Annotated in this window: 51 protein-coding genes (2 of these 51 running past the window's edge); 13 read left to right on the forward strand and 38 right to left on the reverse strand. The window is 63.5% G+C overall.

Features of this window, described 5'->3' with window-relative positions:
- The 3 genes from R9B85_RS04095 to fabB all read left to right on the forward strand — a co-directional run.
- Positions 1-1,165, forward strand: partial view of an ATP-binding protein gene (locus R9B85_RS04095; protein WP_112252974.1) — the 3' portion only. The gene continues 767 nt to the left of window position 1, outside the view; the window shows 1,165 of its 1,932 coding nt (coding positions 768-1,932); its start codon lies beyond the left edge, outside the window; its stop codon occupies positions 1,163-1,165.
- A 207-nt stretch (positions 1,166-1,372) separates the two neighbouring features.
- Complete coding sequence (fabA, locus tag R9B85_RS04100) at positions 1,373-1,888, forward strand: 3-hydroxyacyl-[acyl-carrier-protein] dehydratase FabA (RefSeq protein WP_112252975.1); 516 nt, start codon at positions 1,373-1,375, stop codon at positions 1,886-1,888.
- Positions 1,889-1,899: 11 nt separating this feature from the next.
- Positions 1,900-3,120, forward strand: coding sequence for a beta-ketoacyl-ACP synthase I (fabB, locus tag R9B85_RS04105; RefSeq protein ID WP_087499923.1), 1,221 nt, complete (start codon positions 1,900-1,902; stop codon positions 3,118-3,120).
- A gap of 176 nt (positions 3,121-3,296) precedes the next feature.
- On the opposite strand, the gene R9B85_RS04110 is transcribed toward fabB, so the two are convergent.
- On the reverse strand, positions 3,297-4,298 hold the full coding sequence (locus R9B85_RS04110; RefSeq protein ID WP_112252976.1) for an amidohydrolase family protein: 1,002 nt from the start codon (positions 4,296-4,298) through the stop codon (positions 3,297-3,299).
- 116 nt (positions 4,299-4,414) lie between these two features.
- Between R9B85_RS04110 and R9B85_RS04115 the strand changes: the two genes are divergently transcribed.
- Positions 4,415-5,278, forward strand: a complete 864-nt coding sequence (locus tag R9B85_RS04115) for a pirin family protein (protein WP_112252977.1) — start codon at positions 4,415-4,417, stop codon at positions 5,276-5,278.
- Positions 5,279-5,392: 114 nt separating this feature from the next.
- Here R9B85_RS04115 and R9B85_RS04120 read toward each other — a convergent pair whose 3' ends face one another.
- The 4 genes from R9B85_RS04120 to R9B85_RS04135 form a co-directional block, all read right to left on the reverse strand.
- The gene (locus R9B85_RS04120) at positions 5,393-6,118 is read right to left on the reverse strand and encodes a dienelactone hydrolase family protein (RefSeq protein ID WP_112252978.1); all 726 of its coding nucleotides are present in this window, start codon (positions 6,116-6,118) and stop codon (positions 5,393-5,395) included.
- Between the two features lie 79 nt (positions 6,119-6,197).
- Positions 6,198-8,102 (reverse strand): molecular chaperone HtpG, encoded by a 1,905-nt coding sequence (gene htpG, locus R9B85_RS04125; RefSeq protein ID WP_112252979.1) that lies wholly within the window; start codon positions 8,100-8,102, stop codon positions 6,198-6,200.
- A 70-nt stretch (positions 8,103-8,172) separates the two neighbouring features.
- The gene (locus R9B85_RS04130) at positions 8,173-8,655 is read right to left on the reverse strand and encodes a PaaI family thioesterase (protein ID WP_112252980.1); all 483 of its coding nucleotides are present in this window, start codon (positions 8,653-8,655) and stop codon (positions 8,173-8,175) included.
- Positions 8,652-9,128, reverse strand: a complete 477-nt coding sequence (locus R9B85_RS04135) for a PaaI family thioesterase (RefSeq protein ID WP_112252981.1) — start codon at positions 9,126-9,128, stop codon at positions 8,652-8,654. Before R9B85_RS04135 ends, R9B85_RS04130 begins: the two co-directional genes overlap by 4 nt.
- A gap of 153 nt (positions 9,129-9,281) precedes the next feature.
- On the opposite strand from R9B85_RS04135, the gene R9B85_RS04140 reads away from it, so the two are divergent.
- The gene (locus R9B85_RS04140) at positions 9,282-9,575 is read left to right on the forward strand and encodes a hypothetical protein (RefSeq protein ID WP_015271093.1); all 294 of its coding nucleotides are present in this window, start codon (positions 9,282-9,284) and stop codon (positions 9,573-9,575) included.
- Between the two features lie 67 nt (positions 9,576-9,642).
- On the opposite strand, the gene R9B85_RS04145 is transcribed toward R9B85_RS04140, so the two are convergent.
- The 11 genes from R9B85_RS04145 to sdhC all read right to left on the reverse strand — a co-directional run bounded on the left by R9B85_RS04145 (position 9,643) and on the right by sdhC (position 23,887).
- The gene (locus tag R9B85_RS04145) at positions 9,643-10,392 is read right to left on the reverse strand and encodes a DUF599 domain-containing protein (RefSeq protein WP_112252982.1); all 750 of its coding nucleotides are present in this window, start codon (positions 10,390-10,392) and stop codon (positions 9,643-9,645) included.
- Positions 10,393-10,758: 366 nt separating this feature from the next.
- On the reverse strand, positions 10,759-12,072 hold the full coding sequence (gene brnQ / locus R9B85_RS04150; RefSeq protein ID WP_112252983.1) for a branched-chain amino acid transport system II carrier protein: 1,314 nt from the start codon (positions 12,070-12,072) through the stop codon (positions 10,759-10,761).
- Between the two features lie 481 nt (positions 12,073-12,553).
- A complete protein-coding gene (gene sucD / locus R9B85_RS04155; RefSeq protein ID WP_004376004.1) occupies positions 12,554-13,438 on the reverse strand; it encodes a succinate--CoA ligase subunit alpha in 885 nt (294 codons plus the stop codon).
- The gene (sucC, locus tag R9B85_RS04160) at positions 13,438-14,604 is read right to left on the reverse strand and encodes an ADP-forming succinate--CoA ligase subunit beta (RefSeq protein ID WP_003254205.1); all 1,167 of its coding nucleotides are present in this window, start codon (positions 14,602-14,604) and stop codon (positions 13,438-13,440) included. The genes sucD and sucC overlap by 1 nt, the downstream gene beginning before the upstream one ends.
- Before the next feature lie 172 nt (positions 14,605-14,776).
- Entirely contained in the window at positions 14,777-16,213 is a 1,437-nt protein-coding gene (gene lpdA, locus R9B85_RS04165; RefSeq protein ID WP_003254207.1) for a dihydrolipoyl dehydrogenase, read from the reverse strand.
- A 93-nt stretch (positions 16,214-16,306) separates the two neighbouring features.
- Positions 16,307-17,527 (reverse strand): 2-oxoglutarate dehydrogenase complex dihydrolipoyllysine-residue succinyltransferase, encoded by a 1,221-nt coding sequence (gene odhB, locus R9B85_RS04170; RefSeq protein WP_207878618.1) that lies wholly within the window; start codon positions 17,525-17,527, stop codon positions 16,307-16,309.
- Between the two features lie 42 nt (positions 17,528-17,569).
- Positions 17,570-20,401 carry a 2-oxoglutarate dehydrogenase E1 component gene (locus tag R9B85_RS04175; protein ID WP_112252985.1) on the reverse strand — a complete coding sequence of 944 codons (2,832 nt, stop codon included), beginning with the start codon at positions 20,399-20,401 and terminating at the stop codon, positions 17,570-17,572.
- Between the two features lie 245 nt (positions 20,402-20,646).
- Positions 20,647-21,351, reverse strand: coding sequence for a succinate dehydrogenase iron-sulfur subunit (locus tag R9B85_RS04180; RefSeq protein WP_028690457.1), 705 nt, complete (start codon positions 21,349-21,351; stop codon positions 20,647-20,649).
- Positions 21,352-21,362: 11 nt separating this feature from the next.
- Positions 21,363-23,135, reverse strand: a complete 1,773-nt coding sequence (gene sdhA / locus R9B85_RS04185; RefSeq protein WP_112252986.1) for a succinate dehydrogenase flavoprotein subunit — start codon at positions 23,133-23,135, stop codon at positions 21,363-21,365.
- A 3-nt stretch (positions 23,136-23,138) separates the two neighbouring features.
- Positions 23,139-23,507 carry a succinate dehydrogenase, hydrophobic membrane anchor protein gene (sdhD, locus tag R9B85_RS04190; RefSeq protein ID WP_003254214.1) on the reverse strand — a complete coding sequence of 123 codons (369 nt, stop codon included), beginning with the start codon at positions 23,505-23,507 and terminating at the stop codon, positions 23,139-23,141.
- A complete protein-coding gene (gene sdhC, locus R9B85_RS04195) occupies positions 23,501-23,887 on the reverse strand; it encodes a succinate dehydrogenase, cytochrome b556 subunit (RefSeq protein ID WP_012315350.1) in 387 nt (128 codons plus the stop codon). The genes sdhD and sdhC overlap by 7 nt, the downstream gene beginning before the upstream one ends.
- Positions 23,888-24,239: 352 nt before the next feature.
- Between sdhC and gltA the strand changes: the two genes are divergently transcribed.
- Positions 24,240-25,529 (forward strand): citrate synthase, encoded by a 1,290-nt coding sequence (gene gltA / locus R9B85_RS04200; RefSeq protein WP_016711651.1) that lies wholly within the window; start codon positions 24,240-24,242, stop codon positions 25,527-25,529.
- 180 nt (positions 25,530-25,709) lie between these two features.
- Here the strand turns inward: gltA and R9B85_RS04205 are convergent, their stop codons facing one another.
- The 9 genes from R9B85_RS04205 to R9B85_RS04245 all read right to left on the reverse strand — a co-directional run bounded on the left by R9B85_RS04205 (position 25,710) and on the right by R9B85_RS04245 (position 32,927).
- Positions 25,710-26,315 carry an START domain-containing protein gene (locus tag R9B85_RS04205; RefSeq protein ID WP_112252987.1) on the reverse strand — a complete coding sequence of 202 codons (606 nt, stop codon included), beginning with the start codon at positions 26,313-26,315 and terminating at the stop codon, positions 25,710-25,712.
- 32 nt (positions 26,316-26,347) lie between these two features.
- The gene (locus tag R9B85_RS04210; protein WP_025339973.1) at positions 26,348-26,602 is read right to left on the reverse strand and encodes a YkgJ family cysteine cluster protein; all 255 of its coding nucleotides are present in this window, start codon (positions 26,600-26,602) and stop codon (positions 26,348-26,350) included.
- Positions 26,603-26,731: 129 nt separating this feature from the next.
- On the reverse strand, positions 26,732-27,223 hold the full coding sequence (locus tag R9B85_RS04215; RefSeq protein WP_112252988.1) for a hypothetical protein: 492 nt from the start codon (positions 27,221-27,223) through the stop codon (positions 26,732-26,734).
- A 63-nt stretch (positions 27,224-27,286) separates the two neighbouring features.
- Positions 27,287-28,729 (reverse strand): PLP-dependent aminotransferase family protein, encoded by a 1,443-nt coding sequence (locus tag R9B85_RS04220; protein ID WP_112252989.1) that lies wholly within the window; start codon positions 28,727-28,729, stop codon positions 27,287-27,289.
- Positions 28,730-29,039: 310 nt separating this feature from the next.
- Complete coding sequence (locus tag R9B85_RS04225; RefSeq protein WP_112252990.1) at positions 29,040-29,852, reverse strand: OmpA family protein; 813 nt, start codon at positions 29,850-29,852, stop codon at positions 29,040-29,042.
- The gene (locus R9B85_RS04230) at positions 29,849-30,202 is read right to left on the reverse strand and encodes a DUF4398 domain-containing protein (RefSeq protein WP_112252991.1); all 354 of its coding nucleotides are present in this window, start codon (positions 30,200-30,202) and stop codon (positions 29,849-29,851) included. The genes R9B85_RS04225 and R9B85_RS04230 overlap by 4 nt, the downstream gene beginning before the upstream one ends.
- A gap of 9 nt (positions 30,203-30,211) precedes the next feature.
- Positions 30,212-31,033 carry a substrate-binding periplasmic protein gene (locus R9B85_RS04235; protein ID WP_112252992.1) on the reverse strand — a complete coding sequence of 274 codons (822 nt, stop codon included), beginning with the start codon at positions 31,031-31,033 and terminating at the stop codon, positions 30,212-30,214.
- A 214-nt stretch (positions 31,034-31,247) separates the two neighbouring features.
- Complete coding sequence (locus R9B85_RS04240) at positions 31,248-32,177, reverse strand: electron transfer flavoprotein subunit alpha/FixB family protein (RefSeq protein ID WP_085691592.1); 930 nt, start codon at positions 32,175-32,177, stop codon at positions 31,248-31,250.
- Positions 32,178-32,927, reverse strand: coding sequence for an electron transfer flavoprotein subunit beta/FixA family protein (locus R9B85_RS04245; RefSeq protein WP_014590265.1), 750 nt, complete (start codon positions 32,925-32,927; stop codon positions 32,178-32,180).
- Positions 32,928-33,464: 537 nt separating this feature from the next.
- On the opposite strand from R9B85_RS04245, the gene R9B85_RS04250 reads away from it, so the two are divergent.
- Positions 33,465-35,147, forward strand: coding sequence for an electron transfer flavoprotein-ubiquinone oxidoreductase (locus tag R9B85_RS04250; protein WP_112252993.1), 1,683 nt, complete (start codon positions 33,465-33,467; stop codon positions 35,145-35,147).
- A gap of 56 nt (positions 35,148-35,203) precedes the next feature.
- Here the strand turns inward: R9B85_RS04250 and R9B85_RS04255 are convergent, their stop codons facing one another.
- From R9B85_RS04255 to R9B85_RS04265, 3 genes are all read right to left on the reverse strand, one after another.
- Positions 35,204-36,550, reverse strand: a complete 1,347-nt coding sequence (locus tag R9B85_RS04255; RefSeq protein ID WP_112252994.1) for an MFS transporter — start codon at positions 36,548-36,550, stop codon at positions 35,204-35,206.
- A 72-nt stretch (positions 36,551-36,622) separates the two neighbouring features.
- The gene (locus tag R9B85_RS04260) at positions 36,623-37,102 is read right to left on the reverse strand and encodes a histidine kinase (protein ID WP_112252995.1); all 480 of its coding nucleotides are present in this window, start codon (positions 37,100-37,102) and stop codon (positions 36,623-36,625) included.
- Positions 37,103-37,270: 168 nt separating this feature from the next.
- The gene (locus R9B85_RS04265) at positions 37,271-37,747 is read right to left on the reverse strand and encodes a sigma-70 family RNA polymerase sigma factor (protein ID WP_112252996.1); all 477 of its coding nucleotides are present in this window, start codon (positions 37,745-37,747) and stop codon (positions 37,271-37,273) included.
- A 331-nt stretch (positions 37,748-38,078) separates the two neighbouring features.
- Between R9B85_RS04265 and R9B85_RS04270 the strand changes: the two genes are divergently transcribed.
- From R9B85_RS04270 to R9B85_RS04280, 3 genes are read left to right on the forward strand one after another with little or no spacing between them, the layout of a single operon-like run.
- On the forward strand, positions 38,079-39,251 hold the full coding sequence (locus tag R9B85_RS04270; RefSeq protein WP_423770858.1) for an efflux RND transporter periplasmic adaptor subunit: 1,173 nt from the start codon (positions 38,079-38,081) through the stop codon (positions 39,249-39,251).
- On the forward strand, positions 39,252-41,216 hold the full coding sequence (locus R9B85_RS04275) for a MacB family efflux pump subunit (RefSeq protein WP_207878622.1): 1,965 nt from the start codon (positions 39,252-39,254) through the stop codon (positions 41,214-41,216).
- Between the two features lie 3 nt (positions 41,217-41,219).
- Entirely contained in the window at positions 41,220-42,638 is a 1,419-nt protein-coding gene (locus tag R9B85_RS04280) for an efflux transporter outer membrane subunit (protein ID WP_215521527.1), read from the forward strand.
- A gap of 136 nt (positions 42,639-42,774) precedes the next feature.
- On the opposite strand, the gene R9B85_RS04285 is transcribed toward R9B85_RS04280, so the two are convergent.
- Positions 42,775-44,394 carry a PvdJ/PvdD/PvdP-like protein gene (locus R9B85_RS04285; protein ID WP_215521109.1) on the reverse strand — a complete coding sequence of 540 codons (1,620 nt, stop codon included), beginning with the start codon at positions 44,392-44,394 and terminating at the stop codon, positions 42,775-42,777.
- A gap of 187 nt (positions 44,395-44,581) precedes the next feature.
- Between R9B85_RS04285 and pvdM the strand changes: the two genes are divergently transcribed.
- Positions 44,582-45,928: a pyoverdine-tailoring dipeptidase-like protein PvdM gene (gene pvdM, locus R9B85_RS04290; protein WP_112253001.1), complete on the forward strand. Its 1,347-nt coding sequence runs from the start codon at positions 44,582-44,584 to the stop codon at positions 45,926-45,928.
- Positions 45,929-45,945: 17 nt separating this feature from the next.
- Positions 45,946-47,232: an aminotransferase class V-fold PLP-dependent enzyme gene (locus R9B85_RS04295; RefSeq protein ID WP_252378224.1), complete on the forward strand. Its 1,287-nt coding sequence runs from the start codon at positions 45,946-45,948 to the stop codon at positions 47,230-47,232.
- Between the two features lie 128 nt (positions 47,233-47,360).
- On the opposite strand, the gene R9B85_RS04300 is transcribed toward R9B85_RS04295, so the two are convergent.
- Positions 47,361-48,329, reverse strand: coding sequence for an alpha/beta hydrolase (locus R9B85_RS04300; protein WP_423770859.1), 969 nt, complete (start codon positions 48,327-48,329; stop codon positions 47,361-47,363).
- 140 nt (positions 48,330-48,469) lie between these two features.
- Between R9B85_RS04300 and R9B85_RS04305 the strand changes: the two genes are divergently transcribed.
- Complete coding sequence (locus R9B85_RS04305; protein ID WP_423770860.1) at positions 48,470-49,591, forward strand: cupin-like domain-containing protein; 1,122 nt, start codon at positions 48,470-48,472, stop codon at positions 49,589-49,591.
- Positions 49,592-49,732: 141 nt separating this feature from the next.
- On the opposite strand, the gene R9B85_RS04310 is transcribed toward R9B85_RS04305, so the two are convergent.
- The 8 genes from R9B85_RS04310 to R9B85_RS04345 form a co-directional block, all read right to left on the reverse strand.
- Positions 49,733-51,124 carry an aspartate aminotransferase family protein gene (locus R9B85_RS04310; protein ID WP_423770861.1) on the reverse strand — a complete coding sequence of 464 codons (1,392 nt, stop codon included), beginning with the start codon at positions 51,122-51,124 and terminating at the stop codon, positions 49,733-49,735.
- 217 nt (positions 51,125-51,341) lie between these two features.
- Positions 51,342-52,664: an ATP-binding protein gene (locus R9B85_RS04315; RefSeq protein ID WP_112253006.1), complete on the reverse strand. Its 1,323-nt coding sequence runs from the start codon at positions 52,662-52,664 to the stop codon at positions 51,342-51,344.
- Positions 52,661-53,344, reverse strand: coding sequence for a response regulator (locus tag R9B85_RS04320; RefSeq protein WP_015271116.1), 684 nt, complete (start codon positions 53,342-53,344; stop codon positions 52,661-52,663). Before R9B85_RS04320 ends, R9B85_RS04315 begins: the two co-directional genes overlap by 4 nt.
- Positions 53,345-53,430: 86 nt before the next feature.
- Positions 53,431-54,003 (reverse strand): nucleotidyltransferase family protein, encoded by a 573-nt coding sequence (locus R9B85_RS04325; RefSeq protein ID WP_112253007.1) that lies wholly within the window; start codon positions 54,001-54,003, stop codon positions 53,431-53,433.
- Positions 54,000-54,971, reverse strand: coding sequence for an XdhC family protein (locus tag R9B85_RS04330; protein ID WP_423770862.1), 972 nt, complete (start codon positions 54,969-54,971; stop codon positions 54,000-54,002). Before R9B85_RS04330 ends, R9B85_RS04325 begins: the two co-directional genes overlap by 4 nt.
- A gap of 3 nt (positions 54,972-54,974) precedes the next feature.
- Complete coding sequence (locus R9B85_RS04335) at positions 54,975-56,186, reverse strand: cytochrome c (RefSeq protein ID WP_423770863.1); 1,212 nt, start codon at positions 56,184-56,186, stop codon at positions 54,975-54,977.
- 2 nt (positions 56,187-56,188) lie between these two features.
- Positions 56,189-56,725, reverse strand: coding sequence for a (2Fe-2S)-binding protein (locus R9B85_RS04340; RefSeq protein WP_025339998.1), 537 nt, complete (start codon positions 56,723-56,725; stop codon positions 56,189-56,191).
- Positions 56,718-56,978, reverse strand: the 3' portion of a protein-coding gene (locus R9B85_RS04345; protein ID WP_423770864.1) for a xanthine dehydrogenase family protein molybdopterin-binding subunit. Its footprint extends 2,571 nt past the window's final position; 261 of the gene's 2,832 nt are visible here — the last part of the coding sequence; its start codon lies beyond the right edge, outside the window — the gene reads right to left on this strand; its stop codon occupies positions 56,718-56,720. Before R9B85_RS04345 ends, R9B85_RS04340 begins: the two co-directional genes overlap by 8 nt.

The raw sequence follows: 56,978 nt of genomic DNA on the forward strand, positions 1-56,978 counted from the left end.
GGAGGCCGAACAGGCCAACCGCGCCAAATCGGACTTCCTGGCGATGATGAGCCACGAACTGCGCACGCCGATGAATGGCGTGCTGGGCATGCTGCAGTTGCTGGAAACCACGCAGCTGAACAGCGAACAGGCCGAGTACACCGCAGTAGCCAGCGAGTCCACCGGGCACCTGCTCAAGGTCATCAACGACATCCTCGACTTCTCGCGCATCGAACGCGCCGCGCTGCAACTGGAACACATCGACTTCAACCTGGGCGAGCTGATCACCAGCAGCGTCCAGTCGTTCCAGCACAGCGCCCAGCAGCGCGGCCTTGCCCTGCACCTGCAACTGCCGGCGGGCATCGAGCAGTTGCAGGTGAACGGCGACCCCACGCGCATCCGCCAGATCCTGCTGAACCTGGTCGGCAACGCGCTGAAATTCACCGAACGCGGCCAGGTGCAGGTCGAGGCGCGCTGGCAGGTGCTCGACCGCCAGCTGATCTGGCTGACCTGCAGCGTGCGCGATACCGGTATCGGCATCGATAGCGAGCGCCTGGAAATGATGTTCGTCGCCTTCCAGCAGGCCGACAGCTCGATTTCCCGCCGCTATGGCGGCACCGGGCTGGGCCTGTCGATTGCCCGCACCCTGGCCGAACGCATGGGCGGCAAGCTGCGCGGCGAAAGCCGTGAAGGCCTGGGCTCGACCTTTACCCTGGAGATGCCTCTCGCCCTTGCCAGCCCTGCCCCGGTCTCGCTGACGCCGCCACGCGTTGCGCCACCGGCGGTGGCCGACAATGATCAGGTGCTGCTGGTAGAGGACAATCCGGTCAATCAAAGCGTCATCGAAGCCATGCTGCGTAGCCTGGGGCTGGCAGTATGCACGGCCGAGGACGGCCTGGAGGCGGTCGAACGGGTCAGCCGGCAGCGTTTTGCCGCGGTGCTGATGGACTGCCGCCTGCCGCACCTGGACGGCTATGAAGCCACCCGGCGCATCCGCCAGCTGCCCAACGGCGCCAGGCTACCGATCATCGCCCTGACTGCCAACGCCTTGCAGGGCGACCGCGAGCGTTGCATGGCGGCCGGCATGGACGATTACCTGAGTAAACCCTTGCGCCGCACCGAACTGCAACGCGTGCTGCAGCGCTGGCTACCCGGTCAGACAACCGCGACTGGCGATAAATGCTAAAGTGCGGCAGTCTTAAACACTGGACAGGACCTTCATCGGACCTGAAAATAGACCTTTCAGTGCACACCTGTACTTCTTTGACCGGGTGCACTGTGACTTTCACCACAACGCAATAGTCTACCTGTAGGCTGCCGCCCCGGACGCGATGCGTATCGGGCCGGCCGGGAAGATTCATCCCCTGCCGCAGGGGGTTATTGAGGAGCTCGCATGACCAAACAACACGCCTTTACTCGGGAAGACCTGCTGCGCTGCAGTCGCGGTGAGCTGTTCGGCCCAGGTAATGCGCAACTGCCCGCGCCGAACATGCTGATGGTCGATCGCATCACCCATATCAGCGAAGAAGGCGGCAAGTACGGCAAAGGTGAATTGGTCGCCGAGCTGGATATCAATCCGGACCTGTGGTTCTTCGCCTGCCACTTCGAAGGCGACCCGGTAATGCCAGGCTGCCTGGGCCTCGACGCCATGTGGCAGCTGGTAGGTTTCTTCCTCGGCTGGCAGGGCCTGCCAGGCCGCGGTCGCGCCCTGGGTTCGGGCGAGGTGAAGTTCTTCGGCCAGGTACTGCCGCAAGCCAAGAAAGTCACTTACAACATTCACATCAAGCGCGTCCTGAAGGGCAAGCTGAACATGGCCATCGCCGATGGCTCGGTCAGCGTCGACGGCCGCGAGATCTACACTGCCGAAGCCCTGCGGGTCGGCGTGTTCACCTCCACTGACAATTTCTAAGGGTTATTCGCATGCGCCGCGTCGTTATCACTGGTCTGGGCATCGTATCGTGCCTGGGCAATGACAAAGCTACCGTCACCGAAAACCTGCGCAACAGCCGTCCGGGTATCCGTTACAACCCGGAATACAAGGAAATGGGGCTGCGTAGCCAGGTTTCCGGGTCCATCGACCTCAACCTCGAAGAACTGATCGACCGCAAGGTCTACCGCTTCGTCGGCCACGCTGCTGCCTACGCCTACCTGGCGATGCAGGATGCGATCAAGGACGCTGGCCTGACCGAAGAGCAGGTTTCCAACCCGCGTACCGGCCTGGTGGCTGGCTCCGGCGGCGCCTCGACCCTGAACCAGATGGAAGCGCTGGACACCCTGCGCGAAAAAGGCGTCAAGCGCGTCGGCCCGTACCGCGTTACCCGCACCATGGGCAGCACCGTTTCGGCGTGCCTGGCCACCCCGTTCAAGATCAAGGGCATCAACTACTCGATCTCGTCGGCCTGTGCCACTTCGGCGCACTGCATCGGCACCGCCCTGGAGCAGATCCAGTGGGGCAAGCAGGACATCGTCTTCGCCGGTGGCGGTGAAGAAGAGCACTGGAGCCAGTCGTTCCTGTTCGATGCCATGGGCGCCCTGTCGACCAAGCGCAACGAAACCCCGGAACTGGCCTCGCGCGCCTACGACGCCGACCGTGATGGCTTCGTCATCGCCGGCGGTGGCGGCATGGTAGTGGTCGAGGAACTGGAACACGCCCTGGCCCGTGGCGCCAAGATCTACGCGGAAATCGTCGGCTACGGCGCCACTTCCGACGGCTACGACATGGTTGCCCCGAGCGGCGAAGGTGCCATCCGCTGCATGCAGCAGGCGCTGTCGACCGTCGACACTCCGATCGACTACCTGAACACCCACGGTACTTCCACCCCGGTCGGTGACGTTGCCGAGATCAAGGGTGTTCGCGAAGTGTTCGGCGCCAATGCACCGAAGATCAGCTCGACCAAGAGCCTGTCGGGTCACTCGCTGGGTGCTGCGGGCGTGCACGAGGCAATCTACTGCCTGCTGATGATGGAAAACAACTTCATCGCCGGCTCCGCCAACATCGACGAGCTGGACCCGGAGGTCGCCGACCTGCCGATCCTGCGCAAGACCGAAGAAAACGCCAAGATCGATACGGTCATGAGCAACAGCTTCGGCTTCGGCGGCACCAACGCCACCCTGGTGCTCAAGCGCTGGGAAGGCAAGTAAGACGCTGCAGCGGTAAACGAAAACGCCCCGACTGGTTCGGGGCGTTTTCATTTGTTTCGCCTGTACCGGCCCTTTCGCGGGTAAACCCGCTCCCACAGGTACAGCACCGGTTTCAAGAACAGCGCGATCCCTGTGGGAGCGGGTTTACCCGCGAAAGGGCCAGCACAAGCGAAATGCTATTGCTTGGGCAACACATCCAGAAAGTTATCCCTGGCCACCTTGTTGGCAACTTGTTCCGGCAATGCATCCAGAAACGGCCTGAACCCGTGCATCTGCTCCCCAAGGCTTCCAAACCGCCCTACCACATCCGAACCCAGCATGAACCGCTCCGGGAAGTTCTCGACCAATGCCAGCCACTCCTTGCGCGGCACGCCCCGGTCATCCAGCAGATAGGGCTCCAGTACGCTCCACGACAAATCGATATAAAGATTCGGATAATCTTCCAGCAACCGCGTCAGCACCGGCAGCAGAAAGTCCATCTGTGTCTGGTGCCGGTGAATCTCCATGCTGCTGCCGGCATGCGCCCAGATGAACCGCGTGTGCGGGTGGTTGCGCAGCGGCTCTTCGATCTCGGCAAGGTACAGCGGGTTGCGCTCGCGCTTGGAGGTAATGTTGGAATGCAGCAACACCGGCAAGTCGCGCTCGGCCGCCAGGTGGTAGATACGCGTCATGGCTTCGTTGTTGGCGCGCGGCGTTTCGCCCGTGGTCAGCGCGGTCAGGTCATCGTGGCGGGTGAACACCTCGCCAATGCCCTGCCACAGGCCCGGGTACAGATCGAGCATGCGCTCGATATGGCTGACGGCATTCTTGTCGACCGGGTTGAAGCCGGTCAGGAATGGATGAAAGCGTTTACGCTGCGCCTCCGGCAACTGCTGCAGCGCCGCAGCCACATAGGTATCGGTGGCGCTGTACCAGTAGGCATCGGCGTCATCGCCGGCGTAATAGCGGGGGCGCTTGGGCTCGTCTTCATGCCACTTCTTGGCCACCGGCACGCCGGAAATCATCGACTGCTCGATACCGGCGGCGTCCATGGCCTGGATCAGCGCGGGCATGCCTTCGCTTTCCTGAAAGAAGTCGACGTAGTGCAGGTGGGCATCACTGTAGCGGTAGTCGCGCGCCTGCGCCGCCTGGCACAGCGAGGCGGATAACAGCACGCAGGCAAGCGCTCTGGCGATCATGGGGCAGGTCCTTCTTCGGCTACGAACCCAATAGACCGGCCGACAAACGAGACGGTTCAGCCGGGGCGGGCAAACCGCTATGCTTTGGGCATTTCCACCTTGCCTGGAGCTTTCCCATGAGCAGCCCACTGGTCATCCGCCCACGTGCCGAATCGGTCGAGGGCCAGCCGATCCTGCGCCCGCTGCCGTCGGCCCAGTGCCGCAGCGTCGGCCCGTTCGTGTTTTTCGACCACATGCTCGAAACCGACTATGCCCCGGGGCATGGCATGGACATCCGCCAGCACCCACATATCGGCCTGTCGACCCTTACCTACCTGTTCGAAGGGGCAATCCTGCACAAGGACAGCCTCGGCTCCGCGCAGCGGGTGCTGCCGGGCGACGTCAGCTGGATGACCGCAGGCAGCGGCGTGGCCCATGTCGAGCGCACGCCTGAAGATGCCCTGGCCCACGGCTCACGCCTGCATGGGTTGCAGGTATGGCTGGCATCACCGCGCGAGCACGAACAGGGCCCGGCGAGCTACAGCCACCACCCGGCGGCCAGCCTGCCGGTCAGTGACAGCCTGGGGGTGCGCATCTGCATGATTGCCGGCAGCGGGTTCTGCCTGGAATCGCCGGTGCCAGTGCTGTCCCCTACCCTTTACGCACATGTACAGATGCAGCCGGCGACCACGCTGCTGGTGCCGGACGAGCATGCGCAGCGGGCACTGTATCTGCTCGATGGTGAGCTGGTGATGAATGACGAGGATGTGGAACCGTGCAGCCTGGTGGTCCTGCCGGAGGGTGAAGAGCTGACGCTGTATGCGCAAGGTGAGTGCCAGCTGGTGCTGATTGGCGGCGCACCACTGGACGGGCCACGGCGGATGAACTGGAATTTTGTCGCCAGTGATGTGGAGCTGATCGAACAGGCCAGGGCCAAGTGGGCTGCGGGGGACTGGCCGGTGGTGCCGGGGGAAACTTCGAGGATCGAGCTGCCCAGGTAATTTTGGGGCTGCTTTGCAGCCATCGCCGGCAAGCCAGCTCCCACAGGTACGGCGCTGTCTTCACTGTGGGAGCTGGCTTGCCGGCGATGGGCCGCACAGCGGCCCCCTGCAATCTCAGCGCTGGAACACTTCGGTCAGCAGGTTATGCATCGAGCGGAACGCCCGCTCCGAGGTGCGCCGGTCATATTGCATCTTGCCCGGCACATTGGCATTCGGGTCGGTAAACGAGTGCACCGCCCCGCCATAGCTCAGCAACTGCCAATCCACCTTGGCCGCGTTCATCTCTTCTTCGAACGCCGGCAATTGCTCCTTCGGCACCAGCGGATCAGCAGCGCCGTGCAGCACCAGCACCGAGCCCTTGATGCGCTTGGCATCTTCAGGGTTCGGCGTGTCCAGCGTGCCATGGAACGACACCGCCGCGCGCAGATCAGCACCGCTACGGGCCAGCTCCAGGGCACAGCAGCCACCAAAGCAGAAACCGAACGTGGCTACCTTGCCCGGCTCCAGCAACGCCTTCGACTGCCCCAGCAACTGCGCCAGGGCTTCCTGCATGCGCCTGCGCAGCTCGCCACGGTCATTCTTCAACGGCATCATCGCGGCGCCGGCCTCGTCGGCGTTCGACGGGCGCAGCGATTGCCCGTACAGGTCGGCAATCAGTACCACATAGCCCTTCTCGGCCACTTCCTTGGCGATGCGCTCGGCCCCTTCGCCAATACCCATCCAGTTCGGCGCCATCACCAAACCAGGGCGGCCCAGCGCACCCGGCTCATAGACCAGGCGGCTTTCGTAGGTCTTGCCGGACAGGTGATAAACCAGCGATTCGACGATTACTTTGCTCATCAAGCACTCCTTTGGCACTCGTCATCAATATGCTCGCCATGAAAAAAGCCCGCCGAAGCGGGCTTTCCTCTGCATCAACTCAAGCAGACAGCTCGACCAGTAGCTTGTTCAGGCGACGAACGTAGGCCGCCGGGTCCTTCAAGCTGTCACCGGCCGCCAGGGCCGCCTGATCGAACAGGATGTGCGACAGCTCGGCGAAGCGGTCTTCGCTCTGCTCGTTGTCCAGCTTCTCGATCAGCGGGTGAGTCGGGTTGAACTCGAAGATCGGCTTGGACTCCGGCACCTTCTGCCCGCTGGCTTCGAGGATCTGGCGCATCTGCAGGCCCAGGTCCTGTTCGCCTATGGCCAGGATCGCCGGCGAGTCGGTCAGTCGGTGCGACACGCGCACTTCGGCCACGCTGTCACCCAGCGCGCCCTTCAGGCGCTCGACCAGGCCTTCCTTGTCCTTGGCGACTTCCTCCTGGGCCTTCTTGTCTTCTTCCGAATCCAGCTTGCCCAGGTCCAGGTCGCCACGGGCGACGTCGACGAAGGCCTTGCCGTCGAACTCGTTGAGGTAGCTCATCAGCCACTCGTCGATACGGTCGGTCAGCAGCAGCACTTCGATGCCTTTCTTGCGGAAGACTTCCAGGTGCGGGCTGTTCTTGACCTGCGCATACGACTCGCCGGTGAGGTAGTAGATCTTGTCCTGGCCTTCCTTGGCGCGGGCCAGGTAGTCGGCCAGGGCGACGCTCTGCTCGCCGCTGTCGTCCTGGGTGGACGCGAAGCGCAGCAGGCCGGCGATCTTTTCCTTGTTGGCGAAGTCTTCGGCCGGGCCTTCCTTCAGCACCTGGCCGAAGTTCTTCCAGAAGCCCTTGTACTTCTCGGGCTCGTTCTTCGCCAGCTTCTCCAGCATGTCCAGTACGCGCTTGGTCAGCGCGGTCTTCATCGAGTCGATGATCGGGTCTTTCTGCAGGATTTCACGCGACACGTTCAGCGACAGGTCGTTGGAATCGACCACACCCTTGATGAAGCGCAGGTACAGCGGCAGGAACGACTCGGCCTGGTCCATGATGAACACGCGCTGCACGTACAGCTTCAGGCCGCGTGGTGCTTCGCGCTGGTACAGGTCGAAAGGCGCGCGGGCCGGCACGTACAACAGCGAGTTGTATTCGAGCTTGCCTTCGACCTTGTTGTGGCTCCACGCCAGCGGGTTCTCGAAGTCATGGCCGATGTGCTTGTAGAACTCCTGGTACTCCTCGTCCTTGATTTCGGTACGCGGACGGGTCCACAGGGCGCTGGCACGGTTGACGGTTTCCCACTCTTCGGCCGGCTGTTCTTCGCCTTCGGCGGCAGCTTGCTCTTTCGGCAGCTGGATCGGCATGGCGATGTGGTCGGAGTACTTCTTGACCACGTTGCGCAGGCGCCAGCCATCGGCGAACTCCTGCTCGTCCTTCTTCAGGTGCAGGACAATGCGGGTGCCACGCTGTGGCTTGTCGATGGTGGCGACTTCGAACTCGCCCTCGCCTTTCGACGACCAGTGCACGCCTTCGGCGGCCGGCTGGCCGGCACGGCGGCTGTACACGTCAACCTTGTCGGCGACGATGAACGCGGAGTAGAAGCCCACACCGAACTGACCGATCAGGTGCGAGTCCTTTTTCTGGTCACCGGTGAGGTTCTTCATGAAGTCGGCAGTGCCGGACTTGGCGATGGTACCCAGGTGGGCGATGACGTCTTCGCGGCTCATGCCGATGCCGTTGTCCTCGAGGGTCACGGTACCGGCGTCCTTGTCGAAGCTCAGGCGGATCTTCAGGTCGGCGTCGCCCTCGAACAGCTCTGGCTTGGCCAGGGCCTCGAAGCGCAGCTTGTCGGCGGCGTCGGAGGCGTTGGAGATCAATTCACGCAGAAAGATCTCCTTGTTCGAATACAGGGAATGGATCATGAGGTGCAGCAGCTGCTTCACCTCGGTCTGGAAGCCCAGCGTTTCTTTTTGAGTCTCCACACTCATGGTCTTCAAAACTCCGATCTGATGGCAGTAGGCGCCTGGCGGCCGGCTTGGCCTGCGTTAGCGGCGGATGTCACTCAGATGGGGGCTGCCCGGATGATTTCAAGGGCTTTTCCGGCTCGATCTTGAAATGCGCGCGGGCTGTGGCAATCGGCGACTGCCTGTCACCCTGCCAGGCGGTGATCGCCACATTGGTCACCCGCCGGCCCTGGCGCCATAGCTGGCACTGGGCGTAGGTATCGCGAAAGTGACCGGCGCGCAGGTAATCGATGGAAAAATCGATGATTTTCGGGATGCTTGCGCTCTCGCTGAAGATCAGCAGGTACAGCGCTGCCGACAGCTCCATGAAGCCCGCGATCACACCGCCGTGGATGGCCGGTAGCAGCGGGTTGCCGATGTTGTCCTGGCTGGCCGGCAGGCGGAACAGCAGGTCATCGCCTTCGCGCTCGCATTCGATGCCGATCAGGCCGGCATAGGGGATCAGCGCCAGTAATGGCCGATAGTCCCCCACCGCGTGGGCGGCGTTGAGCTGTTGGCGAACCTCGTGCGGAATCATGCCCCGCCCTCCTTCAGGTTGTTGCCGAAGCGGATGCCACCCTTGATCTCCTGGCCCAGGCGCATGAACGTGCCCACCACCTGGCAGATCGGCTGGGCAGGGTCGTCCTGGTAGGCCGTGCCACGGGTGAAGATCACGTCGCGGGTGACCCGGTAGCACTGGGCATGGCCGTAGATTTCCTTGCCGGCCTCGGCCGGGTGCATGTAGTCGATGCGCAAGTCCAGTGTCGGGCACACTTCGAAGCGCGGCAACACGCACAGCGTGGCCATGCCGCAGGTGGTATCCATCAGCGTGGTCAGCGCGCCGCCATGTACGGCGCCGCTCTGCGGGTTACCCACGATGGCCGGTGACCAGGGCAGCACCAGGGTCATGCCATCGGCATTGGCATGCGCCACGCGCATTTGCAACAACTGACAATGTTTCAGGGCCGAGAGAAAACGCTCGGCCATCGCCATCAAGGTTGAATCGCTCATTGGCTGTTTCCTGCACGTTGCCGCAGCGGCATAAAAACGTTAAAAAGTCTATATAGAACGGTGCGTTATATAAGTGTAATCTTCGCGGAACTTATTCCGCGTAGTTGCACTCGAAGGAACAAGTCACTTATTCCACCAAGGAGAAATACCCCCATGCGTAAACCTTTTGCTTTTGCTCTGATGCTGGCTGCTGCCATGGGCCTGGCCGCTTGCGATAAAGCGAGCGAAGACAAAGCCCAAGACGCACAGCAACACGCCGAGCAAGCCCAGGAAAAAGCGGGCGAAGCTCAGGATAAGATGAACGAGGCCGCCAAGGAAAACGCCGAAGCCGCCAAAGATCAGGCCGAAGCCGAGCAGAAGGCCGCCGAAGAAGCCGCTCCGGCTACTCCGGCTCCGGAAGCCGCTCCAGCCACCCCAGCTGCTCCAGCCGAACCTGCCAAGCAGTAATCGGCGAAAACAAGAAAACCCGACATTGTCGGGTTTTTTTGTGCCTGAAACTTGGAGGTTAAACGTTTCAGGTGCCAGAGGCGGCGGTTTCCTTTGCGGGTTCGATCGAAACACTTTCGGTAGGTGTGAACACCATCACATCCAACACGTCCGAATGGAACTCGCGGCGATAAAGAATCAGCACTACCCCGACACTCATGCCCATGAACAACCACGGGCTGATGAACCAGCTCAACATGGCCATGCCAAAGTAATAGGAACGCAGACCCAAGTTGAACTGGTTGGCAGCAAGCGACAACACCCGCGCCGCCCGCGAGGCGAATGCCTTGCGCTCCAGTTCATTGACCAGCCGCTCACCGATCATTGGCGCCGACCCCACCAGTACTGCAGCGAAGTTGTATTGGCGCATGCACCAGCTGAAGGTGAAAAAGGCGTAGACGAATACCATGGCCAGGCACAGTAGCTTGATCTCGGACATGCCCTGGGAGGTCTGCTGCACCAGCGGCAGGTCGGCCAGCAGTGACAACGCCCGGTCGGAGGCCCCGAGCACGGTGAGGATACCGGCGAGAATGATCAGCGTGCTGGAGGCGAAGAACGAGGCGTTGCGCTCGAGATTGCCGATCACGCTGGCGTCGGCAATGCGGTTGTCGCGCAACAGCATGCGGCGCATCCAGTCTTCGCGGTACAGGTGCAGCACGCTGGCCAGGCACGCGGTGTCGCGGCCCTTCCAGATGGCATAGCGGGTATAACCGCCCCAGCACAGGGCGAACCAGGCGATGGCCAACAGGTTGTTCAAGTTGCTTTGGATGAAATTCATGCAGGATTCCCGGGAGGGCCAGATACCTGAAGGATAGGGACCGGATTTCGACGCTGGCAAGCGGCAAAAGGCACACCTGAACAGTGAAAGCAGGCGCGATCGGTTGTAGGAGCGGCCTTGTGTCGCGATGGGCCGCGAAGCAGCCCCGGCAATACATGCTGCGAAGCTGAAATCATGGGGGCGCTTCGCACCCATCGCGACACAAGGCCGCTCCTACAACTGATCGCGTCAGCCGAGAAGTTTGTGCCAGGTGGCCGAACATGCAAACAAAAAGCCCCGCATCCTCTAGGATGCGGGGCTCTTGAGTTTCCACCCTTGGCGAGCACCCTTCGGCTTGTGGCCGGCGCTGCCCTCAGGCTTCGACTATCAGGCCAGCGCTTCGCGCGGCTTGCCAAGCATGCGATCGCAGGCCACGGCGCCAACCAGGGTCACCACCGAAGGCACCAGCCAGGCCAGGCCTTGGTCGCTCAGTGGCAGGTGGGCCATGAAGTCCGGCAACACGTGGGCAATGCTGCTGCCCTTGATCGCATCGACCATGCCGAACAGCAGCGACACCAGCATCACTGGCGCCAGGATGCGGGTTGGCGAGTTCCACAAGTCCTTCACGAAGCTCAGCCCGACCACCACGATGCACGGCGGGTAGATCGCGGTGAGCACCGGGATCGAGAACATGATCAGCTTGGTCAGGCCAAGGTTGGAGATCAGCAGCGAGAAGCCCGCCAGGATCACCACCAGTGCGCGGTACGACAGCGGCAGAACCTGGCTGAAGTACTCGGCGCAAGCACAGGTCAGGCCAACCGCTGTCACCAGGCAGGCCAGCGCGATCAGCACGGCGAGGAAGCCGCTGCCCAGCGAGCCGAAGGTGTGCTGCACATAGGCATGCAGTACCGCCGCGCCGTTGGTAGCGTCAGCCGCGATGTCGTGGCTGGTTGCCCCCAGGCGGAACAGGCTGATGTACACCAGGGCCAGGCCGACACCGGCGATCAGGCCGGCGATGATGGCATAGCGGGTAATCAGCTTCGGCGACTCGACACCGCGCGAGCGGATGGCGTTGACGATGACGATACCGAACACCAAGGCACCCAGCGTGTCCATGGTCAGGTAACCATCGGAGAAGCCCTTGGAGAACGCTGCGGCGGCATAGGCCGGCTGCGCTTCACCGATGGTGCCGGCAGGCAGCGCGAATGCGGCGATGCCCAGTACCGCCAGGGCGATGATCTTCAATGGCGCCAGGAAGCGGCCCACGGTGTCGAGCAGCTTGCCCGGGTACATGGACACGGCCAGTACCACGAGGAAGTAAACCAGGCTGTAGATGAACAGCGCCAGCGGGCTTTCACCGGTCAGCGGCGCAACGCCCACTTCGAACGATACGGTCGCGGTGCGCGGGGTGGCGAACAGCGGGCCGACCGAGAGGTAGCACACGGCCGCCAGCAGGCCACCGAAGAACTTGCCGATCGGGCTGCTCAGGGCGTCCATGCCGCCACCGACCTTGGCCAGGGCGACCACGGTGATGACCGGCAGGCCCACGGCGGTAACCAGGAAGCCGAGAGCCGCCATCCATACGTGCGGACCAGACTGCAGACCAACGATAGGCGGGAAGATGATGTTGCCAGCGCCCACGAAAAGCGCAAACGTCATAAAGCCAAGCGCCAGGATATCCTGGCCTTTGAGAACTTTCATTTAAGGTAGTACCACACTGCTGAAATCGGGATTCGAGAGGGGATTTCCCTTTGGATGAGGGGAAATGCTGCCCGGCTTGATAGGCCAGACCCGTTTAGCGTGTCGTTCCCTTTTGGGGCACGGGCACAGAGTGAACGCGTAATGTAACTGTTTTGTCAGTCAAACGCACTGGCACAGTGCTGCTTGTCCGATGTGCGTACATGTTTGTCGTCTGTGCGACCGAGGACAGCGAGAATTATCCCAGTATTGGGAAGTTCGTCTGCGTGAAAATTCCTATCAAACTCATCGAAAAATCCATGTTGCCTGTACTGGCCTCTTCGCGGGTAAACCCGCTCCCACAGGTGCTTCGCAATTCTCAAGGTTATTGATTTCCTGTGGGAGCGGGTTTACCCGCGAAGAGGCCGCCACAGGAATACCCAGCCCCAGAAACGACAAAGGCCACCCGAAGGTGGCCTCTGTGCGCGTGGGGGGTGTAGCAGTATTACTTCTTGACTTCCCAGCCAGTCAGCTCGGCCAGGGCCTTGCCGATGTCAGCCAGGGAACGCACGGTCTTCACACCAGCGTCCTGCAGAGCGGCGAACTTCTCGTCCGCAGTGCCCTTGCCGCCAGAGATGATGGCGCCAGCGTGGCCCATGCGCTTGCCCGCAGGTGCGGTAACACCGGCGATGTAGGAAACGACAGGCTTGGTGACGTTGGCCTTGATGTAGGCCGCAGCTTCTTCTTCAGCCGAACCGCCGATCTCACCGATCATGACGATCGCTTCGGTCTTCGGGTCTTCCTGGAACAGCTTCAGGATGTCGATGAAGTTGGAGCCCGGGATCGGGTCACCGCCGATGCCGACGCAGGTCGACTGGCCAAAGCCGGCGTCGGTGGTCTGCTTCACAGCTTCGTAGGTCAGGGTGCCGGAACGCGAAACGATACCGACCTTGCCTGGCAAGTGGATGTGGCCTGGCATGATGCCGATCTTGCACTCGCCCGGGGTGATGACACCTGGGCAGTTAGGGCCGATCAGGGTCACGCCCAGTTCGTCGCACTTGACCTTGGCATCCAGCATGTCCAGGGTAGGAATGCCTTCGGTGATGCACACGATCAGCTTGATGCCGCCGAAGGCAGCTTCCAGGATCGAGTCCTTGCAGAAAGGAGCCGGAACGTAGATGACCGAAGCGTCAGCGCCGGTAGCTTCCACAGCTTCTTTCACGGTGTTGAACACTGGCAGGCCCAGGTGGGTGGTGCCACCCTTGCCTGGGGTTACGCCGCCGACCATCTTGGTGCCGTAGGCGATGGCCTGTTCGGAGTGGAAAGTACCCTGCGAGCCGGTGAAGCCCTGGCAGATGACTTTGGTGTCTTTATTGATCAGGACGCTCATTACTTGCCCTCCGCAGCTTTGACAACTTGTTGAGCAGCGTCGGTCAGGCTGGTTGCCGCAATGATGTTCAAACCGCTTTCTGCCAGTACTTTAGCGCCCAGTTCGGCGTTGTTGCCTTCAAGGCGAACGACGACCGGCACTTTGACGCCGACTTCTTTCACTGCACCAATGATGCCTTCGGCAATCATGTCGCAGCGAACGATGCCGCCGAAGATGTTGACCAGGACGGCCGCGACATTGCTGTCGGACAGAATGATCTTGAACGCTTCGGTAACGCGCTCTTTGGTAGCACCACCACCAACGTCGAGGAAGTTGGCCGGCTTGCCGCCGTGCAGGTTGACGATGTCCATGGTACCCATGGCCAGGCCGGCACCGTTGACCATGCAGCCGATGTTGCCTTCGAGGGCAACGTAGTTCAGTTCGAACTTGGCAGCGTGGGCTTCACGAGCGTCGTCCTGCGACGGGTCGTGGAAGGTTTTCAGCTTGGGCTGACGGTACATGGCGTTGGCGTCGATGTTGATCTTGGCATCGAGGCAGTGCAGGTCGCCGTCGGCCTTGATCACCAGCGGGTTCACTTCCAGCAGGGCCAGGTCGTGATCCTTGAACAGCTTGGCCAGACCCACGAAGATCTTGGCGAACTGTTGAACTTGCTTGCCTTCCAGGCCCAGCTGGAATGCCAGCTCGCGACCCTGGAACGGCTGAGCGCCGACCAGCGGGTCGATGGTGGCCTTGAGGATTTTCTCAGGCGTTTCGTGAGCGACTTTCTCGATGTCCACGCCACCTTCGGTGGAAGCCATGAACACGATACGGCGGCTCGAACGATCGACTACAGCGCCCAGGTACAGCTCTTTGGCGATGTCAGTGCAGGATTCGACCAGAATCTTGGAGACGGGTTGACCGTTGGCATCGGTCTGGTAGGTAACCAGATTCTTGCCCAACCACTGTGCAGCGAACGCCTTGGCGTCTTCTTTGCTGCGAACCAGCTTGACGCCGCCCGCCTTGCCGCGACCACCCGCGTGAACCTGGGCTTTTACGACCCACTCGTTCCCGCCGATCTTGTCGCAGGCTTCTGCAGCTTGCTCAGGGGTATCGACAGCGAAACCCTTGGAAACTGGCAGGCCGTATTCAGCGAACAGCTGCTTACCCTGATACTCGTGAAGATTCATGCTTTTTACCGTCTTCGTTAGGTACTGCGCTTCGGCGCTGCGCCATCACTGGCGCCGCACCACCTGTGACCGTTGACCCCGGGTTTTCCCGTGTGATCCGGTCCGGCGGACTTTCCGCGGTGAGTCATGCACGCAAGACTCACGACGGGCAGCCCGCCGTGGTTTCTTATAATTAACGCTTCTTACGGTTGGCCACGTGAATGGCGCCGCCATTCACCGCCAGCGCTGCTTCATGCAACGCTTCGGACAGGGTCGGATGGCTGAAGACCATCATGCCCAGATCCTCGGCACTGGTGCCGAATTCCATTGCGATTGCGCCCTGCTGCACCAGTTCGGCAGCCGATGGGCCAATCACGTGTACACCCAGGACGCGGTCGGTCTTGGCATCGGCGATGACCTTGACGAAACCACCGGTGTCGTTGGCAGCCATCGCACGGCCGCTGGCCGCGAACGGGAAGGTGCCCACGTTAACCTCAACGCCTTCGGCCTTCAAGGCCTGTTCGGTCTTGCCGACCCACGCGATTTCCGGGTGGGTGTAGATGACCGACGGGATCAGGTCGTAGTTCATCTGGGCCTTGTGGCCCTTGATGCGCTCGACCACCATGATGCCCTCTTCCGAGGCCTTGTGGGCCAGCATCATGCCGCGGACCACGTCACCGATGGCATAAACGCCAGGAACGCTGGTAGCGCAGTAGTCGTCGACGAAGATGTAGCCACGCTCGTCGATGGTCACGCCGCTGTCGGCAGCCAGCAGATCGGTGGTCACAGGGCGACGGCCGACCGCGACGATCAGCTTGTCGAAGGTGATCTTCTGCTCGCCCTCGGCGTTGGTGTAGGTCACTTCGACTTCGTTGCCGTTGACTTTCGAGCCGGTGACGCGCGCGCCCAGCTTGATATCCAGGCCTTGCTTGGTCAGGGTCTTCTGGGCTTCTTTCGACACGGCGGTGTCGGCAGCCATCAGGAAGGTGTCCAGGGCTTCAAGCACGGTGACTTCAGCACCCAGGCGAGCCCATACCGAGCCCAGTTCCAGGCCGATAACGCCAGCACCGATAACACCCAGACGCTTCGGCACGGCCTGGAATTCCAGGGCGCCGGTGGAATCGACGATGACGTTCTGGTCGACCGGAGCCGGTGGAATGTCGATCGGGCGCGAGCCGGAAGCCAGGATCACGTTCTCGGCTTCGATGACTTCGGTAGTGCCGTCAGCCTTGGTGACTTCGACTTTCTTGCCGGCCAGCAGCTTGCCGTGGCCCTGGATCGAAGTAACGCCGTTGGCCTTGAACAGGGTGGCAACGCCACCGGTCAGGTTCTTGACGATGCCGGCCTTGCGGCCAACCATCGCAGCGACGTCCATCTTCACTTCGCCAGTGGAGATACCGTGGACGTTGAAGCTCTCTTTGGCTTCCTTGTATTTCCAGGAGCTGTCCAGCAGCGCCTTGGAAGGAATGCAACCTACGTTCAGGCAGGTGCCGCCCAGGGCCAGCTTGCCCTCGGCGTCGGTGTATTTCTCGATACAGGCAGTCTTCAGACCAAGTTGTGCGGCCTTGATGGCAGCCACATAGCCGCCAGGACCTGCACCAATCACCACTACGTCGAATTTCTGGGTCATAAAAGATTCCTTATCAGCTACAAGCTACAAGCCGCGAACCGCGCGGCATGGCTTCCTGCGAAGCCAGGGCCGGCACGGTACGCAGCCAGAGGGTTAGATGTCCAGCAGCAGGCGAGACGGATCTTCCAGCAGGTTCTTGATGGTGACCAGGAAGGTTACCGCTTCCTTGCCGTCGATCAGGCGGTGATCGTACGACAGCGCCAGGTACATCATCGGGCGAATCACCACCTGGCCATTGATGGCCATCGGGCGCTGGATGATGTTGTGCATGCCGAGAATGGCGGCCTGCGGCGGGTTGACGATCGGGGTCGACATCATCGAACCGAAGGTACCACCGTTGGTGATGGTGAAGGTGCCGCCGGTCATCTCTTCGATGGCCAGCTTGCCGTCACGGGCCTTCTTGCCGAAGGTGGCGATGCCGTTCTCGATTTCCGCCAGGCTCATCGACTCGGCGTTACGCAGTACCGGTACCACCAGGCCACGGTCGCTGGACACGGCAACGCCGACGTCGGCGTAGCCGTGGTAGACGATGTCGTTGCCGTCGATCGAGGCGTTGACAGCCGGGAAGCGCTTCAGGGCTTCGGTGGCAGCCTTGACGAAGAACGACATGAAGCCCAGGCGTACGCCATTGTGGGTCTTCTCGAACAGGTCCTTGTACTTCGAACGCAGGGCCATGACTTCGGTCATGTCGACTTCGTTGAAGGTGGTCAGCATGGCCATGTTCGACTGGGCTTCGACCAGACGCTCGGCGATCTTGGCGCGCAGGCGGGTCATCGGCACACGCTTCTCGGTGCGGTCGCCAGCGGCAACCACAACCGGGGCAGCAGCGGCAGCGGCGGCAGGCTTGGCAGCTGCAGCAGGCGCCGACTTCTTGTTGGCGACGGCAGCGACGACGTCTTCCTTGGTGATGCGACCACCTTTGCCGGTGCCGGCAACGGAAGCCAGGTCGATGCCGTTTTCTTCAGCCAGCTTGCGCGCGGCCGGGGCGGCAACCGGGTCTTCTTCGCCAGCGTCGGCAGCAGCGCCAGCCGGGGCAGCAGCGGCCGGGGCGGCAGCAGGTGCAGCGGCAGCAGCACCGCCTTCAACGATCGAACCCAGCACTTCGTCGGACAGGACGGTGTCGCCCTCGCCCTTGACGATGGCACCCAGCACGCCGTCGGCGGTGGCCAGTACTTCCAGGACGACCTTGTCGGTCTCGATGTCGACGATCAGCTCGTCACGCTTGACTGCATCGCCCGGCTGCTTGTGCCAGGTGGCAACGGTGCCATCGGCAACCGATTCCGGGAAGGTTGGGGCTTTGATCTCGATAGCCATTATCTGTGTTTCCTTAAATTCGGTTTCAGGTGCGCGAAGGCATTAAACAGTGAAGGCGTCTTGCAGCAGTTTTTCCTGCTGTTCGGCGTGCTTCGATGCGTAACCACAGGCTGGCGCGGCGGAAGCGTCGCGGCCGGCGTATTCCAGGACCAGTGCCTTGTTGTGGCGGCCCAGGATACGGCGCATGTGGTGCTGGCTGCTGTACCAGGCGCCCTGGTTCATCGGCTCTTCCTGACACCAGACCGCATGCTTGAGGTTGGTGTAAGGCGCCAGGATTTCGACCAGGTCGTCCTCAGGGAACGGATACAGCTGCTCGATACGCACGATGGCGATGTCTTCGCGGCCTTCGGCACGGCGTTTTTCCAGCAGGTCGTAGTAAACCTTGCCGCCGCACAGGACCAGGCGTTCGACCTTGGCCGGATCGAGGCTGTCGATTTCCGGGATCACGGTCTGGAACGAGCCTTCTGCCAGCTCTTCCAGGGTCGAGATGGCCAGCTTGTGGCGCAGCAGCGACTTCGGCGTCAGCACGATCAGCGGCTTGCGCAGCGGACGGATGACCTGGCGACGCAGCAGGTGGTAGATCTGGGCCGGGGTGGTCGGTACGCAGACCTGGATGTTGTGCTCGGCGCACAGCTGCAGGTAACGCTCCAGGCGCGCGGAGGAGTGCTCCGGGCCCTGCCCTTCATAACCGTGGGGCAGCAGCATGGTCAGGCCACACAGACGGCCCCACTTGTGCTCGCCGCTGGTGATGAACTGGTCGATCACCACTTGCGCACCGTTGGCGAAGTCACCGAACTGGGCTTCCCAGATCACCAGCGCGTTCGGCGTGGTGGTCGAGTAGCCGTATTCGAAGGCCAGTACCGCTTCTTCCGACAGGAAGGAGTCGTACAGTTCGAACTGTGGCTGGCCCGGGAACAGGTTCTTCAGCGGTACGTAGGTGCTGGCGTCCTTCTGGTTGTGCAGCACCGCGTGACGGTGCGAGAAGGTGCCACGGCCGATGTCCTGGCCGGTCATGCGGATCGGGTGACCTTCGAACTGCAGGGTGGCGTAAGCCATGGTCTCTGCATAACCCCAGTTGATCGGCAAGCCACCGGCCTGCATCTTCTGGCGGTCTTCGTAGATCTTGGCGACCTGGCGCTGGACGACGAAACCTTCCGGGATCTCCAGCAGCTTGGCCGACAGTTCCTGCAGGGTCTTGAGGTCGAAGCGGGTGTCGTGACGCGCGGTCCAGGCATGGCCCAGGTACGGACGCCAGTCGACGAACAGCTCGCGGTTCGGCTCCTTGACCAGGCTCTTCACCACATGCAGGCCGTTGTCCAGCGCGTTGCGGTACTCGTCGATCTTGGCCTGGGCGCGCTCGGCATCGATGCGGCCGGCCTGGATCAGTGCCTCGGCATACAGTTCACGAGTCGTGCGCTGCTTGCTGATCTGCTGGTACATCAACGGCTGGGTGCCGTTCGGCTCGTCGGCCTCGTTGTGGCCGCGACGGCGGTAGCAGACCAGGTCGATGACCACGTCACGCTTGAACTGCATGCGGTAGTCGATGGCCAGCTGGGTCACGAACAGTACGGCTTCCGGGTCGTCGCCGTTCACGTGCAGGATCGGCGCCTGGATCATCTTGGCAACGTCGGTGGCGTACTCGGTGGAGCGCGCGTCCAGCGGGTTGCTGATGGTGAAACCAACCTGGTTGTTGATCACGATGTGCACGGTGCCGCCGGTCTTGAAACCGCGGGTCTGCGACATCTGGAAGGTTTCCATGACCACGCCCTGGCCGGCGAACGCTGCGTCGCCGTGGATCGAGATCGGCAGCACCTTGTCGCCAACGGTGTCGTTGCGGCGGTCCTGACGGGCGCGCACCGAACCCTCGACCACTGGGGAGACGATTTCCAGGTGGGACGGGTTGAACGCCATGGCCAGGTGCACTTCGCCACCCGGGGTCATCACGTTCGAGGAGAAGCCCTGGTGATACTTCACGTCACCGGAGCCCAGCTCGTTCATCTTCTTGCCTTCGAACTCGTCGAACAGCTCGCGCGGGTTCTTGCCGAAGGTGTTGACCAGCACGTTCAGGCGGCCACGGTGGGCCATGCCGATGACGACTTCCTTGGTGCCGTAGGAACCGGAACGCTGGATCATCTCGTCCAGCATCGGGATCAGGCTTTCGCCGCCCTCGAGGCCGAAACGCTTGGTGCCCGGGTACTTGGTGCCCAGGTACTTCTCAAGGCCTTCACCGGCGGTCACGCGCTCGAGCAGGTGGGCCTGCACGTCAGCGGAAAACTCCGGACGGCCGCGCACGCTTTCCAGGCGCTGCTGGAACCAGCTGCGCTGCTCGGAATCGACGATGTGGGTGAACTCGGCGCCAATGGTGCGACAATATGTCTTCTGGAGCGCCTCGAAGATCTCGCGTAGGCTCGCTTCCTCTTTGCCGATGAACAGGTCGCCGGCACGGAAGGTCGTATCAAGATCGGCATTGGTCAAGCCGTAGTGATTGATCGACAGGTCTACGGGCGCAGGACGCTGCCACAACCCCAACGGGTCGAGCTTGGCAGCCTGATGGCCGCGCATACGATAGGCCTGGATCAGTCGCAGAACTTCAACCTGCTTCTTCTCGTGTTCACTGCTCACGCTCCCGGCGGATACCGGTTGGGCGCGGCGCTGGTTCTTTGCCAGCAGTACGAAATGGTCGCGGATTGTCGAGTGCGATACATCGGTAGCGGTGCTGCCGTCGGCGGGCAACTTCTGGAAGTAGGTGCGCCACTCTTCTGGCACAGCGTTAGGGTCGTGCAGGTAGAGCTCATAAAGCTCTTCCACATATGCAGCGTTACCACCTGAAAGGTGGGCGCTTTCCCACATGCGCTGCATCACGCTTTCTTGCATGCTTGGTCACCCTCGGTTAGGGGACTGATCGGCGAGAGCCACAGCAAACCTGGAAAAGTCCGAAAACAGCGACTGAACCACGCCACCTGGATCCTGCTGATTTTCCGGGTACCAGCCCGGAAAGCCCCTGCTGGTCTCATATCTTCATAGGTATGAACGCAGGCTTTGTGGGCCCTTGTTCGGGTTTTACCTCAGTGCGGGCTCACCACCCGCACCTCGGCTTACTGCAGGTACAACTCTTTGTATCAGGTGCCGCTTTGCAGCAGCATGTTACGTACGTGGCCGATTGCCTTGGTCGGGTTCAGACCTTTCGGGCAAACGTTGACGCAGTTCATGATCCCGCGGCAGCGGAATACGCTGAACGGGTCATCCAGCGACGCCAGGCGCTCCTGGGTCTTGGTGTCACGGCTGTCGGCCAGGAAGCGGTAGGCCTGCAGCAGAGCGGCGGGGCCCAGGAACTTGTCCGGGTTCCACCAGAACGACGGGCAGGAGGTCGAGCAGCAAGCGCACAGGATGCACTCGTACAGGCCGTCCAGCTTGTCGCGATCTTCCGGCGACTGCAGGCGCTCGATGGCCGGCGCCGGAGTATCGTTCTGCAGGAACGGCTTCACCTTCTCGTACTGCTTGTAGAAGATGCTCATGTCGACGACCAGGTCACGAATGACCGGCAGGCCCGGCAGCGGGCGCAGAACCAGCTTGTTGCCCTTCACCACCGCCGACAGCGGGGTGATGCAGGCCAGGCCGTTCTTGCCGTTGATGTTCATGCCATCGGAACCGCAAACGCCTTCACGGCACGAGCGACGGTAGGAGAAACCTTCGTCCTGCTCTTTGATCAGTGCCAGCACGTCCAGCACCATCAGGTCCTTGCCGCCGGTATCGACCTGGAAGGTCTGCATCTTTGGCGCCGAATCGGTGTCCGGGTTGTAACGATAAACTTCGACTTGCAACATAGCGGCCATCCTCAGTAAGTCCGGACTTTTGGTTCGAAGGCTGGAACAGTCTTCGGCGCAAAGTTGACGCCACGCTTGGCGACGCGCTTCTCACCCGGGTAGTACAGGGTGTGGCACAGCCAGTTTTCGTCGTCACGGTCTTCGAAGTCTTCACGGGCGTGAGCGCCGCGGGACTCTTTACGGGCTTCGGCCGCAATGGCGGTAGCTTCGGCGACTTCCAGCAGGTTCTGCAGCTCCAGCGCTTCGATACGCGCGGTGTTGAAGGCCTGGGACTTGTCGTTGATCTTGACGTTGGCGATACGGTCACGCAGACCGGCCAGCTGCTCGATACCCTTCTGCATGTATTCGCCAGTACGGAATACACCGAAGTAGTTCTGCATGCAGCTCTGCAGCTCGCGCTTCAGGCTGGCAACGTCTTCACCGGTGGTGCGCTCGTTCAGCTTGTTCAGGCGGTTCAGGGCAACATCGACGTCGGTGTCGCTGGCGTCGCGGTATTCCACGCCTTCGGTCAGCGCCTTCTCCAGGTGCAGGCCGGCGGCACGGCCGAACACCACCAGGTCGAGCAGCGAGTTGCCGCCCAGGCGGTTGGCACCGTGTACCGATACGCACGCCACTTCACCTACGGCGAACAGGCCCGGGATGATGTGATCGTTGCCTTCGGCGTCCATGGTGATGGCCTGGCCATGAATGTTGGTGGCAACGCCGCCCATCATGTAGTGGCAGGTCGGGATGACCGGCACCGGCGCGACCACAGGGTCGACGTGGGCGAAGGTCTTGGACAGTTCGCAGATACCTGGCAGGCGGCTGTGCAGCACTTCCTCGCCCAGGTGGTCCAGCTTCAGCAGTACGTGGTCCTTGTTCGGGCCCACGCCGTTGCCGGCGATGATTTCCTTGACCATGGAACGGGCGACCACGTCGCGGCCGGCCAGGTCTTTCGCGTTCGGCGCATAACGCTCCATGAAGCGCTCGCCGTGGGCGTTGATCAGGTAGCCACCCTCACCGCGGCAACCTTCGGTGACCAGTACACCGGCGCCGGCGATGCCGGTCGGGTGGAACTGCCACATTTCGATGTCCTGCACTGGCACGCCGGCACGCAGGGCCATGCCCACGCCGTCACCGGTGTTGATCAGGGCGTTGGTGGTGGAGGCGTAGATACGGCCGGCACCGCCAGTGGCCAGCACGGTGGCCTTGGACTTGATGTACAGGGTCTCGCCGGTTTCGATGCAGATCGCGATCACGCCAACGAATGCGCCGTCCTGGTTCTTCACCAGGTCAACTGCGTAGTACTCGTTGAGGAAAGTGGTGCCGGCTTTCAGGTTGCCCTGGTACAGGGTGTGCAGCAGCGCGTGACCGGTACGGTCGGAAGCGGCGCAGGTACGGGCAGCCTGGCCACCCTTGCCGAAGTCCTTGGACTGACCACCGAACGGACGCTGGTAGATACGACCGGTTTCGGTACGCGAGAACGGCAGGCCCATGTGGTCCAGCTCGAAGACCGCAGCCGGGCCTTCCTGACACATGTATTCGATAGCGTCCTGGTCACCGATGTAGTCGGAGCCCTTGACGGTATCGTACATGTGCCAGCGCCAGTCGTCGTTCGGGTCGGCCGAAGCGATGGCGCAGGTGATGCCGCCCTGGGCGGATACAGTGTGCGAACGGGTCGGGAAGACCTTGGTGACCACGGCAGTCTTGTGGCCGCCTTGAGCCAGCTGCAGCGCAGCGCGCATGCCGGCGCCGCCGCCACCGATGATGATGGCGTCGAAGGAAATGGTTGGAATGCTAGCCATGGATCAGATACCCCAGAGAATCTGCACACCCCAGACGAAGTAAGCGAACATCGCAACGCCGCATACCGCCTGGAACAGGAAACGAATCGCAGTTGCCGACTTGCCGAACGACATTGGCGTCAGGTAGTCGGTCGCAATGGTCCACATGCCGACCCAGGCGTGAGCGCCCAGGGCAACGAGGGCCAGCAGACTGAAGATCCGCATCGCGTTGTTGGAGAACAGACCATGCCACTGGGTGTAGTCGATGCCTGGGTGGGCGACCACGTAGCCGATCAGGAAGAGGAAGTAAGCCGCGAGAACGACCGCAGAAACGCGCTGCGCCATCCAGTCATAGAGGCCCGAACGCGACAGGTTCGTGACATTGGTTACCATACCCAAACTCCCACCAGAACGATCAGCACCACGGAGATGACGATCACGATTTTCGAGCCCAGCTTGCCGCCTTCCAGCGTCTCACCGATGCCCATGTCCATGATCAGGTGACGTACACCTGCCACGAGGTGATAAAGCAGGGCGGACAGCAGGCCCCAGGTCACGAATTTGGCCAGCGGGCTGGTCAGACACGCCTTCACCTCACCGAAGCCTTCCTCGGAACCCAGCGACTTGCCCAGTGCATAAAGCATGATGGCAAGGCCGAGGAACAGGATGACGCCGGAGATACGATGCAGGATGGACGTGTACGCAGTGACGGGGAGCTTGATGGTCCTTAGGTCTAGGTTTACAGGTCGTTGGCTTTTCACGGCTTTTTTCACACTGAAGAGCCCCTAGCGAATCAGGGCAAAGTTGTTGGTAAGTGTACTGGTCAGGTACCCACCACCCAGGGAACGGCGACCCCCAGCAGTTCGGGCTTGCAAGCCCCTGGCGGTCGGGTTGCGAGTATAGACAGTTAGGCTGCTTATGACAACGTGACGGGGTAGCCCAAATAGCGCATTGCCTTTAGCTTGCAAAAGGCGTAAATGGGCGAGAATTTCGCGAAAAATCAGGCCTCAATGCCTGTTTCAACAAGCCTTTAGGCAAATTGACATCTGAATTTATCCCTCTATAGTGGTGCGGGCCCTGCGTGGGGGGTCTGTCTGATGATTTCAAGCATTAATAGGAGGCCACATGGCTGACAAAAAAGCGCAGTTGGTCATCGAGGGCGCTGCCCCCGTCGAGCTGCCCATTTTAACCGGCACCGTTGGTCCTGATGTAATCGACGTCCGCGGGTTGGGGGCCACTGGTCACTTCACCTTCGACCCTGGTTTCATGGCGACTGCCTCGTGCGAGTCGAAGATCACCTACATTGACGGCGACAAAGGTATCCTGCTGCACCGCGGCTACCCGATCGAGCAACTCGCCGAACAGTCCGACTACCTCGAAACCTGCTACCTGCTGCTCAACGGCGAACTGCCGAATGCCGAGCAGAAGGCCCAGTTCGTCAGCACCGTGAAGAACCACACGATGGTTCACGAGCAGCTGAAGTCCTTCTTCAACGGCTTCCGCCGCGACGCCCACCCGATGGCGGTGATGTGCGGCGTGGTCGGCGCCCTGTCGGCGTTCTATCACGACTCCCTGGACATCAATAACCCGCAACACCGCGAAATTTCCGCGGTGCGCCTGGTCGCCAAGATGCCGACCCTGGCCGCGATGGTTTACAAGTACTCCATGGGCCAGCCGATGATGTACCCGCGCAACGACCTGTCGTACGCGGAAAACTTCCTGCACATGATGTTCAACACCCCGTGCGAGATCAAACCGATCAGCCCGGTGCTGGCCAAGGCGATGGACCGGATCTTCATCCTCCACGCCGACCACGAGCAGAACGCCTCCACTTCTACCGTTCGTCTGGCCGGTTCGTCGGGTGCCAACCCGTTCGCCTGTATCGCCGCCGGCATCGCCGCACTGTGGGGCCCGGCCCACGGCGGTGCGAACGAAGCGGTACTGACCATGCTCGATGAAATCGGCGATGTCTCCAACATCGACAAGTTCATCGCCAAGGCCAAGGACAAGAACGACCCGTTCAAGCTCATGGGCTTCGGTCATCGCGTGTACAAGAACCGCGACCCGCGCGCCACCGTGATGAAGCAGACCTGCGACGAAGTCCTGCGCGAACTGGGCATCAAGAACGACCCGCAGCTGGAACTGGCCATGCGCCTGGAAGAGATCGCCCTGACCGATCCGTACTTCATCGAGCGCTCGCTGTACCCGAACGTCGACTTCTACTCGGGGATCATCCTCAAGGCGATCGGCATTCCGACCAGCATGTTCACCGTTATCTTCGCCCTGGCACGTACCGTGGGCTGGATCTCGCACTGGAAAGAAATGCTCTCCAGCCCGTACAAGATCGGCCGCCCGCGCCAGCTGTACACCGGCGAGCAGAAGCGCGACATCGTTGCACTGCAGGATCGCAAGTAAGCGTTGATCGCCGAACGCAAGAAGGCTGCCCTCGGGCAGCCTTTCTTATTTCTGCTTTCCTGTGCCGGCCTCTTCGCGGGTAAACCCGCTCCCACAGGGCCCCCACAGGCCCGCAGATCTGTGGAGATCCTGTGGGAGCGGGTTTACCCGCGAAGAGGCCAGTACAGACAGTACAATGCCTCAGTTTTTCTCAGCCCGCTCCCGCAACCCTTTCAGGGTATTGAACGGCGCATCCACCACGAACTTGTTGGCCACCATCGCCGGCACGCTACCGCCCGGCTCGGTGTGTACCTGATAGGTCACTTCCGTGCTGTCACCCTTGGGCACCAGTTTCCAGAAGCCTTCGACCTTCGCGACCCGCACAAAGCCCTTCTCTTCCGGGATATAGGTCGGCTCTTCCTTCAGGTTGCGCACCAGGCTGCCATCAGCCCCCTTGACCGTGGTCACATGCAACACCGAGTCCCGCGGCGTCACCGGCCATGGCGTATTGAACTGGGTGTAGGTCCAGCTCTGATCACCTTCGTGCTTGAGCAGCTTCTGCGACTTGCATTCGTGAATCCAGGCACAAGCCCCGGCCACGTCCTCCTGCAACGCCTGCACCTTGGCCAGCGGCGCCTTGATCAAGGTGACGCCTTGATAGGCCTTGTACTTGGAACCGGCCACTTCGCTGAGGGAAACCTTGATCCCCTCCTCGTCCTTGGCCACCTGCCAGTTTTCGGCCCAGGCCGCAGGCGACAGCAGAACACCCATGCCACACAGCAGTGCAATACGCTTGAACGATCTCATCATGTTTATCCTTGTTGTCGAAGATCCAGCTGTCACGCCGCCGTCATCTGCTCCCACCAACCGAGAATCCTGATGGCCTCGTCACGGTCACTGCCGCACACCTCGACATCCGCCTTGAAACCGCCACACACTGCCGGCCGCTCGGGCTTGCCGAACAGGTCGCAGAGGTTGTCGACGGTCAGGTGCAGGCAGCGCTCGCCAGCCGGCTTGCCATTGGGCATGCGCGGCATCGCAGAGGTGATGGACGGGGCGATGCAGCAGGCACCACAACCCTCACGGCAATTCATGGCTATTCACCAAATCAGGACTCCCTGGAACAAAACGGGACGAACGTCCCTGGATAGTAACCGCTCAAACAGGCGTTTGAAATTGCTGGCATGATGAAATCTGCCGTGACCCGGCAGTCAGTTCACCGGCTACTGGCGGTACTCGAAATCGATGGCCGCCCCTTCCACGTCGCGACGGCTGTCATTGCGCAGCTGCAGCTGCATTTCGTTGCTGATCAACCGGCCATTGAGCTGGAACGGGCTGTCACTGGTCTCCGGCTTTTCAGTGAACATGGGCGGCAGCAAAGGTTTGCGTCGCTGTATCGGCGAAGGGCTGCCCACATTCGGCTCAAGGTTATCGACCATGTCGGCCGGCAGGCTGAGGTCAAGCTTCGCCTTGGGTAGCGGCTGGGCAATCTCCTTGCTCACCGGCTTGCGTGCCGCCCTGGCCTTGCTGCTACCGGTTTTTTTTGCCGCCTGCTTGTGCGCAGGCCTGGCTGCAGCCTTCTGCGCCGGCTTGGCTTTCTGCACCGGCTTGGCCGCCTGCGCCTGGCCTGCCGGCTGCGCAGCCTGGGCAACACCAGCCAGGCTGCACAGCGGTACAAGACACAGAATCAGGGCAAAACGGCGCAAAGCATTCATGGCAAATGGACAGGCTGGCAGGAAAAGTGCGTATGCTCCCTGTTCCACGGGCGCGTGGCAAGCCTACAAAAGGGCTGCCGCTGGCTCCCGGCACAATTGCTGGGCCAGCAAACCGAGCGTGATCACCGCGCGCTCGGCCTCTTTGTTCCAGGGTATGCCGCAATTAAGGCGTATGCAGTGGTTGAACTGCTCGGTATTACTGAAGATCAGCCCCGGCGCAATACTGATGCCCTGCTCCAGCGCGCGCACATGCAGCTCCTGGGTATTGACCCGCCCCGGCAGGCTCACCCACAGAATGAAACCGCCCGTCGGCCGGGTCATCTGGGTACCCTCGGGGAAGTGCTGCTGCACCGCCAGCTGGTAGGCACTGAGGTTCTTGCGGTACTCCTGGCGAATGTAACGCAGGTGCCGGTCGTAGCCGCCATTTTCCAGGTAGGCCGCCACACCCATCTGCGTCACGCTGCAGGCCGAGTGGGTGGTGAAGGTTTGCAGGCGCTGGATTTCATCCTGATAGCGACCGGCGACCATCCAGCCGACCCGCACCCCGGGGGACAGGGTCTTGGAAAAACTCGAGCAGTAGATCACTCGGTCCAGCCGGTCGAACGCCTTCAGCGCCTTGGTCTTGCCCTGCTCGAACATCAATTCGCCATAGATGTCATCCTCGACAATCTGGATATCGAAGTCCGACGCCAGGCGCAGCAACTGCTTCTGCCGCTCTTCCGGGACAGTGCCACCCAGCGGGTTGCTAAGGCGCGCGGTCAGGACCAGGGCCTTGATCGACCATTGGTTGGCCGCCAGCTGCAGGGCCTCGAGGCTGATGCCGGTGGAGGGGTCGCTGGGGATCTCGATCACCTTCAGGCCCAGCAGGTCAGCCAGTTGCAACAGCCCGTAATAGGTAGGCGATTCGGCGGCAATCAGGTCGCCCGGACGAGTCAGCACGCGCAGCGACATCTGCAGCGCATCGACACAGCCATGGGTCACGATCACTTCACGCGGGTCGACCAGCACACCGGCATCACGCATGCGAATGGCGATCTGCCGGCGCAGCGGCTCGAAACCGGGGCTGAACATGTAGCTGAAGGCACGCGGGCTATGGAAGCGCGTCACCTTGGCAATCTGCTGGTGCAAGGCACGGACCGGCAGATAGTCGACGTGCGGCACCGCGGCGCCGAACGGGAACACGCCATCACGGCGAGCCTCGGTCAGTACCTGCTGGATGATACTGGCGCGGGTGACCAGGCCGGGGCGCTCTACCCGAGCGATGTCCGGCGTCTGCGCAGTCAGGGCCGGGGTCTGGTGCACATAGTAGCCGGACTGCGGCCGCGCACGGATCAGCCCCTGGTCCTCGAGATTGGCATAGGCCTGCAGCACCGTGGCATGGCTGACGTTGAGCTGGGCGCTCATCTTGCGCACGGAGGGTACCCGCTCGCCTGGCTGGTAGACACCGCGACGGATGTCATCGGCCAGTTGCTGGGCGATACGCTGGTACAGCAGCAGGTTGGTCATGGCTGGCTCTCGACGCGCGGACGGGCTCGTTGTTCTTGTGTCGCTCACTGACGGTAGAGGATACCGTAACAGTTGCAAAGTGTACTGGGACAGATGGCAGGATAGTCAACAATACAGTTGCGTGACAGCGATGGAAACGATCAAGCCTGGGTATGCCGACGAAAAGCCGGGAGCGCTTTGCGCCCCTTTCGCGACACGAGGCCGCTCCTACAGGAACCGTGCATACCTTGAAGTTAACACTGTACCTGTGGGAGCGGCTTTAGCCGCGAACACCGGCAAAGCCGGTGCCATCCACCGCACCGCCAAGCGGTCAGCGCGCTGGCGCCAGCTTGCCCTTGTCATCGGAGAACACGATCTCCACGCGGCGGTTCTGCGCCCTGCCCCGCTCCGAGGCATTGGCCTCGATCGGGTACTGGTCGCCGTACCCCTCGACCTGCAGACGCTTCTCGTCAATGCCCAGGTCCACCAGCATGTCGGCCACGGCCTGCGCCCGGTCGCGGGACAGCTTCAGGTTTTCTTCGGCCGGCCCGGTACTGTCGGTGTAGCCCTCGATCCGCACCACCCGGCGCGGATTGAGCTGAAGGAACTGCACCAGCTTGAGCACGGTACGGCTTGCCGAGTTCTTCAGGTCGGCGCGGCCGGTGTCGAACAGCACGTCCCCCAGGGTCATTACCAGACCACGGTCGGCCTGCTCGGAGGCCAGCGCAGCGATCTGCGACTCGACCCACTTGCCCTGCTGCTGAACACTGGCCAGTTTGGCCTCACGCAGGGCCAGCTGCAGGCGCTGGCGCTCCAGGTCGAGCTTGGCCTGGCGCTCCTGGTTCAGCGCCAGCTTGGCATGCTCGCTGGCAATTTCGCTGTAGCGCTGGCTCAGGTAGGCGTAATGGCGCACGTCGGCACCGGTGCCGATGTAGCTGGACAGGCGCTCGGCGCGGGCCAGCGACTCGCCGGCGCGAATCACGTCACGCGGCGCACTGCGCAGCACATTGGAATCATCCTTGACCTTCTGGAAGGCCGCGGCAGCGTCATCCAGTGCTGCGCTGCTGCGCTGGCTGGCGCAACCTTGCAAACCTGCGGCCAGCGCCAGCACGGCCAGCGCGGCCAATGGCACACGACGGATCATGGCTGCACCTCCAACTGCTTGCGCAGGCGCTGCACCCGCGACTGCAGCAATTGCAGCTGCTCTTCGCTCTTCTGGTTCAACACCTGGGCCTCGGCCAGGCGTGCATCCAGTTCGGCCTGCTCGGCACGCATGCGCGCATCGCGGTAGTCTTCGGTGAGCATGTTGGTCTTGGCCCGGGCCAGCTTGTCTTCAGCCAGCTTGAGCGCATCGACCTGCTCGGTGGCACCGACGGCCCTGGCCTGCGCCAGTGCCTGTTCGGAGATGCGCATCTGCTCGTCAGGGGCCGGATCGTTGGCGCAGCCAGCCAGGCCAAGCACGGCCAGGGCAAGGATTAATGGTTGGGTTCTCACGCAATCTTCCTAATGTTTGGGGGCGTCCGACGGCACCTGCAGCTGCGCTTTCCAGCGCTCGACATTACGTTGCAGCACGGCTTCGGACGCACCGGAGATCGGCAATTCTGTCAGTTTTTTCGCCAGTTGCCCACGCAACCAGCTGTCATTGCAAGCCGAATTGTGGGACAGGGCCAAGTACAGACCCGGCCGATCCACCGGCAGGCCGCGGGCGATCAGGTCATTGCTCATGCCCAGGCTCTGGGCCATGGCCATGCCCGAATAGCGGCCAGCGAGCACATAATCTACCTGGCCGAGCACCAGCTTCTGGAACGCCTGGGTCAGGTTCTGTGCCGGCACCAGCTTCAGCTGGGCCTTGGCGAAAGCGGTAAAGGCCGGGGTCAGCCGCGCGCGCTCGGACAAACTGCCCTGGTACTGCGCCAGGTCCGCCGGGCCTTCGAAGGCCAGTGTGGCGTCGTGGCGCGTCCACACCAGGTATTCGTTGAGCTGCAAGGGTGGGTGGATATAGTCCAGCGCAGTCAGTTGCTCCACCTGCATGGGGGTGTCGAGCAGCAGGTCCATGCGCCCGCTGCGTACCTCTTCCAGCGCCTGGTCACGACGGCCGGCGCTCAGCACCTCCACTTTCACGCCCAGCTCGCCAGCCACCTGGCGCAGCAGGTCGACGTTGGCGCCGATCAGGTGTTTCGGGTCGTTCGGGTCCTGCCATGAATAGGGCGGCGCATCAGGGCTGCCGGTTGCTACCAGGCGTTCGCATTTACCTGCGGCCATGGCCAGTGGCGACATCAACAGCGCCACACATGCCAGCGCCCAGCCCGTTCCGCGCAACGTCATCCCTCACTCCTTGTATTGCTTCGCACCCTAGCGGCACACGCCGCCCCTGTAGGAGCAGCCTTGTGCTGCGAAAGGGCCTGCATGAACAACAAATATCTATGGCTGTGACTGCCTCTTCGCAGCACAAGGCTGCTCCTACAGGGGCCAGGACAGGTCATAAAAAAACCCGGCCCCCTGTACAAGGGCCGGGTTCTTTATAAGTGAAGCAGGCGGATCAGACCAGCTTTTCCAGCTCCGGAACCGCTTCGAACAGGTCAGCGACCAGGCCGTAGTCGGCTACCTGGAAGATCGGCGCTTCTTCGTCCTTGTTGATCGCCACGATCACCTTGGAGTCCTTCATGCCGGCCAGGTGCTGGATCGCGCCGGAGATACCGACGGCGATGTACAGCTGTGGCGCTACGATCTTGCCGGTCTGGCCGACCTGCATGTCGTTCGGCACGAAGCCTGCGTCGACCGCGGCGCGCGAAGCACCGACGGCAGCGCCGAGCTTGTCGGCCAGGCTGTACAGGTGCTTGAAGTTGTCACCGTTGCCCATGCCACGGCCGCCGGAAACGACGATCTTGGCAGCAGTCAGCTCTGGGCGGTCGGACTTGGCCAGCTCTTCACCAACGAAGGCCGAGATGCCGGCGTTGTGCGCGGCGCCGACGGCTTCGATGGCAGCCGAACCACCTTCGGCGGCCACGGCGTCGAAGCCGGTGGTACGCACGGTGATGACCTTGATGGCGGCGCTCGATTGCACGGTGGCAATGGCGTTACCGGCATAGATCGGGCGCTTGAAGGTGTCGGCGGACTCGACCGAGATGATCTCGGAGATCTGGTCCACGTCCAGCAGCGCGGCAACGCGCGGCAGGATGTTCTTGCCGTTGGTGGTGGCCGGGGCCAGCACGTGGCTGTAACCCTTGGCCAGCTCGACGATCAGCGGCGCGACGTTTTCTGGCAGGGCGTGGGCGTAGGCGGCGTTATCGGCAACCAGTACCTTGGCCACGCCAGCGATCTTGGCTGCGGATTCGGCAACGCCGCCCACGTTCTGGCCAGCAACCAGCACGTGCACATCACCACCGATCTTGGCGGCAGCAGCAACAGTGTTCAGGGTGGCCGGGGCTACGGCACCGTTTTCGTATTCAGCGACAACCAGGATAGTCATTTAGATTACCTTCGCTTCGTTCTTCAGCTTCTCGACCAGTTCGGCCACCGATTTGACCTTGATGCCAGCGCTGCGGGCAGCCGGGGCTTCAACCTTCAGGGTCTTGTTGGTGGAGGCGAGGGAAACGCCCAGCGCGTCTGGAGTGACGGTCTCCAGCGGCTTCTTCTTGGCCTTCATGATGTTCGGCAGCGACGCGTAGCGTGGCTCGTTCAGGCGCAAGTCGGTGGTGACGATGGCCGGCAGGTTCAGTGCAACGGTCTGCAGGCCGCCGTCGATTTCACGGGTGACGTTCAGCTTGTCGCCAGCCACTTCGACCTTGGAGGCGAAGGTGCCCTGGGCGAAGCCGGTCAGCGCAGCCAGCATCTGGCCGGTCTGGTTGTTGTCGCTGTCGATGGCCTGCTTGCCGAGGATGACCAGCTGCGGCTGCTCTTTGTCGACAACGGCTTTCAGCGCCTTGGCCACGGCCAGGGAATTCAGTTCGTCAGCGGCTTCGACCAGGATGGCACGGTCGGCACCCAGGGCCAGGGCGGTACGCAGCTGCTCCTGGGCAGTGGTCGGGCCGACGGAAACAACGACGATCTCGGTGGCGACGCCCTTTTCCTTCAGGCGTACGGCTTCTTCCACGGCGATTTCGCAGAAGGGGTTCATGGACATCTTGACGTTAGCAAGGTCGACGCCGGAGTTGTCCGCCTTGACGCGAACCTTGACGTTGTAGTCGACCACTCGTTTGACAGCTACAAGAACCTTCATGGATTCCTCGTTACTCTCCGGTGAATAGATAGTCGCCTGGGGCCAGGCCCGGCGATGCGCGTGGGTACAAGGGCACCTCTAAAAACGTACCGGGAGGCGGTAACTTCACAGTGACCGAACAGTCTTGTCCGGACTCTTGCGACGAATACTTACGGGTCATTTTCTGTCGTGGCGTGTAAACTCCACTACAAACCGGCCCAAGGCCGCAAAACCCTGCTCCACACCTGGTCTTTAGAGGTGTACCTGCGCCCGGCTGCAAGCCTACGGCGAACGTAAAACCGCTCGTATCTTGACCGTAACACCCAATCCGGTCAATACGGCAAATCGGTCACCCTCCAGCCGCGTTCCTGTGATTTTACTGGCCTGCGGCAAATTCAAACAAACGTTTGTATTGGACCCGCCAAGTGGTGTAGATATAATGCGCGGCCAAGACAAAACGGTGTAGTCCGTCATTTGCCCAGCTACAGTTCCGCCGTTGCGTAGAACCGCTGCGAATGCCCCGCGCACCCATAAGACAAAGCAACAGCACGAGCCTTGATGAGTAGGAGAGAACCAGTGGAACGCGAATACATGGAATTCGACGTGGTCATCGTCGGCGCAGGCCCGGCGGGCCTGTCCGCCGCCTGCCGCCTGAAGCAGAAGGCCGCCGAAGCCGGTAGCGAAATCAGCGTCTGCGTGGTGGAAAAAGGCTCTGAAGTCGGCGCCCACATCCTCTCCGGCGCAGTGTTCGAACCTCGCGCCCTGAACGAGCTGTTCCCAGACTGGAAAGAGCTCGGCGCGCCGCTGAACACTGAAGTGAAGCGTGACGACATCTACGTGCTCAAGGATGCCGGCAGTTCGACCAAGGTGCCTGACCTGTTCGTGCCCAAGACCATGCACAACCAGGGCAACTACATCATCTCGCTGGGCAACCTGTGCCGCTGGCTGGCCCAGCAGGCCGAGAACCTGGGCGTGGAAGTCTACCCGGGCTTCGCCGCCCAGGAAGCGCTGTTCGATGAAAACGGCGTGGTGCGCGGCATTGTCACCGGTGACATGGGCGTCGACCGTGAAGGCAACCCGAAAGATGGCATGTACACCCCTGGCATGGAGCTGCGTGGCAAGTACACCCTGTTTGCCGAAGGTTGCCGTGGCCACATCGGCAAGCAGCTGATCAAGCGCTTCAACCTGGATAGCGAATCCGACGTCCAGCACTACGGCATCGGCCTGAAGGAAATCTGGGAAATCGACCCGGCCAAGCACGAGCAGGGCCTGGTGGTGCACACCGCCGGCTGGCCGCTGGATGTGATGGCCAAGGACAACACCGGTGGTTCGTTCCTCTATCACCTGGAAAACAACCAGGTGGTGGTCGGCCTGATCGTCGACCTGTCCTACGCCAACCCGTACCTGTCGCCGTTCGACGAGTTCCAGCGCCTGAAGCACCACCCGGTGATGGCGCAATACCTCGAAGGTGGCAAGCGCATCAGCTATGGTGCCCGTGCCATCTGCAAGGGCGGCTTCAACTCGCTGCCGAAGATGGTCTTCAACGGCGGCGCGCTGATCGGCTGTGACCTGGGCACCCTTAACTTCGCCAAGATCAAGGGCAGCCACACCGCGATGAAGTCCGGCATGCTGGCCGCCGAAGCGGTGGCCGACGCTCTGCTCGCCGGCAGCGAAGGCGGCGACCAGCTGAACGGCTACGTCAGCGCCTTCAAGGCCAGCTGGCTGTACGAAGAACTGTTCGCCAGCCGCAACTTCGGCCCGGCCATGCACAAGTTCGGCCCACTGCTGGGCGCAGCGTTCAACTATGTGGACCAGAACTGGTTCGGCGGCAAGCTGCCGTTCACCCTGCACGACACCAAGCCGGACTACGCCTGCCTCAAGCTGGCGGCCGAGTCGCAGAAGATCGATTACCCGAAACCGGACGGCAAGCTCAGCTTCGACAAGCTCAGCTCGGTATTCCTCTCCAGCACCAACCACGAAGAGGAACAACCCTGCCACCTGAAGCTTGCCGACCCGAACGTGCCGATCGCCAGCAACCTGCCGCTGTACGACGAGCCGGCCCAGCGCTACTGCCCGGCGGGCGTGTACGAAGTGGTCACCCAGGAAGACGGCAACAAGCGCTTCCAGATCAACGCGCAGAACTGCGTGCACTGCAAGACCTGCGACATCAAGGACCCGGCCCAGAACATCACCTGGGTCACCCCTGAAGGCGCTGGCGGGCCGAACTACCCGAACATGTAAGGCCCTGCCCTTGTAATAAAAAGCCCCCGGTTCTCACGAGCCGGGGGCTTTTTGTTTTACCTGTTCTGGCTGTATTGGCCCGTGTAGGAGCGCGTGAGCTGGAGGTCTGGCTCAGTCATTGCGAGCGATTCACCACGCCCGAAATACCAGGCGGTAAGCAGCCCCACGGTGCCCATGACCAGACAAAAGCCGACACACACCCAAGGGCTCCACGGCATCAGCGCAATCAGCGCCAGCGGTGTGGTGCTGGCCCAAAGTGCGTAGGCCACGTTGTAGGTGAAGGAAATGCCCGACACGCGAATCTCGGCCGGGAACAACCCGACCATCACTGACGGCACCACCCCCACCACACCGCAGCTCAACCCCGCCAGCGCATAGGCCAGCCAGGTCATGCCCCACTGCCCCACCAGGCTGGCATACAACGCACCGATGCCCACCGGCAGCAACAGGCTGTAGAGCATCAGCGCCCGCCAGGCGCCTACGCGGTCGACCAACAGCCCTGCCAGCACGCAGCCGATGTTGAGAAAGACGATACCCACGCTGCTCAAGGCAAAAGTGTGCCCGGCACTCATGCCGAAGCGCTGCTGCATCACTGTCGGGGTGATCACCACCAGCACCACCACGGCGGAGGTCAGCACACAGGTCAGCAGCGCCGCCGGGATCAACGCCCGGCGGTGTTCGCCCAGCACCCGCCGCAGCGGGAAGCTCACCGGCTGCTGCTGGCGCGCGCGCAGGGCAAGAAATACCGGTGTTTCGCTGAGCCAACGACGCAGCCACACACCAATCACGCCGAATACCCCGCCGAGCAGGAACGGATAGCGCCAGGCGTAGTCGAGGATTTCCTGGGGGGTGAACAGCTGTGCCAGCAAGGTCGCGGTCAACGCCCCCAGCAGGTAGCCGAAGGTCAGCCCGGCCTGCAGGAAGCCCAAGGCGTAACCGCGGCGCCCGGCTGGCGCGTGCTCGGCGACGAAGGTCCAGGCGCTCGGCACCTCGCCGCCCACCGCCGCGCCCTGCAGGATGCGCAGGGCCAGCAGGATCAGCGGCGCGGCATAGCCGATGTCGGCGTAAGTCGGCATCACCCCGATCAACAGGCACGGCAGGGCCATCATCAGGATACTCAGGCTGAAGACCCGCTTGCGCCCCAGGTGGTCGGCGAAATGCGCCATCAGGATGCCACCCAGCGGCCGCGCCAGGTAGCCAGTGACGAAGATTCCGAAGCTTTGCAGCAGGCGCAGCCATTCGGGCATCTCGGGCGGGAAGAACAGCTGGCTGAGGGTCAGCGCAAAGAATACGAAGATGATGAAGTCGTAGATTTCCAGCGCGCCGCCCAACGCCGCCAGGCCCAGGGTCCGGTGGTCGCCGCGGCTGAACCGGGGCGGGCGAGCGGTATCGATGGCAGTCATGGCAGGGTCCGCAAATCGGCAAAGGGCAAGAGGATAGCAAATAGCTGCCCCCTTGCCCCGCCCGCTGCGGCTTTAGCGGCTGAACATGGTGTTGACGAAATTGGCCCTCGGCCGTGGCCGCGCCGTAGCAGCCGGCACGGTGCCCGGCAGCGGTGCCTTGCCGACCAGCAGCGGCGTATCGATGATCGCCATGAATGCCTCCAGAGCCTCGTTGTCGGGCACCTGGGGCAGGCTCAGGCTGACGGCCTGGCGCTCGGTCTGCGGCACCAATGGCACCTGCAACTGGGTAGAGTGATAAAGCAGGGCATGCTGGATCTGCGTGCTGACGCGACAGAAGCGCGCCAGATCGACCCCGGCATGGCTGGCCAGCTCGATATTGCCCAACAACAGGTGGAACGGCTGCAAGGCACTCAGCACCAGGCGCTGCAGCTCCTCGAAGCTGTCCACTGGCGCTATCCGGTAGTAACCCAGGCCGTTGAGCAGCCGCTCCAGCTGCAGGCGCTGGCAGGGGTGTGCGTCGGCGATGAGGATGCGCAGGGTCTTGTTGGCCATGGCGGGACCTGGGCAGTTGGGTAATGGGTAGGCTCCATGACCATACTGCGCCAGTAACGGCTGCTGCCAAGGCTACGCCTGGCTGGGGTCTTCTTTGATAGAAGTCGGGAAAGCCGCGGAAATCAAGTGATCGACTGACGGAATTTTCATCCGCATTCAACCCGGCGATCAGGATTCCCACTCGCGCATGCGCACCCGGCAGTGCTTCATGGCATTGACGATGTGCTTTTCCACCAGGCTGCGGGAAATCCCCAGGTGCTCGGCAATCTGCTGGTGTGACAGACCTTCCAGCTTGCGCAGCAGGAAACAGTCGCGGCAGACCTTGCTCAGCTCACCCAGAGCGCGCTGCATCAGCGCCAGCCGCTGGTCGAACTGCATGTCGTAAGTCGGCGCCGGGGTGTGCCAGCGCTCGTCGCTGTCCAGCACCTCCAGCGGCTCGGCCTGACGTACCTGATGCCGCCGATGGCGGTCGACCACGAGGTTGAGCGCGGTGCGGTAAAGGAAGGCACGCGGGTGCTCGATGCGCTCGGCGTCGGTGCGTTCCAGCACCCGCAGGTAGGCATCGTGCGCCACATCTTCGGCGGCCTGCCGACTGCCCAGGCGCGCGGAAAGGAAGCCCACCAGTTCGCGATAGTAATGTTCCACGACGTTACCTGAGATCGTCCTGCCAGCCTATGCCAGAAAGCCCTTTCAGGCAGCAACGCGGGACCGAGTGATGTCAGCGTGCGATCTTACAAATTATAATTATTCTCAGCAACAAGGGCCAAGGCATACACAATCCCTATAGGAGCGGCCTTGTGTCGCGAAAGGGCCGCAAAGCGGCCCCGGCAATCTGCAGTGATGCGAATATCCTGGGGGCGCTTCGCCCCCCTTTCGCGACACAAGGCCGCTCCTACACAGATCGCACCAAATTCACTGCGCTAAATCCCCCCCTGCCGCTTTCGTCTATCTGGCACCCCCTCGGCTGGATGTCTGCATGAGACCTTTAACCAACACCCGTCGCCGGCTCCTGCTCACCGGCCTGGGCCTGCTCGGCCTGGGCAGCCTGCTGGCCTGGAAGGCCCTGCCCTACGGCGCACAGCCGCTCGGCACGGTTGCCGTGACCCGCGCCGACATCGAAAGCAGCGTCACCGCGCTGGGCACCCTGCAACCAAGGCGCTACGTGGACGTCGGTGCCCAGGCGTCGGGGCAGATCCACACCCTGCATGTGGAGGTCGGCGACACAGTGCGCAAAGGTCAGCTGCTGGTCGAGATCGACCCTTCGACCCAGCAGGCCCGGCTGGATGCCGGCCGCTACTCGATCGACAACCTCAAGGCCCAACTGGCCGAACAACGTGCGCAGTTCCAACTGGCCCGGCAGCAGCTCAAACGCCAACAGGACCTGGCCGCCGCCGGCGCCACCCGCGACGAGGATGTGCAAACGGCCGCCGCACAGCTGAAAGTCACCCAGGCACGTATCGACATGTTCCAGGCGCAGATCCGCCAGGCCCAGGCCAGCCTGCGTAGTGACGAGGCCGAGCTGGGCTACACGCGCATCTACGCGCCGATGGACGGCACGGTAGTGGCGGTGGATGCCCGTGAGGGGCAAACCCTCAACGCCCAACAGCAAACCCCGTTGATCCTGCGCATCGCCAAGCTCTCGCCGATGACCGTGTGGGCCCAGGTGTCGGAGGCCGACATCGGCAAGGTCACGCCGGGCATGACCGCCTACTTCACCACCCTGGCCGGCGGCAAACGCCGCTGGACCAGTACCGTTCGGCAAGTGCTGCCGATCCCGCCCAAGCCACTGGAGCAGGCCAGCCAGGGCGGCGGCAGCCCGGCCAGCGTCAGCAATGGCAGTGCCGGCAGCCAGGTGGTGCAGTACAGCGTGCTGCTGGATGTCGACAACCCAGACGGAGCACTGATGGCCGAGATGACCACGCAGGTGTTCTTTGTCGCCGGCAAAGCCAGCCAGGTGCTGACCGTACCACTGGCCGCGCTGGACGACGGCGATGGCCTGCGCCTGGCGCATGTGCTGACCGCCGACGGCAAGGTGGAACAGCGCCAGGTGCGCACCGGCCTCAGCGACCGCCTGCGGGTGCAGGTGCTGGACGGCCTCAACGAAGGCGAACGCCTGGTGATCGGCGCTCCTGGCGTCAGCGGAGGTTGAATGAGCACACCCCTGATCGAACTGGTCGACATCCGTAAATCCTACGGCGGCGTCGAAACGCCCAAGGTCGATATCCTCCATGGCATCAGCTTGCGCATCCATCCCGGCGAGTTCGTCGCCATCGTCGGCGCCTCCGGCTCCGGCAAGTCGACCTTGATGAACATCCTCGGCTGCCTCGACCGCCCCACGTCCGGCAGCTATCGCTTCGCCGGCAAGGATGTGGCAGAGCTGGGCAGCGACGAACTGGCCTGGCTGCGCCGCGAAGCGTTTGGCTTCGTGTTCCAGGGCTACCACCTGATCCCCTCGGGCTCGGCCCAGGAAAACGTCGAAATGCCGGCCATCTATGCCGGCGTCGCCGCCGACGAACGCCACGCCCGTGCCAGCGCCCTGCTCGGCCGCCTGGGCCTGGCCAGCCGCACCGGCAACCGCCCGCACCAGTTGTCTGGCGGCCAGCAGCAACGGGTGTCGATTGCCCGGGCGTTGATGAACGGCGGCCATATCATCCTCGCCGACGAACCCACCGGCGCCCTCGACAGCCACAGCGGCACCGAAGTGATGGCGTTGCTCGACGAACTGGCCAGCCAGGGCCACGTGATCATCCTGATCACCCATGACCGCAACGTCGCGGCGCGGGCGCAGCGCGTGATCGAAATCAGTGACGGGTTGATCATCAGCGATTCGGCCGCCGAAACGCCCACGGTCGACAATGGCCGCGGGCTGCAGGCCGACCAGCTGCGCCAGCGCCTGGACCGTGGCGCGACCTTGCACGGCGCGTGGAAAGGCGAACTGCTCGAAGCCCTGCAGGCGGCCTGGCGGGTGATGTGGGTCAACCGCTTCCGCACCGCCCTGACCCTGCTGGGCATCGTCATCGGCGTGGCCTCGGTGGTGGTGATGCTGGCGGTGGGCGAAGGCAGCAAGCGCCAGGTCATGGCGCAGATGGCAGCCTTCGGCTCGAACATCCTCTACCTCAACGGCAAGCCGGCAAGCCTGGGCGAGCAGGCCGGCACCATCACCCTCGACGATGTCGCCGCCATCGGCCAACTTCCGCAGGTCAAGCACGTGATGCCGGTGATTGGCGAAAAGATGATGGTGCGCCACGGCAACAACAGCCAGCGGTTCTACGTGGGTGGCAACAACACCGGGTTCCCCGAGATCTTCAACTGGCCGGCGGTGCAAGGCAGCTTCTACACCGATACCGATGAAGCCAACGCTGCCGCGGTGGCGGTAATCGGCCAGAAAGTGCGGGAAAAGATGCTCGACCCTGGGCGCGCCCCCTTGGGGCAGTACCTGCTGATTGGCAATGTGCCGTTCCAGGTGGTCGGTATCCTGGCCGGCAAGGGCGCCAGCTCTGGCGACCAGGACAGCGACGGGCGCATCGTGGTGCCCTATTCCGCTGCAGCCATCCGCCTGTTCGGCCAGCGCGACCCGGACTACATCGCTGTTGCTGCCCTCGACTCCACGCGGGTCAACGAAGCCGAAGCGGCCATCGACAAGCTGCTGCGCCAGCGCCACAACGGCCGCCAGGACTTCGAGCTGACCAATGACGCGGCGCTGATCCAGGCCGAGGCGCGCACGCAGAACAGCCTGTCGCTGATGCTGGGGGCGATCGCGGCGATTTCGCTGCTGGTGGGCGGCATCGGCGTGATGAACATCATGTTGATGACCGTGCGCGAGCGCACCCGTGAAATCGGCATTCGCATGGCCACCGGCGCGCGCCAACGCGACATTCTGCGGCAATTCCTCAGCGAGGCGGTGATGCTGTCGATGGTCGGCGGCCTGGCCGGCATCGTCCTGGCCCTGGCCATTGGTGGTGGCCTGATGCTGGCCGAAGTGGCAGTGGCCTTTGCCCTGCCCGCCATGCTCGGCGCCTTCGCCTGCGCCGTCGTTACCGGCATCGTGTTCGGCTTCATGCCAGCGCGCAAAGCCGCCCGCCTCGACCCGGTCAAAGCCCTTACCAGCGAATAACCCATGACTCTGCCTAGCCGCATCAGCCTGTTGACCTTATGCATATGCCTCGCCGCTTGCAGCACGCCGCCAACACCCGCCAGCGGCATCGCCGCGCCAGCCGCCTGGCAAGGCGAGGCCGCATCACCCTCGGCACAACTGCCAACGACACAGTGGTGGCAAGCCTTCGCCAGCCGCGAACTCGACCGCCTGGTGCAGCACGCCCTGCACAATGCCCACGACCTGGCTGCCGCCACGGCGCGGGTACGCCAGGCCCAGGCCCGCGCCGTCATTGCTGGCGCGCCGCTGCTGCCGGAGCTGAAGCTGGGCCTGGACGGTAGCCGCCAACGCCTGCTGCACGGCGACGGCTACGACCAGCTGGATGTCAGCCGCAGCGAACCCACCAGCACCTCGTTCGGTATGCAGCTCAGCGCCAGCTACGAAATCGACTTCTGGGGCGGCCTGCGGGCGACCCGCGAAAGTGCACTGCGCAGCCTGGATGCCAGCCGCTTCGACCGCCAGACCGTGGAGCTGACCCTGGTCAGCGCGGTGGCTGACAGTTACCTGCAGGGGCTGGCCCTGCAGGAGCAGTTGCGCATTGCCCGCCTCAACCTGCGCAACGCCCAGGACGTGCTGGGCCTGGTCGAAGCACGCCAGCGCAGCGGTTCCGCCACGCGCCTGGAACTAGCCCAGCAGCGCAGCCTGGTGGCCGCGCAGCAACGCCAACTGCCGTTACTGGAACAGAAGTGGCAAGACAGCCGGGTCACCCTGGCGACCCTGCTCGGCGACCCGGTGCAATCGCTACCTGCCAGCCAGGACGCGATCAACACCCTGCAATGGCCCGCCATTGGCAGCGGCGTGCCCAGCGAACTGCTCACCCGCCGCCCGGACATTGCCGCGGCAGAAGCACGGCTGGCCGCCGCCAGCGCCAACGTGCAGGTCGCCCGCGCCGCCATGCTGCCCAAGCTCACCCTCGGGGCCAACCTGGGGGCTGGCGCCAATACCTTTGCCCATTTGTTCGACAGCTCCTACTACACCCTTACCAGCGGCCTGGTCGCGCCGATCTTCAACAACGGCCGGCTGCGTGCCGCGCGTGAACTGGCCGAAGCTGAACAGATGGAGTTGCTGGAGACCTACCGCAGCAGCATCCTGGCCGCTTTTGCCGATGTCGAGAAAGCCCTCAATGCGATCCGGGGCGTGGACCACCAGCGGCAATGGCAGGATGAAGAGGTGACGCAGGCGCGGCTGGCGTTCGACCTGGCGCAGCAGCGTTATGGCGCGGGCGCGGAGACGTTGTTGAGCGTGCTGGAGACCCAGCGCACCTTGTATGCGGCGCAGGACCAACAGGCACAACTGCGCTTGGCCCGGTTGCAGGGCAGCGTGGCGTTGTACAAGGCATTGGGGGGTGGCTGGCAACTAGAACACCTGCGCGCCCCGTTGTAGGAGCGGCCTTGTGTCGCGATGGGCCGCAAGGCGGCCCCGGCATTATCCGCATCAACGTTGAAATCCGGGGGCTGCTGCGCAGCCCATCGCGACACAAGGCCGCTCCTACAAAAAGGCGGCGCATGCCTCGGGGGCTTCAACGCGAGCGCTGCGCCACCTTCAGGTTGCGCGCATACCACGGCCGCTGCGGTACCTTGGGCCGCAGCTTGTCGAGCAGGTCGTCATCGCTGTAGATGATGCGCAACGCCAGCTTCATGGTCTCGGGGTCCATCTCTACACTGCGCCCGGGGCGCAAGCCCGGCACCGTCGAGCAACCGTGGGTATCCGGCCCCAGCCACGGGTCGGCCACCTCCACCCAGCGACCTGGCGCAAACCATGGCACGCCATTGACTTCCAGGCGCCGCACCTCGCCCGGATGCAGCCGCTCATGGGCATGGAACCAGTCCTCGATGCGGTCGTCGATCCAGCCATGAAAGTGCCAGAACACCGGGTTCACATGGGATGAAAACGGATCACCGAGAAAATCGTTCTGTTCTGCAAACCAGCGTTCGGCAAAATCATCCGGCGTGCGCGCCGTCGGCACCGGCATGCCGTTGGAGGGGTCGCGCGGCACCGATGCCCAGCGCATGTGCAGCCAGTCGTGCAGGCCCAGTTCCACTTCCGAACCGAACTGGCCCAGGGTCAAGGTGCTCAGGTACTCCGGGTCGGTGTAGCGTGATTCCCAGACCTGGAAGTTGCCATGGAAGGTATCCGGTGTCTTGATGTCGCGTACCCACTGGGTGTATTCCGCATCACCGCTGGCCAGCCAGGTGGGCGGCAGGGCATTGCCGTCATGGTTGTCGAAGTAGCGGGCGAAGCCGGCCCGGTCGCGTTCCAGTTCCGGCTGCGGCAACGGGAAGCGCGTCCATGACGGCAAGTCCTGCAAGGCGCGGGCACTGCCAAGCATGTGCCGATGCATGAAGAAAAAATCCTCGCCGGAGCCGTTGCGGTCCTTGTGCCGGCCCCGCGCGTCACGCTCGCGGTCACGCGGCCCGGGCTGCCAGCCCAGGCCACGCAGGGCGCCCTGCTTGTCCTTGCTCAGTTTGTGCCATTTGTCCCGCGACGAGTGCCACAGCTGGTGGAACAGGCGATGCTCCGGGGCGGTCAGCCAGGCCAGCAGTTGCGGGTTCAGCGGGATACGCTCGCGCGCCTCGGGGAAGCTGCGCTTCAAGGCCAGGAACTGGTTGTCCTCCACGGGCAATGTCAGCGCGCGGTCCAGGCGTGCAATGCGCCCGCTGAGGGTGGCCGGCCCGGCGTTGCCGAACCGGCCCCAGACCTCGTCGAGCACGATGTGGCACTCATAGCGGGCCTGGGCCGAAAACAGGCGCCAGCGCAGGGTGCCCGGCTTGTCCGCCAACAGGTCGCCTACCACGCGGTAGCGCGGCTCTTCCTGCCCGCGCAGGCGCTCGGGGGTATCCAGGTAACCGCGCAAGGCCCGCCCGCTGGTCGTCACATCCAGGAACAGCTCCAGTTCACCCGTGGGTAGACCGTCCAGCCCCGCATCCCTGCCCTGCAGGGTCCAGCGCCAGATGCCGCGCAGTGTATCGCCCAGCTGCTGCAGGCGGGTATCGGCCAACTCGACGACGGCCTCGCCAGGGGTTTCCGGGAATTCCTCGGCGGCACGCTGGCGCTGCATATACAGCGCCCCCAGCGCACCGGGCACCACCACACCCGTCAATGCCACACCGGCGATGAAACCGCGTCGGGAAATCGTCATTGCATACCTGTGCATTCATTGCGGCCATGGAGCACGGCCCGTCCAAGGCTAGAACGTTGCACGGCAGGCGAAATTTAGCGGCGTTCAGGGAGCATACGCGGCTAAATTTCCCGGGTGCGCGCTCGTTCACTGCAGGTAGCGGCGGCCTCTGTGCCCATCCCTCGACGGTGAACCTATTGAGACCAAGATGACGACTCCACGCTGGAAGAAAGCCCTGTTTATCAGCCTGGCCGCGGCGGTTGCCGCTGGCGCCGGGTTTGCCGCCTGGCACTACTTCGCCACACCCGCCGGCTACTCCAGGGAGGTGACCCGCCAGGCCAACGACCTGCAGGAACGCATCATCTCGTTCGACAGCCATGTCACCCTGCCGCTGACCTTCGGCACCGAAGGCAGCGAAGCCGACAGGGATGGCAATGGCCGCTTCGACCTGGCCAAGGCCGCACGCGGGCGCTTGTCCGGCGCGGCCCTGACCATCTTCGCCTGGCCGGAATCCTGGACCGGTGACGGTGGCCCGCACCGCCCCACCCCAGGCTTCGTCGAAGCCGCCCGCCACACCCAGGAGGTGCGCTACAACGCCATCACCGCCATGGTCCGCGACTTCCCGCTGCAGGTGGGTATCGCCTATACCCCGCAAGACATGCGGCGCCTGCACGGCGAAGGCAAATTCGCGGTGTTCCTCAGCATGCTCAATGCCTATGCCCTGGGCGATGACATAGACCAACTCGACCGCTGGGCCGCGCGCGGCGTGCGCATGTTCGGCTTCAGCTACGTGGGCAACAACAGTTGGGCCGATTCCTCGCGCCCACTGCCGTTCTTCAATGACACCGCCGATGCCCTGGACGGCCTTTCGCCGCTCGGCAAGCGCGCCGTGCAGCGGCTGAACGACCTGGGCGTGATCATCGATGTGTCGCAAATGTCCAGCAAGGCCCTGGCCCAGGCCGTTGCCCTCAGCCGCGCGCCGGTGGTGGCTTCGCACTCGGCGCCACGGGCCATGGTCGATATCAGGCGCAACCTCTCCGACAAGGAGCTGCAGCTGATCAAGGACAGCGGCGGCGTGATCCAGCTGGTGGCCTTCTCCACCTATCTCAAGCCTTTGAGCAGCAAGACCCAGGACAAACTCAACGCCCTGCGCGCCCGCTACGACCTGCCGCCACTGGCCAACCTCGACTACGCACTGATGCCCGGTGACCCGGTGATCGCCGGCTGGCCCGAGCAGAAGGTCGGCCAGTACGCCAACGCGCTGTACGGCATTCTCGAGGAAGAACCGCCGGCCACGCTCAAGGACTATGGCGACGCCATCGACTACACCGTGCGCAAGGTCGGCATCGACCATGTCGGCCTGAGTTCGGACTTCAATGAAGGCGGCGGCATCGACGGTTGGCAGAACGCCAGTGAAGCACGCAACGTCACCGCCGAACTGATCAGCCGCGGCTACTCCGAAGCGGATATCGCCAAGCTCTGGGGCGGCAACTTCCTGCGGGTGTGGGAGCAGGTGCAGCGCGCCGCGCAACCTGTCGCCACCTCATCCCCCTGACCCTAGCGAGCCATTTGATGAACGATCGTCGCACCTTTCTCAAGCAGGCCGGCCTGCTTGCGGCCGCCCTGCCCCTCACAGGCCCACTGCTGCCGGCCGCCCAAGCGGCAACTGCACCACCGGCGACCGCCAGCGACTGGGCCGCGTTTCGCAACCTGTTCGAGCTGGACCCGGCGTACGCGCACTTTGCCAACTTCCTGATCACCTCGCACCCACGGCCCGTGCGCGAAGCCATCGAGGCCCTGCGTGCGCGCTTCGACCACCACCCGGCCCGCATGGTCGACTGGGACAGCCAGTCGGAGTGGAAGCACGAAGCCGCCGTGCGTGAATGGGCAGCCCGCTACCTCGAAGTGACGCCCCGGCAAATCGCCCTGACCGGCAGCACCACCGAAGGCCTGGGGCTGATCTATGGCGGGCTGAAGATTGCCCCGGGGCAGGAAATTCTCACCACCGTGCACGAGCATTCGGCCGCCCGCCATACCATGGGTTTCCGCACTTCGCGCGATGGCACACCGGTCCACCGGTTACGCCTGTTCGACGACCCCGCCAAAGTCTCCAGCGACCAGGTACTGGCCACCATCGCGGCGGCCATCGGGCCTAAAACCCGAGTGCTGGGCATGACCTGGGTGCACTCGGGCAGTGGCGTGAAACTGCCCGTGGGCGAGATCGGCGCGCTGGTGCGCGAGGTCAATCGCCAGCGTGACGAGCAGGACCAGATCATCTACGTGATCGACGGTGTGCATGGCTTCGGCGTCGAAGACATGCGCTTTGCCGATCTCAACTGCGACTACTTCATCGCCGGCACGCACAAGTGGATGTTCGGGCCACGGGGTACCGGGATCATCTGCGCGGCGTCCAGCGAACTGAAGCAGCTGAACCCGACCATTGCGACGTTTTCCGAGAATGAGGACTTTGCCACGGTGATGACGCCCGGGGGTTACCACGCCTTCGAGCACCGCTGGGCATTGGGCAAGGCGTTCGAGCTACACCTGCAGCTGGGCAAGGCGGCGGTGCAGGCGCGGATTCATGGGCTTAATGGCTATCTCAGGCAGCGGCTTGAAGCGCTGCCGGGGATCGAGCTGGTGACACCGCGCAGCACGCAGTATTCGGCGGGGTTCACCTTCTTCCGGGTGACGGGGCAGGATGCTGACGAGGTGGCCCGGTACCTCAACAGCCAGCGCATCGTGGTGGATGCCGTGTCGCGGGATGTGGGGCCGGTGGTACGGACGGCGCCTGGGCTGTTGAATACCGAGGCGGAGATCGAGCGATTGGTCGATGCGTTGAAGAAGCACGTTCGCGGGTGAGGCCCGGGGGCCGCTTTGCGGCCCATCGCGACACAAGGCCGCTCCCACATGGTTCGGTGGGCGCAGTGCTTTTGTGGGAGCGGCCTTGTGTCGCGAAAGGGGCGCAACGCGCCCCCGGCGAGCTCAAGTCAGGATTGGCCATCGACCCGCTTCAACCACTCCCCGACATCCCGGTAAATCCCCTCCACCTGCCCCACGATCCCCGACATGCGCAAGAAGTCATGGGTCAGCCCCTCCACCCGGGCAAAGGTCACCGCCGTCCCGCCTGCCACCAGCCAGTCGCGATAGGCCATGCCCTCGTCATGCAACGGGTCATATTCGGCCACGAACAGGTAAGCCGGTGCCAAAGGCTGGCGCAGCGTCGACAGCAACGGCGACACCCGCCAGTCCAGGCGCTGCTCGCGCTGCGGCGCATAGTGCTGGTAGAACCACTCCAGGGTGGGCGTCTCCAGCAGGTAACCCTCGGCATGCTGGCGATGGGACTCACGCTGGCAGGAGATATCGGTCACCGGGTAAAACAGCAACTGTGCCAGCGGCTTGAACGCCAGCGCCTCGGGCTGCGCCACCGCCGTAATGGCCAGCACCGCCGCCAGGCTCGCGCCCACGCTGTCCCCTGCCAGCACCACCCGGCGATTGTCCAGGCCCAGCGAGGCCGCCTGCTCGGCCAGCCAGTTGGCCGCGTCCAGCGCATCGTGCAGGGCCATCGGGAACTGCTGCTCCGGTGCCAGCCGGTAGTCCGCCGCCAGCACCGCGAACTCGCCCAGGGCCGCCAGGCGACGGCACACCGAGTCATGCGAATCGAGGCTGCCGACCACATAGCCGCCGCCATGCAGGTACAGGATCACTGGCTGCAAGGCAGCCCCGGCATCGCCCCGGCGGTACAGACGAGCAGCCAGGCGGGCACCGTCGCGCGCGGTAAGCTGCAACTCGCTGACCGTGACGTTGCCGGGCGGGCTCGGGTCGAGTACCTGCGAGCTGCCCTCGAACTCGGCACGGGCCTGGGCCACGTCCATTGCGTGCATGGGCAGGCTCCTGCCCGTCAGCCGGCCAAATTCGACCAGTTCCAGAAATGCCGCCAGATCAGGGTGCAGTGCCATGTGGGTTCCTTGGGTGAAATGTGACTCGAGCCTCCCTACGGGACGTAGCAGCATGCCGAAAAATTACCCGTCCACACGGCTAAATCGTTGGTGCGAGCACTCGTTATCCCTGCACAACGAAAGACCGCCAGAGGCATACCGTGGACCTTCAGAGCATCCTCAGCAAACTGTTCGCCAACGCCCATGCCGTCGGCATCGAAGGCGTTTTCCAGTTCGTCTTCAGCCAGGACCTGGCCTTCTGGTCGGAGGTGCGCGACAGCAGCCGCACCGGTGCCGGCCGGCACCGCGCCCCGGACGTGACCATCGAGGTGACCGAGCGTGACTTCATCGGCATCATGGGCGGCACCGCCAACGTCGAAGAACTGTTCGCCAGCGCCCGCCTGAAGATCAGCGGCAACATGGGCCTGGCCACCCTGCTGCCGCAGATCATCAGCAACGCCCGCCGCGGTGCGCCGGCGACCAAGGTATCGATGAACCAACGTTACCCGACACCGGCACGCTTCAGCGAACGGGTGTCGGCCGCGCAACCGGCACAGCGCGAGGTGGCATGCATTGCCCGCACCGACCTGTCGCTGGCGCGCTTCCAGAGCGAATATCTGAAGCACGGGACGCCGGTGGTCATCAGCGATGCCCTGCAGGACTGGCCGCTGTTCACCATGGGCCGCGAAGCTTCGCTGGAACATTTCGCCGAACTGCAGGGCATCACCCGCCACGGCGACTACGTGAAGAAGACCTTCTCCACCGACCGTGACTTCCGTTCCACCTCCATGGCCGACTTCATCGCCTCGCTCGACACCCCTGCCAAACCCGGCGAAACCCCGGCCTACATGGGCAACAACATCGTGCCGGAAAAGCTGCTGACGCTGATTCGCTACCCGCAGTACTTCGCCCGCGAGAAGTTCATTGCGCCGCGCATCTGGATCGGCCCCAAGGGCACCCTGACGCCACTGCACCGCGACGACACCGACAACCTGTTCGCGCAGGTATGGGGGCAGAAATCGTTCATCCTCGCCGCACCGCACCATCGCCCAGCCCTGGGCACCTGGTCGACCAGCCCGAAGGGCGGCCTGGACGGCTGCGACTTCAACCCCGATGCCCCGGACTACCAGCGTTTCCCGGCGGCGCGCGAAGTGCTTTTCCTGCGCGTGGTGCTGCAGGCCGGTGACCTGCTGTTCCTGCCCGAAGGGTGGTTTCACCAGGTGGAGTCTGTGACCACCTCGCTGTCGGTGAACTTCTGGGTGAATTCCGGGCGCGGCTGGTAGTCGGGATTGCCAGGGGGCGCTGCGCGCCCCTATCGCCGGCAAGCCAGCTCCCACAGGTACAACGCAAGCCTTCAGGTCGGCGCGGTCCCTGTGGGAGCTGGCTTGCCGGCGATAGGGCCGCGCAGCGGCCCCGGCAACCGATCAGACCGCTGCGATCAACGCCTCAGCAAACCGCTGCGCGACCTCATCGATCTGCTCGCCACTGATGATCAACGGCGGCAGGAAGCGCACCACCGCCCCATGCCGCCCACCGAGCTCCAGGATCAGCCCGCGCTTGAGGCACTCGCGCTGCACCTTCGCCGCCAGCTCGCGGTTGGCCGCCGGATGCCCAAGCGCATCCCGCTGCCCTTGCGGGTCCACCAGCTCTACCCCGAGCATCAGCCCCCGCCCGCGAACATCACCCAACTGCGGATACTCCCGCTGCAACTGCTGCAGATGCTGGCGCAGGCGCTGCCCCATGACCTCGGCATGCTCGGCCAGGCGATGCTCGACCAGGTAATCGATCACCGCCGAACCCGCCGCCATGGCCATCTGGTTGCCACGGAAAGTGCCGGCGTGGGCGCCCGGTTTCCAGGTATCCAGCCAGTCGCGGTACACCACCACCGCAAGCGGCAGGCTGCCGCCAATGGCCTTGGACAGGGTGACCACGTCCGGGACGATGCCGGCATGCTCGAAAGCGAACATGCGCCCGGTGCGGGCAAACCCGCTCTGGATCTCATCGACGATCAACGCCACACCGGCCTGCTCGGTGATACGGCGTACACCCTTGAGCCACTCGATATCGGCCGGGATGACCCCGCCCTCACCCTGCACCACCTCGAGGATCACCGCCGCCGGCAGCGGCACGCCGCTTTCCGGGTCGAGCAGCAGGGTTTCCAGGTAATGCAGGTTGGTCCTGACCCCGGCTTCGCCGCCCAAGCCGAACGGGCAACGATAGTCGTAGGGGTACGGCATGAACTGCACACCATTGCCGAGCAAGGCCCCCAGCGGTTGCTTCGGCCCATGGCTGCCCATAAGGCTCAGCGCCCCCTGGCTCATGCCGTGGTAGGCGCCATGGAAGGCCAGCACGGTGCTGCGGCCGGTTGCAGTGCGCACCAGCTTCAGCGCTGCCTCCACCGCATCGGTACCGGTCGGGCCGCAGAACTGGACCTTGGCTTCACGGCGCAACGCCTCTGGCAGCACACCGAACAAGTCCTGGACGAAGCGGTCCTTGACCGGCGTGGTCAGGTCCAGGGTGTGCAGCGGCAGCTCATCGGCCAGTACCCGCTGGATCGCCTCGACCACCACCGGGTGGTTGTGGCCCAGCGCCAGGGTGCCGGCGCCGGCCAGGCAGTCGATGAACTGGCGGCCTTCGACATCTTCCACATGGATGCCGCGGGCGCGCTTGAGCGCCAGCGGGATGCGGCGCGGGTAGCTGCGGGCGTTGGATTCCTGTTGTTGCTGGCGTTGCAGCAAGGGTGAATCGGTGAACTCGTACAAGGCACGCGGCGCGCTGGCCGGCGGGACCTGGGCAAGGCAGGAAGCGGTGGGCATGGGTGAATCCTCGCAAGCAAGCGAAAGTGCGGGTGTTCGTCGCTTGGGAAACGCTTGAGTGCGGGGAGGATTTAGCGGTTGCCATGGGATTTTTGAAAACAGGCCCGGCCTCTTCGCGGGTAAACCCGCTCCCACAGGGTTGCCACAGATTTCAGGGATGATGCAGTACCTGTGGGAGCGGGTTTACCCGCGAAGAGGCCGGCGCAGGCGATAAACATCAATGCGCCGAGCGCGCCGGCACTTGCAACAACACCCGCAACCCATCACTGCGGCTGTCGAACTTCAGGCTACCGGCACAACGCTGCACGATCGCCTGCACGATCGCCAGCCCCAGCCCGCATCCACCACTCTGCCCGTTACGCCAGAAGCGCTCGGTCAGGTGCTCCAGGTCCGCCTCGGCAATCCCCGGCCCATGGTCGCGCACCATGAAGCCCACCTGGCCGTCAGCCATCTGCACCTCAAGCTCCACCGCCTCGTCGCCGCCATGGCGCAAGGCGTTGTCCAGCAGGTTGCGCAGCGCCGCCACCGCCAGCGGGGCGGGCATGCCCAGGTAGATCTGCGTAGCGGCTTCAGGCAAGCGCAGCACGATGCGCCGGTTGTCACCACCGCCGGCATCCTGCACCGCCTGCCGGGCCACCTGCTCGGCGCTGCACTGCACGCCATCCTCGAACGACAGGCTGCCCTCTACCCGCGCCAGCATCAACAACTGCTCCAGCGTGCGGTGCATGCGGTCGGCCCCCTGCTCGGCATGCTCCAGCGCCTGCTCGCGTACGGCGCCATCGGTCATCCGCGCTACCTGCAGGTGGGTCTTGATCGCCGTCAGCGGGCTGCGCAGTTCATGCGCGGCATCGTCGGTCAGGCGCCGCTCGCGCTCGATGGTCTGGGCAATGCGCAGGAACAGCTGGTTCTGGGTTTCCAGCAACGGTTGCAGTTCGCTGGGCATGCCTGCTACCTGCAGCGGCTCGACGCTGTCCGCGCGCCGGCGGCGCAGGGCATCGCGCATGCGGTTGAGCGGCTCCAGGCCCTTGCCCAGGCCGATCCACAACAACCCCAGGCTGCCAAGCAGGGCCATCAACACCGGCGCCGAGGCTGCCAGCAGGATCGACTGGTTCAGCGCCTCGCGCTCCATGTGCCGGTCGGCGGTGGTGATGCGAACATCGCCATGGTTGTAGGTGAAGGTGCGCCACAGCGCGTCGTCGATGGTCTGGTCGCGGAAACCGCTGCGTTCATCGTCCATGACGCCATCGTGCTTGTGGTTGCTGGCGAGAATCTCGCCGCGCAGCGAGCTGACCTGGCAGGCCATGCCGTCCGGCACGCTGAACTGATCGGCGGAAAAGTGCGCCTCGCCGCCCTTGGCAGTCAGCGGCTGCGGCAACTGGTCGATCAACCCGGCGACCATGCGCGCCGAGGCCACCAGGCGCTGGTCGAGCGAGAACATCATCTGCTGGCGCAGGTCGCGCAGCATCCACGCGGCGGCGAGCGCCCAGATGATCACGAAGGCGCTGCCCAGGATCAGGCTCAGGCGTACCCGCAGGCTCATGATGCGGCCTGCTCCGGCGCCTGCGCCGGGCCAAGGCGGTAACCCAGGCCGCGCACGGTCTCGACGATGCCGTTGCCCAGCTTGCGCCGCAGATGGTGGATATGCACGTTCAGCGCATTGCTCTCGACTTCGTCGCTGAAGCCGTACACGCAATCCTTGAGCTGCTCGCTGGACAGTACACGCCCGGGGTTCTGCAACAGCGCCTGGAGCAATGCCTGTTCACGCCGGGACAGGTCGACCGGCTGGCCGGCCAGGGTTGCCTCGCAGCTACTCGGGTCATAGCGCAGTGGGCCGTGCTCGATCACATTCACCGCCCGCCCGGCCACCCGCCGCAGCAGGGTGTGCAGGCGTGCGGCCAGCTCGCGCAGGTCAAACGGCTTGAGCAAATAATCGTCGGCGCCGGCCTGCAGGCCATCGACCCGATCGGTAACCGCATCACGGGCAGTGAGCACCAGCACTGGCAGCGTCTCGCCTTTCTCGCGCAGGCGGCGCAACAGCTTCAGGCCGTCTTCGTCGGGCAGGCCAAGGTCGAGGATCATCACATCGAACTGCGCCGCCTGCAGCATCGCCCGTGCATCGGCGGCGTTGCCCACACGGTCCACGGTCAGGCCCTGGGCGGTAAGGCCGGCGCAGATGCCGGCGGCGATCAGGTCGTCGTCCTCACAGAGCAGAACGTGCATGGCGGGGCTCCCGGAATGGTGTGGCTGGCATTGCACCTTGGGCGGATTAAGGGGGGATTATGGACCTTTTTGTTGGGTGGGGGTGTTCACCTTGACCCTTTCAACGCCTGCGGCGTATCTACATCCAGCAGCACCCCCGCATCCTCCACCTCAACCACCACACAACAATCCCGCTGCGCCCGCACCACCGCCCGCGCCCCTTCATCCCCGGCAAGCTGCCCCAGCGCCGGCCAGAAGTCGCGCCCGAAAATCACCGGATGCCCCTGCTTCCCCGCATGGCCCGGCAGCACGATGGTCGAGGCGGTGGCCGCCTCGGCCAGCCGACGCAAGGTTGCCGCTTCGATCCAAGGCATATCACCCAGCAAGATCGCCACCGCCTGCGCCTGGCTGTCACCCAACGATCTGGCGCCTGCAGCCAGGCTATGCCCCATTCCCGATGCCGCATCCGGGCTGACGACCACCCGGCAATCGCCAGGCAAGGCAAAATCCTCGCCCCACTCGCCCGCGCGCAACACCACGCGCACATCATCGAATACCGCCCGAGCCCGCTCCACGCTATGGGCCAGCAGGCTGCGACCATCAGCCAACGTCGCCCGGCGCTTGTCGGCACCAAAACGCCGGCCGCTCCCTGCCGCCAGCACCAGCGCAACCACGCTCACAGCGCCGCCCTCTCGATGCCATTGCGCACCCGCAGAATATCGGCCAGCACCGCCAAAGCGATCTCGGCCGGGGTCTTGCTGCCCAGGTTGAGGCCGATGGGGGCGTGGATGCGGCCCAGTTCGACGTCACCCAGGCCACCGATCCGCCGCAGGCGTTCACGGCGCTTGTCGGAGGTCGCCCGGGAACCCATCACACCGATATAGAACGCCTCGGTGCGCACCGCTTCGAGCATCGCCAGGTCATCGATCTTCGGGTCGTGGGTCAACGCCACCACTGCGGTGTCGGCATGGCATCCGCCATGGACGATGAACTCCGAAGGCAGCTCGCGGCGCACTTCGATGCCATCCAGCCGTACGCCGTCGAGCACTTCGTCACGGGGCTCGCAAAGGATGACTTCGAAGCCCATGCCCTTGCCGAACTCGGCACAGAAATGCGCGACGCTGGAGTATCCGGCCAGCAGCAGACGCTGGGCGGCCCCCACACGCAAACGTACACAGGCACGTTCACGCTCCACACGCGGCCCCTGGCTGTGGTCATCGGCAAGCAGGCGCCTGCCCTCGGGCAGGCTCACTTCACGCAGCACGCGGCGCTGGCCCTGCAATGCGCTTTCCAGCTCACGCAGGTGCGCCTGCACCTCGCATTCGGCCGGCAGGTTCTCCACCAGCACTTCCAGCACGCCGCCACACGGCAGGCGGATGCTCGAACGCGAGTCGCTGCCATCGCCATAACGCACGATGGCCACTGGCTCGGGAAACTCCCCCCGGCCCACGCGCTCGAGAAAGTCGTCTTCGACGCAGCCTCCGGACAGCGAACCCAGCCACTGCCCGCTGGCGTTCACCGCCAGCAGCGAGCCCGGCGCACGGGGCGCCGAGCCATAGGTGGCGAGCACCGTGCACAACCACACCCGCTGGCCGCCGCACGACCACTGCAACGCCTGGCGGACCACCTGTAGATCGAGATGCTGCACCCTTTACTCCGCCTTCAGCTCGGCGAGCTGCTGTACGCTCAGGTCACCGGGCAATCCACCCCAGGCCTGGCGCAGGTAGTTGACCATATCCGTTACCTGCTGGTCATCGAGCTTGTCGGCAAAGCCCGGCATCGGCTGCATGCGCTCGAAGCCGGTGAACTGCTGTTCACGGATGCCGTCGAGGATCACCTTGACCAGGTTGCGCGAGTCGGCCTGGCGCAGCACGGTGTTGCCGCGCATGGCCACGGCGATGTGCGGCTTGCCCTCGCCGTCCACCCCATGGCAGCCGGCGCAGACGTTCAGGTACTGCTGGCGGCCGCGCCTTGCGCTTTCGCTCATCTGCTCCAGTGCCACCGCCTGGATGGCCTTGGCCGGCGGTGGCTGGTCACCCAGCAGGTAGGTGGCCATGGCCGCCAGGTCGGCATCCTCCAGGTGCTGGGTGCTGTGGTGCACCACCGGGAACATTTCGTTGAACATGCTGCCCTGGGCGCTGATGCCGTGCTTGAGGAAGGTGGTCAGGTCCGGCTGGGTCCAGCCGCGCTCGGCCAGGTCCTGGGCCAGCAGGCTCGGCGCCAGGTAACCACCCAGCAGGCCGCCGCTCAGGCGCTGGTCCTGCTGCAACGCACCGATCGGGTTGCGCGGGGTATGGCACTCGCCGCAATGGCCCATGACTTCGACCATGTACTGCCCACGCTGCCAGGCCGGGCTTTTGCCCTCGGTCGGTTGCAACTGCACGCTCTTGCCGTAGAGCATGTTCCAGCCGCCAAGCCCCTGGCGCACGTTGAACGGAAAGCGCAACGCAGTCTGTGGTGCCGGGCGGTTGATTGGCGGCACCGTCATCAGGTAGGCGAGGATCGCGTCCGAATCTTCGCGCTTGATCAGGTGGTACGAGGTGTACGGCATCGCCGGGTAGAGGTTGGCGCCGTCCTTGCGCTTGCCCTCGGTTACCGCGGCGAAGAATTCGTCGGCGCTGTAGTTGCCGATGCCGTACTGCTTGTCCGGGGTGATATTGCTGCCATAAATGGTGCCGAACGGCGAATGAATCGGCAGGCCACCGGCGTACGGCGCGCCGCCTTCGGCCGTGTGGCAGGCCATGCAGTCGGCCGCACGGGCCAGGTATTCACCGCGCTTGACCTGCGTCTGGTCGGCTGCCTGGGCAAGCGAGGTAAAGGCAAGGCCGAGAGCCAGCGCCAGTGCGCTACGAACAAGACCCATGCTCAACCCTCCTTGACCAGGCCGAGGTCGTTGAGCACCGTGCGAGTAGCGTCGTAGTAACGCACGTAGCCAGTGCAACGGCAGATGTGGTGGCCCAGGCTCGCCTCGATGCGGTCTTCCACCTCGCTCTTCTTCAGCGGCTGGCGCTGGGCGGTTTCCACCAGCACCGTGGCGGCATTGACGAAGCCCGGCGCGCAGTAGCTGCACTGGAAGGCGAACAGGTCGACGAACTTCTGCTGGATTGGGTTCAGCGTCAGGTTGCCGGCCTCGTCCTGTCTGGCATGGCCCTCGATGGTGCGGACCTTCTTGCCCTCGAAGTAATGCGCGCCGGTAATGCAGGTGCGCACCTCCTCGCTGGTGCCGTCAGGGTTGTCGACGATCACCACACAGGCGTGGCAGATGCCCTGGCCGCAGCCCAGGCGCGAGCCGGTGAGGTTCTGGTGTTCGTGCAGGTAGTCGATCATCGCCAGGTCATCAGGGACCTCGACCGGGCCGACCGGTTGACCGTTGAGGGTCAGTTGCAGTGGGCGGTTAGCCATTGAGGGCCTCCTTGATACGGGCTGGGGTGATGGGGAGATCGCGCACGCGCTTGCCGATGGCATGCGCGACGGCATTGCCGATGGCACCGACGACCGGAATCATCACCACCTCGGCGATGCCCTTGGACGGGTCGGTCGGTGACAGCGGCGGGAGGATTTCGCTGGTCTGTTGCCACACCGCCACATCGCGCGCGTGCGGCAGGCGGTAGCGGTTGAAGTTCCAGTCGCCCTCCCCGGGCCCGCCCTCGTACAA

The organism is Pseudomonas sp. NLJ1 (genome assembly GCF_049486705.1).
In the GTDB taxonomy this organism is placed as follows: Bacteria; Pseudomonadota; Gammaproteobacteria; order Pseudomonadales; family Pseudomonadaceae; genus Aquipseudomonas; species Aquipseudomonas inefficax.

Bases quoted from the DNA above. Each gene is read 5' to 3' on its own strand.
- fabA (WP_112252975.1), top strand. From the start codon at position 1,373: ATGACCAAACAACACGCCTTTACTCGGGAAGACCTGCTGCGCTGCAGT.
- fabB (WP_087499923.1), top strand. From the start codon at position 1,900: ATGCGCCGCGTCGTTATCACTGGTCTGGGCATCGTATCGTGCCTGGGC.
- R9B85_RS04110 (WP_112252976.1), bottom strand. From the start codon at position 4,298: ATGATCGCCAGAGCGCTTGCCTGCGTGCTGTTATCCGCCTCGCTGTGC.
- R9B85_RS04115 (WP_112252977.1), top strand. From the start codon at position 4,415: ATGAGCAGCCCACTGGTCATCCGCCCACGTGCCGAATCGGTCGAGGGC.
- R9B85_RS04120 (WP_112252978.1), bottom strand. From the start codon at position 6,118: ATGAGCAAAGTAATCGTCGAATCGCTGGTTTATCACCTGTCCGGCAAG.
- htpG (WP_112252979.1), bottom strand. From the start codon at position 8,102: ATGAGTGTGGAGACTCAAAAAGAAACGCTGGGCTTCCAGACCGAGGTG.
- R9B85_RS04130 (WP_112252980.1), bottom strand. From the start codon at position 8,655: ATGATTCCGCACGAGGTTCGCCAACAGCTCAACGCCGCCCACGCGGTG.
- R9B85_RS04135 (WP_112252981.1), bottom strand. From the start codon at position 9,128: ATGAGCGATTCAACCTTGATGGCGATGGCCGAGCGTTTTCTCTCGGCC.
- R9B85_RS04140 (WP_015271093.1), top strand. From the start codon at position 9,282: ATGCGTAAACCTTTTGCTTTTGCTCTGATGCTGGCTGCTGCCATGGGC.
- R9B85_RS04145 (WP_112252982.1), bottom strand. From the start codon at position 10,392: ATGAATTTCATCCAAAGCAACTTGAACAACCTGTTGGCCATCGCCTGG.
- brnQ (WP_112252983.1), bottom strand. From the start codon at position 12,072: ATGAAAGTTCTCAAAGGCCAGGATATCCTGGCGCTTGGCTTTATGACG.
- sucD (WP_004376004.1), bottom strand. From the start codon at position 13,438: ATGAGCGTCCTGATCAATAAAGACACCAAAGTCATCTGCCAGGGCTTC.
- sucC (WP_003254205.1), bottom strand. From the start codon at position 14,604: ATGAATCTTCACGAGTATCAGGGTAAGCAGCTGTTCGCTGAATACGGC.
- lpdA (WP_003254207.1), bottom strand. From the start codon at position 16,213: ATGACCCAGAAATTCGACGTAGTGGTGATTGGTGCAGGTCCTGGCGGC.
- odhB (WP_207878618.1), bottom strand. From the start codon at position 17,527: ATGGCTATCGAGATCAAAGCCCCAACCTTCCCGGAATCGGTTGCCGAT.
- R9B85_RS04175 (WP_112252985.1), bottom strand. From the start codon at position 20,401: ATGCAAGAAAGCGTGATGCAGCGCATGTGGGAAAGCGCCCACCTTTCA.
- R9B85_RS04180 (WP_028690457.1), bottom strand. From the start codon at position 21,351: ATGTTGCAAGTCGAAGTTTATCGTTACAACCCGGACACCGATTCGGCG.
- sdhA (WP_112252986.1), bottom strand. From the start codon at position 23,135: ATGGCTAGCATTCCAACCATTTCCTTCGACGCCATCATCATCGGTGGC.
- sdhD (WP_003254214.1), bottom strand. From the start codon at position 23,507: ATGGTAACCAATGTCACGAACCTGTCGCGTTCGGGCCTCTATGACTGG.
- gltA (WP_016711651.1), top strand. From the start codon at position 24,240: ATGGCTGACAAAAAAGCGCAGTTGGTCATCGAGGGCGCTGCCCCCGTC.
- R9B85_RS04205 (WP_112252987.1), bottom strand. From the start codon at position 26,315: ATGAGATCGTTCAAGCGTATTGCACTGCTGTGTGGCATGGGTGTTCTG.
- R9B85_RS04210 (WP_025339973.1), bottom strand. From the start codon at position 26,602: ATGAATTGCCGTGAGGGTTGTGGTGCCTGCTGCATCGCCCCGTCCATC.
- R9B85_RS04215 (WP_112252988.1), bottom strand. From the start codon at position 27,223: ATGAATGCTTTGCGCCGTTTTGCCCTGATTCTGTGTCTTGTACCGCTG.
- R9B85_RS04220 (WP_112252989.1), bottom strand. From the start codon at position 28,729: ATGACCAACCTGCTGCTGTACCAGCGTATCGCCCAGCAACTGGCCGAT.
- R9B85_RS04225 (WP_112252990.1), bottom strand. From the start codon at position 29,852: ATGATCCGTCGTGTGCCATTGGCCGCGCTGGCCGTGCTGGCGCTGGCC.
- R9B85_RS04235 (WP_112252992.1), bottom strand. From the start codon at position 31,033: ATGACGTTGCGCGGAACGGGCTGGGCGCTGGCATGTGTGGCGCTGTTG.
- R9B85_RS04240 (WP_085691592.1), bottom strand. From the start codon at position 32,177: ATGACTATCCTGGTTGTCGCTGAATACGAAAACGGTGCCGTAGCCCCG.
- R9B85_RS04245 (WP_014590265.1), bottom strand. From the start codon at position 32,927: ATGAAGGTTCTTGTAGCTGTCAAACGAGTGGTCGACTACAACGTCAAG.
- R9B85_RS04250 (WP_112252993.1), top strand. From the start codon at position 33,465: ATGAGTAGGAGAGAACCAGTGGAACGCGAATACATGGAATTCGACGTG.
- R9B85_RS04255 (WP_112252994.1), bottom strand. From the start codon at position 36,550: ATGACTGCCATCGATACCGCTCGCCCGCCCCGGTTCAGCCGCGGCGAC.
- R9B85_RS04260 (WP_112252995.1), bottom strand. From the start codon at position 37,102: ATGGCCAACAAGACCCTGCGCATCCTCATCGCCGACGCACACCCCTGC.
- R9B85_RS04270 (WP_423770858.1), top strand. From the start codon at position 38,079: ATGAGACCTTTAACCAACACCCGTCGCCGGCTCCTGCTCACCGGCCTG.
- R9B85_RS04275 (WP_207878622.1), top strand. From the start codon at position 39,252: ATGAGCACACCCCTGATCGAACTGGTCGACATCCGTAAATCCTACGGC.
- R9B85_RS04280 (WP_215521527.1), top strand. From the start codon at position 41,220: ATGACTCTGCCTAGCCGCATCAGCCTGTTGACCTTATGCATATGCCTC.
- R9B85_RS04285 (WP_215521109.1), bottom strand. From the start codon at position 44,394: ATGACGATTTCCCGACGCGGTTTCATCGCCGGTGTGGCATTGACGGGT.
- pvdM (WP_112253001.1), top strand. From the start codon at position 44,582: ATGACGACTCCACGCTGGAAGAAAGCCCTGTTTATCAGCCTGGCCGCG.
- R9B85_RS04295 (WP_252378224.1), top strand. From the start codon at position 45,946: ATGAACGATCGTCGCACCTTTCTCAAGCAGGCCGGCCTGCTTGCGGCC.
- R9B85_RS04300 (WP_423770859.1), bottom strand. From the start codon at position 48,329: ATGGCACTGCACCCTGATCTGGCGGCATTTCTGGAACTGGTCGAATTT.
- R9B85_RS04310 (WP_423770861.1), bottom strand. From the start codon at position 51,124: ATGCCCACCGCTTCCTGCCTTGCCCAGGTCCCGCCGGCCAGCGCGCCG.
- R9B85_RS04315 (WP_112253006.1), bottom strand. From the start codon at position 52,664: ATGAGCCTGCGGGTACGCCTGAGCCTGATCCTGGGCAGCGCCTTCGTG.
- R9B85_RS04320 (WP_015271116.1), bottom strand. From the start codon at position 53,344: ATGCACGTTCTGCTCTGTGAGGACGACGACCTGATCGCCGCCGGCATC.
- R9B85_RS04335 (WP_423770863.1), bottom strand. From the start codon at position 56,186: ATGGGTCTTGTTCGTAGCGCACTGGCGCTGGCTCTCGGCCTTGCCTTT.
- R9B85_RS04340 (WP_025339998.1), bottom strand. From the start codon at position 56,725: ATGGCTAACCGCCCACTGCAACTGACCCTCAACGGTCAACCGGTCGGC.